At 71.0% G+C, this 57,671-nt stretch carries 41 protein-coding genes and 1 tRNA gene (1 of these 42 cut by a window edge); 21 read left to right on the top strand and 21 right to left on the bottom strand.

The window, feature by feature from the left end; genetic code table 11:
* The 5 genes in view from drmD to drmC are tightly spaced (each overlapping or abutting the next) and all read left to right on the top strand, a layout consistent with a single transcriptional unit that may run on beyond the window.
* On the top strand, positions 1 to 254 hold the end of the coding sequence (gene drmD, locus ACLQ3F_RS25335) for a DISARM system SNF2-like helicase DrmD (RefSeq protein ID WP_425851809.1). 2,917 nt of this gene lie to the left of the window's left edge; only the last 254 of its 3,171 coding nucleotides appear in the window; its start codon lies off the left edge, out of view; it ends in the stop codon at positions 252 to 254.
* Positions 254 to 4,318: an Eco57I restriction-modification methylase domain-containing protein gene (locus ACLQ3F_RS25330; protein ID WP_425851807.1), complete on the top strand. Its 4,065-nt coding sequence runs from the start codon at positions 254 to 256 to the stop codon at positions 4,316 to 4,318. Before drmD ends, ACLQ3F_RS25330 begins: the two co-directional genes overlap by 1 nt.
* Positions 4,315 to 8,016, top strand: coding sequence for a DISARM system helicase DrmA (gene drmA / locus ACLQ3F_RS25325; protein ID WP_425851805.1), 3,702 nt, complete (start codon positions 4,315 to 4,317; stop codon positions 8,014 to 8,016). Before ACLQ3F_RS25330 ends, drmA begins: the two co-directional genes overlap by 4 nt.
* A complete protein-coding gene (drmB, locus tag ACLQ3F_RS25320; protein ID WP_425851804.1) occupies positions 8,013 to 10,076 on the top strand; it encodes a DrmB family protein in 2,064 nt (687 codons plus the stop codon). The genes drmA and drmB overlap by 4 nt, the downstream gene beginning before the upstream one ends.
* Positions 10,066 to 10,776: a DISARM system phospholipase D-like protein DrmC gene (drmC, locus tag ACLQ3F_RS25315; RefSeq protein WP_425851802.1), complete on the top strand. Its 711-nt coding sequence runs from the start codon at positions 10,066 to 10,068 to the stop codon at positions 10,774 to 10,776. Before drmB ends, drmC begins: the two co-directional genes overlap by 11 nt.
* A gap of 106 nt (positions 10,777 to 10,882) precedes the next feature.
* Here the strand turns inward: drmC and ACLQ3F_RS25310 are convergent, their stop codons facing one another.
* The 3 genes from ACLQ3F_RS25310 to ACLQ3F_RS25300 all read right to left on the bottom strand — a co-directional run bounded on the left by ACLQ3F_RS25310 (position 10,883) and on the right by ACLQ3F_RS25300 (position 13,229).
* On the bottom strand, positions 10,883 to 11,407 hold the full coding sequence (locus tag ACLQ3F_RS25310; protein ID WP_124773420.1) for a hypothetical protein: 525 nt from the start codon (positions 11,405 to 11,407) through the stop codon (positions 10,883 to 10,885).
* 4 nt (positions 11,408 to 11,411) lie between these two features.
* The gene (locus tag ACLQ3F_RS25305; RefSeq protein ID WP_124773419.1) at positions 11,412 to 12,035 is read right to left on the bottom strand and encodes a hypothetical protein; all 624 of its coding nucleotides are present in this window, start codon (positions 12,033 to 12,035) and stop codon (positions 11,412 to 11,414) included.
* A 789-nt stretch (positions 12,036 to 12,824) separates the two neighbouring features.
* Entirely contained in the window at positions 12,825 to 13,229 is a 405-nt protein-coding gene (locus ACLQ3F_RS25300; RefSeq protein WP_124773417.1) for a hypothetical protein, read from the bottom strand.
* Positions 13,230 to 13,614: 385 nt separating this feature from the next.
* On the opposite strand from ACLQ3F_RS25300, the gene ACLQ3F_RS25295 reads away from it, so the two are divergent.
* On the top strand, positions 13,615 to 14,217 hold the full coding sequence (locus ACLQ3F_RS25295) for a hypothetical protein (protein WP_124773415.1): 603 nt from the start codon (positions 13,615 to 13,617) through the stop codon (positions 14,215 to 14,217).
* Positions 14,218 to 14,477: 260 nt separating this feature from the next.
* The gene (locus ACLQ3F_RS25290; RefSeq protein WP_425851912.1) at positions 14,478 to 16,088 is read left to right on the top strand and encodes a recombinase family protein; all 1,611 of its coding nucleotides are present in this window, start codon (positions 14,478 to 14,480) and stop codon (positions 16,086 to 16,088) included.
* A gap of 19 nt (positions 16,089 to 16,107) precedes the next feature.
* Here the strand turns inward: ACLQ3F_RS25290 and ACLQ3F_RS25285 are convergent.
* A tRNA-Leu gene (locus ACLQ3F_RS25285) sits at positions 16,108 to 16,191 on the bottom strand.
* A 231-nt stretch (positions 16,192 to 16,422) separates the two neighbouring features.
* Here ACLQ3F_RS25285 and ACLQ3F_RS25280 point away from each other — a divergent pair.
* From ACLQ3F_RS25280 to ACLQ3F_RS25260, 5 genes are all read left to right on the top strand, one after another.
* Positions 16,423 to 19,023: a tetratricopeptide repeat protein gene (locus tag ACLQ3F_RS25280; protein WP_425851800.1), complete on the top strand. Its 2,601-nt coding sequence runs from the start codon at positions 16,423 to 16,425 to the stop codon at positions 19,021 to 19,023.
* Positions 19,024 to 19,216: 193 nt separating this feature from the next.
* On the top strand, positions 19,217 to 21,835 hold the full coding sequence (locus ACLQ3F_RS25275) for a fibronectin type III domain-containing protein (protein WP_425851798.1): 2,619 nt from the start codon (positions 19,217 to 19,219) through the stop codon (positions 21,833 to 21,835).
* 27 nt (positions 21,836 to 21,862) lie between these two features.
* A complete protein-coding gene (locus ACLQ3F_RS25270; RefSeq protein ID WP_124777372.1) occupies positions 21,863 to 22,858 on the top strand; it encodes an AAA family ATPase in 996 nt (331 codons plus the stop codon).
* Between the two features lie 14 nt (positions 22,859 to 22,872).
* Positions 22,873 to 24,045, top strand: a complete 1,173-nt coding sequence (locus ACLQ3F_RS25265; protein WP_425851796.1) for a DUF58 domain-containing protein — start codon at positions 22,873 to 22,875, stop codon at positions 24,043 to 24,045.
* Entirely contained in the window at positions 24,039 to 26,396 is a 2,358-nt protein-coding gene (locus ACLQ3F_RS25260; RefSeq protein WP_425851794.1) for a transglutaminaseTgpA domain-containing protein, read from the top strand. Before ACLQ3F_RS25265 ends, ACLQ3F_RS25260 begins: the two co-directional genes overlap by 7 nt.
* 210 nt (positions 26,397 to 26,606) lie before the next feature.
* Here the strand turns inward: ACLQ3F_RS25260 and ACLQ3F_RS25255 are convergent, their stop codons facing one another.
* Positions 26,607 to 27,398, bottom strand: coding sequence for an SDR family oxidoreductase (locus ACLQ3F_RS25255; protein ID WP_357196531.1), 792 nt, complete (start codon positions 27,396 to 27,398; stop codon positions 26,607 to 26,609).
* A complete protein-coding gene (locus ACLQ3F_RS25250) occupies positions 27,395 to 28,378 on the bottom strand; it encodes an LLM class F420-dependent oxidoreductase (RefSeq protein WP_357196541.1) in 984 nt (327 codons plus the stop codon). The genes ACLQ3F_RS25255 and ACLQ3F_RS25250 overlap by 4 nt, the downstream gene beginning before the upstream one ends.
* 153 nt (positions 28,379 to 28,531) lie before the next feature.
* On the opposite strand from ACLQ3F_RS25250, the gene ACLQ3F_RS25245 reads away from it, so the two are divergent.
* Entirely contained in the window at positions 28,532 to 29,752 is a 1,221-nt protein-coding gene (locus ACLQ3F_RS25245) for a low temperature requirement protein A (protein ID WP_425851792.1), read from the top strand.
* 47 nt (positions 29,753 to 29,799) lie between these two features.
* Positions 29,800 to 30,663, top strand: a complete 864-nt coding sequence (locus ACLQ3F_RS25240) for a DUF1028 domain-containing protein (RefSeq protein WP_425851791.1) — start codon at positions 29,800 to 29,802, stop codon at positions 30,661 to 30,663.
* A gap of 36 nt (positions 30,664 to 30,699) precedes the next feature.
* On the opposite strand, the gene ACLQ3F_RS25235 is transcribed toward ACLQ3F_RS25240, so the two are convergent.
* Positions 30,700 to 31,587, bottom strand: coding sequence for a phosphatase PAP2 family protein (locus ACLQ3F_RS25235; RefSeq protein WP_357205641.1), 888 nt, complete (start codon positions 31,585 to 31,587; stop codon positions 30,700 to 30,702).
* A 170-nt stretch (positions 31,588 to 31,757) separates the two neighbouring features.
* Between ACLQ3F_RS25235 and ACLQ3F_RS25230 the strand changes: the two genes are divergently transcribed.
* A complete protein-coding gene (locus tag ACLQ3F_RS25230; protein WP_425851910.1) occupies positions 31,758 to 32,426 on the top strand; it encodes a DUF3159 domain-containing protein in 669 nt (222 codons plus the stop codon).
* Between the two features lie 385 nt (positions 32,427 to 32,811).
* Here ACLQ3F_RS25230 and ACLQ3F_RS25225 read toward each other — a convergent pair whose 3' ends face one another.
* Positions 32,812 to 35,718 carry a glycoside hydrolase family 48 protein gene (locus ACLQ3F_RS25225; protein WP_425851790.1) on the bottom strand — a complete coding sequence of 969 codons (2,907 nt, stop codon included), beginning with the start codon at positions 35,716 to 35,718 and terminating at the stop codon, positions 32,812 to 32,814.
* A gap of 848 nt (positions 35,719 to 36,566) precedes the next feature.
* Between ACLQ3F_RS25225 and ACLQ3F_RS25220 the strand changes: the two genes are divergently transcribed.
* Complete coding sequence (locus ACLQ3F_RS25220) at positions 36,567 to 37,910, top strand: GH1 family beta-glucosidase (RefSeq protein WP_355008392.1); 1,344 nt, start codon at positions 36,567 to 36,569, stop codon at positions 37,908 to 37,910.
* 79 nt (positions 37,911 to 37,989) lie between these two features.
* Here ACLQ3F_RS25220 and ACLQ3F_RS25215 read toward each other — a convergent pair whose 3' ends face one another.
* From ACLQ3F_RS25215 to ACLQ3F_RS25205, 3 genes are all read right to left on the bottom strand, one after another.
* Positions 37,990 to 38,412 carry a roadblock/LC7 domain-containing protein gene (locus tag ACLQ3F_RS25215; RefSeq protein ID WP_425696419.1) on the bottom strand — a complete coding sequence of 141 codons (423 nt, stop codon included), beginning with the start codon at positions 38,410 to 38,412 and terminating at the stop codon, positions 37,990 to 37,992.
* Positions 38,409 to 40,943, bottom strand: coding sequence for a nitrate- and nitrite sensing domain-containing protein (locus ACLQ3F_RS25210; protein WP_425851788.1), 2,535 nt, complete (start codon positions 40,941 to 40,943; stop codon positions 38,409 to 38,411). Before ACLQ3F_RS25210 ends, ACLQ3F_RS25215 begins: the two co-directional genes overlap by 4 nt.
* A gap of 99 nt (positions 40,944 to 41,042) precedes the next feature.
* Positions 41,043 to 42,455: an FGGY family carbohydrate kinase gene (locus ACLQ3F_RS25205; protein ID WP_425851786.1), complete on the bottom strand. Its 1,413-nt coding sequence runs from the start codon at positions 42,453 to 42,455 to the stop codon at positions 41,043 to 41,045.
* A gap of 204 nt (positions 42,456 to 42,659) precedes the next feature.
* On the opposite strand from ACLQ3F_RS25205, the gene ACLQ3F_RS25200 reads away from it, so the two are divergent.
* A complete protein-coding gene (locus tag ACLQ3F_RS25200; RefSeq protein ID WP_425851785.1) occupies positions 42,660 to 44,582 on the top strand; it encodes an anthranilate synthase family protein in 1,923 nt (640 codons plus the stop codon).
* A 95-nt stretch (positions 44,583 to 44,677) separates the two neighbouring features.
* On the opposite strand, the gene wrbA is transcribed toward ACLQ3F_RS25200, so the two are convergent.
* From wrbA to ACLQ3F_RS25180, 4 genes are all read right to left on the bottom strand, one after another.
* Positions 44,678 to 45,295, bottom strand: coding sequence for an NAD(P)H:quinone oxidoreductase (gene wrbA, locus ACLQ3F_RS25195; RefSeq protein WP_357201660.1), 618 nt, complete (start codon positions 45,293 to 45,295; stop codon positions 44,678 to 44,680).
* Between the two features lie 289 nt (positions 45,296 to 45,584).
* Entirely contained in the window at positions 45,585 to 45,953 is a 369-nt protein-coding gene (locus ACLQ3F_RS25190; protein ID WP_425851784.1) for a DUF3037 domain-containing protein, read from the bottom strand.
* Complete coding sequence (locus ACLQ3F_RS25185) at positions 45,950 to 46,708, bottom strand: HipA family kinase (RefSeq protein ID WP_357201654.1); 759 nt, start codon at positions 46,706 to 46,708, stop codon at positions 45,950 to 45,952. The genes ACLQ3F_RS25190 and ACLQ3F_RS25185 overlap by 4 nt, the downstream gene beginning before the upstream one ends.
* Positions 46,709 to 46,772: 64 nt before the next feature.
* On the bottom strand, positions 46,773 to 47,165 hold the full coding sequence (locus ACLQ3F_RS25180) for a hypothetical protein (protein WP_357201651.1): 393 nt from the start codon (positions 47,163 to 47,165) through the stop codon (positions 46,773 to 46,775).
* Positions 47,166 to 47,303: 138 nt separating this feature from the next.
* On the opposite strand from ACLQ3F_RS25180, the gene ACLQ3F_RS25175 reads away from it, so the two are divergent.
* Positions 47,304 to 48,413 carry a winged helix DNA-binding domain-containing protein gene (locus ACLQ3F_RS25175; RefSeq protein ID WP_425851782.1) on the top strand — a complete coding sequence of 370 codons (1,110 nt, stop codon included), beginning with the start codon at positions 47,304 to 47,306 and terminating at the stop codon, positions 48,411 to 48,413.
* A gap of 10 nt (positions 48,414 to 48,423) precedes the next feature.
* Here ACLQ3F_RS25175 and malQ read toward each other — a convergent pair whose 3' ends face one another.
* From malQ to ACLQ3F_RS25145, 6 genes are all read right to left on the bottom strand, one after another.
* Positions 48,424 to 50,478, bottom strand: a complete 2,055-nt coding sequence (gene malQ / locus ACLQ3F_RS25170) for a 4-alpha-glucanotransferase (protein ID WP_425851780.1) — start codon at positions 50,476 to 50,478, stop codon at positions 48,424 to 48,426.
* Positions 50,479 to 50,652: 174 nt separating this feature from the next.
* On the bottom strand, positions 50,653 to 51,861 hold the full coding sequence (locus ACLQ3F_RS25165) for an ABC transporter ATP-binding protein (protein WP_425851779.1): 1,209 nt from the start codon (positions 51,859 to 51,861) through the stop codon (positions 50,653 to 50,655).
* Between the two features lie 10 nt (positions 51,862 to 51,871).
* Positions 51,872 to 52,708 (bottom strand): carbohydrate ABC transporter permease, encoded by an 837-nt coding sequence (locus ACLQ3F_RS25160; protein WP_357201639.1) that lies wholly within the window; start codon positions 52,706 to 52,708, stop codon positions 51,872 to 51,874.
* 1 nt (position 52,709) lies between these two features.
* Positions 52,710 to 53,693: a carbohydrate ABC transporter permease gene (locus ACLQ3F_RS25155; RefSeq protein WP_425851777.1), complete on the bottom strand. Its 984-nt coding sequence runs from the start codon at positions 53,691 to 53,693 to the stop codon at positions 52,710 to 52,712.
* The gene (locus tag ACLQ3F_RS25150; RefSeq protein WP_355008403.1) at positions 53,690 to 54,976 is read right to left on the bottom strand and encodes an ABC transporter substrate-binding protein; all 1,287 of its coding nucleotides are present in this window, start codon (positions 54,974 to 54,976) and stop codon (positions 53,690 to 53,692) included. Before ACLQ3F_RS25150 ends, ACLQ3F_RS25155 begins: the two co-directional genes overlap by 4 nt.
* A 279-nt stretch (positions 54,977 to 55,255) precedes the next feature.
* Positions 55,256 to 55,513, bottom strand: coding sequence for a flavin reductase (locus tag ACLQ3F_RS25145; protein WP_425851775.1), 258 nt, complete (start codon positions 55,511 to 55,513; stop codon positions 55,256 to 55,258).
* A 265-nt stretch (positions 55,514 to 55,778) separates the two neighbouring features.
* On the opposite strand from ACLQ3F_RS25145, the gene ACLQ3F_RS25140 reads away from it, so the two are divergent.
* From ACLQ3F_RS25140 to ACLQ3F_RS25130, 3 genes are all read left to right on the top strand, one after another.
* Entirely contained in the window at positions 55,779 to 56,579 is an 801-nt protein-coding gene (locus ACLQ3F_RS25140; RefSeq protein WP_425851773.1) for a helix-turn-helix domain-containing protein, read from the top strand.
* Positions 56,573 to 56,755, top strand: coding sequence for a DUF397 domain-containing protein (locus ACLQ3F_RS25135; protein WP_357230036.1), 183 nt, complete (start codon positions 56,573 to 56,575; stop codon positions 56,753 to 56,755). Before ACLQ3F_RS25140 ends, ACLQ3F_RS25135 begins: the two co-directional genes overlap by 7 nt.
* A gap of 179 nt (positions 56,756 to 56,934) precedes the next feature.
* Entirely contained in the window at positions 56,935 to 57,636 is a 702-nt protein-coding gene (locus tag ACLQ3F_RS25130; RefSeq protein ID WP_425851771.1) for a VOC family protein, read from the top strand.
* Positions 57,637 to 57,671: the final 35 nt, after the last annotated feature.

The following is a 57,671-nucleotide window of genomic DNA, read 5'->3' as shown; positions in this document are numbered from 1 at the left end:
TGAACGAGTCGCTGGACCAGCTCACCAGCGCCGAGATGCAAGACCAACTGGCCCTCTTCCCCGACGACCAGCAGCGGCAGCGCCGCCGCGACATCGAAACGATGCGCCGTCGCCTGGACGAGCTCGGCGACGAGGAGCAGCGGGAGATCGCGGCGATCACCGAGCGGTACCGCGACGTCAAACCACACACCACCGCCGCAGCGGTGGTGTTCGCGCTCACCCCGGCCGACGCCCAGCGAGGAGGTTCACGCTGATGCGGACCGCCCGTACCTTCCGCCCGAAGACCGCCACCGAGCTGCACCGGGCCTGGCTGGGACTGGTCGAGACAGACGGCCCGTTCCTGGCGATCCCGCCGCTGAAGCGGGTGTGGCCGCAGGGCATGCCCGCCCTGGACCCCGAACGCCTCGACGTCCTCCGCGAGGCCAAGCCGGCGTACGACCACGCCTGGGAGGCCCTCGACATCGACCCGGACGACGAGACCGTACAGGCCGAGTACACCGAGGTCCGCGACGTCTGGGTGCAGACCGTCCTGCGGGACGTCGTCGGCTGGCGTACCTCGCTGGCCTGGGGTCCCGACTGCGCGCCCGGGATGACCGCGCACTCACCCGACAGGCGGGTCGTCGTCACCCCGCAGGCGGCGCTGCACGGGCCGGACGGCATCGGCGCGCTGGTCGGCGTGGTCGACAAATGCGACAGCCTGCACGCCACCGGCACCGACGGCTGGGCCGCCACCGCCATCGACCGGATGGAAGCGATGCTGCGCGGCACCGGCATCGCAATCGGCATCGTCACCGACGGCCGCTGGTGGGCGCTAGTCTGCGCCCGGCCGGACGCGATGGTCGCCTCCGGCATCGTCGATGCCCAGACCTGGGTCGAGGAGCCGCTGACCCGCAACGCATTCCTTACTGTCATCGCCCGGCAGTACACCATCGGCGGCGACCCCAACGAGCGGCTCCCCAAGCTGTTCGAAGAATCCGTCGCCGCCGCCGAGGAGATCACCGAAGCCCTCGGCGCCCAGGTCCGCCGCGCCGTCGAGCTGCTGACCCAGGCGTTCGCCGAGACCGCCGCCGACCACGACAGGCGCGGCCTGCGCGATCCGCTCCCGGACGCTCCACACGACACCTACTCCGCCGCCGTCACGGTCATGATGCGCGTCGTCTTCCTGCTCTTCGCCGAGGAGCGCGGCCTGCTGCCGCAGAGCGAGCTCTTCCTGCAGGGGTACGGCATCAACGGTGAACTCGACGCCCTGGAACAACGCCGGCTGCGCGACGGCGAGGAATCGCTGGACAGCACCTATCTGACCTGGCATCGGCTGCTCGCCACCAGTCAGGCCCTCTACCGGGGCGCGTCTTTCGAAAACATGCGCATGCCCGCGTACGGCGGATCGCTGTTCGACCCAGACCGGTACCCGTTCCTGATCGCCTCAGACGACAACGGCACCCTCGCCCTGCCCGTCTCCGACCGGGTCATGCTGCATGTCCTGCGCTCGGTGCAGGTCGCCCAGCTCAAGGGCGGCGACGCCCGCCGAATCTCGTTCCGCGACGTCGACGTGGAACAGATCGGCTACATCTATGAAGGGCTGCTCGGCTACTCCTGCACCCGGGTCACCGGCGACACCCTGGTCGGCCTCGTGGGTGCCACCGGAGCGGAGCCGGAGATCCCCCTGACCGTGCTGGAGCAGCTTGCCTACGCCAATGCGACTCCGGCGAAACTGGCCACCGCGATCATCGCCTGGCTCAAGGAGAACCAGCCTGCAGCCACCCCGCCGAGCGCGAACGCCCTCGCGAAGCGGCTCGCGGCTGCGCCCGGCGACGACGCAGACCGCATGCTGCGCGCGGTGACCGATGACGACGACCTACGCGCACGCCTGCTCCCCTGGGCCCCCATCACCCGGCCCGACCTACGCGACCGCCCCACCGTCATCCTGGACGGCGGTCTGGTAGTCATCGAGACGCCGTCGCGGCGCAACGCCGGCGCCCACTACACCCCGAAAGACCTTGCCGAGGACGTCGTCAAGCACGCCCTCGAACCGCTCTGCTACTGCCCCGGCCCGCACCAGGTCCCTGAGAGCAGCGGCGCGTGGAAACTGCGCGGCTCGGACGAGATCCTCAACCTCAAGGTGGCCGACATCGCCGCTGGCTCCGGCGCATTCCTAGTCGCCGCCGCCCGCTACCTCGCCGCCCGCCTCGTCGAGGCATGGATTGACGAGGACCCCGCCAACGCCGGGCAGCACGACCTCGGCCAACATGCGATCCGTGAAGTCGTCGCCCGCTGCCTGTACGGCGCCGACATCAACGCGATGGCCGTCGAGATGTGCAAGCTGTCGCTCTGGCTAGTCTCCCTCGACCGCGACCTGCCGTTCTCCTTCGTCGACGACAAGATCCTGCACGGCAATTCCCTACTCGGCCTCACCGACCTACGCCAACTCCGCACCCTGCACATCGAAAGGCCCACCCACCAGCAGCCCAGGCTGACGGCAAAGGACGTGGACGGCACCATCCGGCGGGCTGTCGATATCCGCCGCAACCTCGCCAGCGAGGTACGCGAACACGACCCCATACGTAGCGCCACCGCAAAGCGCCGCCAGCTCAATCAGACGCGCACGCTCACCGCCGACCTACGTGCCGCAGCCGACGGGGTGATTGCTGCCGGGCTCCGTCTCGGCGGCAAACCCGGCAAGGCCCTGAACGAAGCATACGAGAACCTGGCCGAGGCAGTGGCCGCCGCGATGCCGACCAACGACATATCCGCAGATATCAAGTTCCTGCGATCGATCCTCGATGAGGGTCTGACGCCAACCGCCCTAACTGACGACGGACGTTGGCAACCGTTGCACTGGGTGCTCGAAGTTCCGGACGTTTTGATCGACCATGGGGGCTTCGATGCGATCATCGGAAACCCACCCTTCGTTGCTGGATCTAGCATCTCCGGGGCCATGGGCGGCAATTTCCGAGATTGGCTTGTGCACCAGATCGCAGGAGGCCGGCGCGGAAACGCTGATCTTGTGGCCTACTTCTTCCTCCGATCGGTCGAACTCCTGCGCAACGATGGCAATATGGGTCTGATCGCCACCAACACCATCGCTCAGGGCGACACCCGCGAGGTCGGCCTAGATCAGATCCTCACTCAAGGCGTTGAGATAACCCGGGCAATACAGAGCAAGAAGTGGCCTGTCGCTACGGTCAACCTCGAATACTCGGCCATCTGGGGAACCCGCGACAAGGTGCCGTCCACAGTTAGCAGATGGGTCGACGGGATCAAGGCGGAGCGAATAACGAGTCTCCTTGAGCCAGCTGGCCGCACGGCAGGGAGTCCGAATCGCCTGAGCGCCAACCGTGAAGTCGCATTCCAGGGCATCAAGATCGACGGCATCGGTTTTGTCGTCTCCGACAGCGAAGCAACGGAGTGGCTGAGGACTGACCCGCGATACGCCGAAGTTGTATTGCCGTACTTGAGCGGCGAGGACTTGAATTCGAGAGCGGACTGCACGCCTTCGCGTTGGGTGATCGACTTCTACGGAAAGTCGGAGGAGGAGGCCGCTCACTTCGACTGGGCATACTCCCGCGTAACGGAGTTAGTCAAGCCAAAAAGGATGGAAAACAACCGCAAGCTATATCGAGATTACTGGTGGCAGCACGCTGAAGGCCGCCCAGGCCTCCGCCGGGCCGTCTCCGGCCTGAGTGAAGTCTTGGCAATCACTCTCCATGGCAAGACTCTCATGCCCGCAAGAATATCGACGGCGTGGATTCCGAGCCACGGACTGGCAGTATTTGCTACTGACTCATACGTGGATCAAGCAATTCTCTCGAGCAGCCCACATCAGATGTGGGCAATCAGGTATGGCTCCGGCATCCGGAGTGATCCGAGATACACGCCATCTGATGTATTTGAGACGTTCCCACGGCCGGAACCAACGGTTCAGCTGGACGAAGTAGGCCAGATGCTGGATGAGGAGCGGCGATCGGCCATGTTGCGTCGCGGGCTCGGGTTGACGAAGCTGTACAACCTGGTCAACGACCCGGGGATCGTTGAGGACGACGACGCGGACGTGGCCCGGTTGCGGCGGATCCATGTCGAGCTGGACGAGGCGGTGATGGCGGCGTACGACTGGTCGGATGTGCCGTTGGAGCATGGCTTCCACACGTACCGTCAAATGACGCGGTGGACGGTAAGTCCGGCGGCGCGGGTGGAGATCCTGGACCGGTTGCTCGCGGAGAACCTGCGCCGCGCGGCGGCGCAGCAGCCGAAGGCGGCGAAGAAGGCGACTGCCCGCCAGCGAAAGCCGGTGGTCCACGAGGGCCAGGAGTCGCTGCTGTGACTGACTCGGCGCCGGGTTTCCGGCTCGTGCACGAGCCGGACGGCACCTCGTACACGGTTCGGGAGAACCTGGTCGACATCCTGGAGCGTGAGTTGCTCGGGCCTTCGGGTGGTCCGGAGGAGCTGTTGGCGGTGAGCCCGCGTCAGCTGTACCTGGTAGGACATATCGCGCCGGTGAAGCTGACCGAGCCCGATGCTGATCCGGCCGGCTCTGAAGACGGGTATGGCCTGGTAGGAATCCGATCTGATGCGGCGGGTTTTCATGCCCAGCGTGGGATCCCGGCCGAGTCCGCCGACGGCACCGACGTCGAGGGTGAGGAGGATGACGCCGACGACAAGGCTCCGAGGCAGGGGCTGATGATTCCCTCGTCGATGGGGTTGCGGTTCCAGGTGCCGAACGATCTGGCCGAGTTCACGGTTACCGCGTCGTGGGGCACCTACGAGAGTGTGAAGACCGGTGAGGTCGACAAGCGGGGCCGGGCGGTGCGGCGGTATCGGCGCACGCCGGTTGGGATCGTCGAGAAGATCGCGGTGGGCAAGCTGACGCCGGGGCGAACGTACACGCGGCTACTGACCGGGCAGGTCTGTCTCCGGATCGACGCCTACGACGACGCACGGTTCGGTCGGCGGTTGATCGAGATCGCGCTGGTCAATGACCGGGAGACGCCGCCGACGATCCCGGTGCACGAATGGCTGTTCCAGACGAAGCTGCACGTCGACGCGGACGATGCCGCGGTGTTCCTGCCGGTGCGCGACGTGATGGAGCAGGAGTGGCCGGAGCACGACGACGAAATGCGCCGGTTGCACCTGCAGTACCGCAACCGGCTGGAGTTCGCGGTTGGGCGGACCTGCTCGGTGGACTGGCGGGCGGAGCCGGGGGCACGGCTAGCGACGGCGGTGTGGACGACGTGGCTGCCGGTCGCGGAGACTCCGCAGACGCAGGCGCGGTCGGTCACGGGCGCAATGCTGTCCATGGACGCACTGGCCAAGACCAGCCCTGAACAGGTTCGTCACGGGCTTGCCCCGCTGGTGGATGGTTACCGGACCTGGCTCGACGGTGAGGCCGCGAAGGCGGCACAGCTCCCCGAGCATCTGCGGGACTTGGCCGAGGAGGTCGTAGACGAGGCACGCGCGGCAGAGCAGCGGCTGGCGGACGGCCTGGCGCACGTGGTGGCTGATCCGGAGGCGTTCGCGTGCTTCCGGTTCATGAACGAGGTCATGCGGGACCAGCGGGTCCACTCCCGGATCGGGGCGTTGCGTAGCTCCGACCCGAGCCTGTCGTTCGACGACGCCCGCGGTCAGGTCGAGGCCGACGAGCGGGAGAAGCCGTCGTCGTGGCGGCCATTCCAGCTGGCGTTCATCATCATGCAGCTGCCGGCGCTGACCGACCCCACCGCGGCGGCGCGCAGCGGTGAGCTGTCGCGGGTGGAGTTGTTGTTCTTCCCGACCGGTGGTGGCAAGACCGAGGCGTACCTGGGTCTGGCGGCGTACACGTTTGCGATCCGGCGCCGGCAGCAGATGGTGGCGTCCTCCGATGGCCCGTTGGACGGGCGTGACGGGGTGGCCGTGTTAATGCGGTACACGTTGCGGCTGCTCACCGCGCAGCAGTTCCAGCGGGCCACCACGCTGGTGTGTGCGGCGGAGCTGGTTCGCCGCCGGGACGTGACAACCTGGGGTAGCAAGCCGTTCCGGATCGGGTTGTGGGTCGGCACCGATGTGAGCCCGAAGCGGTGGGACGAGGCGGACGAGCAGCTGCGCAAGGCCAACGCCTATGGCGGGCACCGGTTGACGGTGTTGCAGGTGCAGCGGTGCCCGTGGTGCGGCAGCCCGATCGGCGCTGCGAACGTGAAGCCGGTCAAGACGACCCGGCGGGTGCTGGTCTTCTGCGGCGACGACATGGGGCAATGCCCGTTCGCCAAGGGCGGTCAGGTGAATGAGGGCCTGCCGATGCTGACGGTGGACGAGGAGATCTACCGGATGCCGCCGGCGTTCGTGATTGCGACGGTCGACAAGTTCGCCCGGCTGGCGCGCGAGGGTGAGGCGGCGTCCCTGTTCGGCTATGTCGGCCGGTACTGCGGTCGGCACGGTTACGTGCACCCGGACTACGCCAGTTGCAGTGTGACCACCGGTCATCAGGCTGAGCCTGGCCTGCCCGCCGCGACCGTACGCCCGGTGGGACGGCTTCGGCCGCCGGATCTGATCATTCAGGATGAGCTGCACCTGATCACCGGGGCGCTGGGCACCGCCGTGGGGCTGTTCGAGGTGGCCGTCGAGACCCTCGCGTCGTGGGCGACCGCTGACGGCAAGCCGGTCCGGCCGATGATCGTGGCGTCGACGGCCACCGTGCGCCGCGCCGACGAGCAGGTACGAGGGCTGTACGGGCGCAGCGTCCAGATCTTCCCTCCGCAGGTGTTGGACGTAGCGGACACGTACTTCTCGCAGGAGCTGCCGATCGGGCCGACCACCCCGGGCCGGCGCTACATCGGGGTGAGTGCGCAGGGCGTGCGGCTGTCGAGCGCGGAGATCCGGGTCGCCGAGGTGCTGCTGCTCGCCGGGCAGTTGCTGTTCGACCGCAGTGGATCAGCCGCCGATCCGTACATGACGTTGGTGGGCTACTTCAACGCGACCCGTGAATTGGCCGGTATGGCCCGCTACATGGCCGACGATGTGCAGAACCGGGTCCGGCAGCCCCGCCCCGGATCGGGTTTTCCACGGCGGCTCGGCTCGTACGGGCGCCTGGTCACCGGCGAGCTGACCTCCCGCATCGCTTCGGCCGATATTGGCCGCACCCTGGACAACCTGGCCCTGGAGTTCGACCCCGACTACGCCACGACCACGGCGATGCGGAAGCGGCTCGAACAGCAGGATGCCGGCGGGCGGATGGAGCGGCCGAAGGCCGACCCGTTCGACGTGGTGCTGGCCACCTCGATGCTGCAGGTCGGGGTCGACGTGCAGCGGCTCGGGCTGATGCTGGTGGTGGGGCAGCCAAAGAACACCGCCGAGTACATCCAGGCGTCCTCACGGGTGGGCCGCGACGTCGGCCGTCCAGGCCAGGACTGCGGCCGGCCCGGTCTGGTCGTGGCGCTCGGAAACTGGGCGCGGCCCCGCGACCTGGCACACTACGAGCAGTTCCGGCACTACCACGAGACGTTCTACGCGCAGGTGGAGGCGCTGTCGGTTACCCCGTTCTCGCCGACGGCTCTGGACCGGGGCATTGACGGGGTGCTGGTCAGCGCGGCTCGGGTGCTGCAGGCGCACCGCGACGACGGGCTGTCGCCGGAGCGGGCCGCATGGCGGGTCCGTGACGAACAGGACGCTCTCACCGCCCTGGTCGATCGGCTCTATTCCCGAATCAGGCCGGCGGCCCAGCTGGACGACCTGATGGCGCAGGCGCACCAGCGGCTAATCAACAGGCTGGACCAGTGGAACGCTCGGGGAAAGTACGCCGGGAAACTGAGCAAGACCCTGGTGTATGAGCGCACCGGTGACAACGACAGCTACCTGCCGTTGCTGATCAGCCCGGAGAACGCAAAGGCCCACCAGGGTCAGCCGGACCGCGCGCCGTTCGTCGTCGCGCACTCGATGCGGGAGGTCCAGCCGGAGATCAACCTGCTGGTCAGCCCCATAGCCGAGCGGCTGTTCGTCGTCGAGCCCGATGACGCGCCGTCGTGGGAGCTGCCCGAAGGAGAAGACGAGTGACGGACGACGAGGGGCAGATGATCTTCGAGTCTGCGCAGCTGTTGGACCCGTTGGCCGACAGTGAGCAGGCGAACGTCAAGAACCGGGCCAAGGTTGGCTCGGCCCGCCCGTCGTCGCTGCTCTACACCTACGGTGTCGGCTCGATCATGGACCTGCCGCAGTTCTCGATCATGCCGGCCGGCCTCGACGATTGGGAGCCCATCTGGCGGCGGCGTCCCACCGTGCAGACGATCGAAGAGCCACGGCTGCTCAAGGTGGTCCAGCTTCACCTTGGGTCGCGCGTGCAGCAGCTGCGGCCGTTCCCGTGGCAGCCGAAGGCCCGCGCAATGTCGCAGGAGGGCTCCGACCTCGGCATCCCCGCGCGGGTGTTCCCGCAGTGGCTGCGCTGCACCGGCTGCGACTACCTCGGGCCGCTGTCGCGGTTCAGCTACACCAACACCCACCCGTTCCGGCCCGACCTGGCGACCTTCGAACACGCAAGTTGTCCCGGCCGTACGTTTGCGGGTGCGGCGAAGGGAAAGGTCAAGGCTCCCGCGAAGGGAAAGGCCAGGCGCAGCCCGGCGGTGCCCGCCCGTTACCTGCTCGCCTGCGCCAACGGCCACCTCGACGAGTTCCCGTACGCGCTGTGGGTGCACCGCGGCAGAACCTGCCCCGCCGCCCCGCACCCGGATCTGAAACTGCGCGACAGCAACATCGGACAGGGAGCCGGCGCGGTCATCACCTGCGAACGCTGCCAACAGCGGCGCGGCATGGGCGAGGCGCAGGGCGAGGCCGGCAAACGGAAGCTACCGACCTGCCGGGGCCGGCATCCGCACCTGAACGCCTTCGATCCCAAATGCAGACTGGACACCTCGCTGATGATGATGGGCGCGTCCAACCTCTGGTTCGCCTCCACCCAGTCGATCATCGTCATGCCCCGCAGCGAGGAGCAGAAGCAGACCGCGCTCGCCACGAAACTGCGTACGCACCTGACGCCGGAGGAACTGGCCGACTACAAAGCCCTGCCGAAGGTGCTTCGTTCGCTGCTCGTCGCGCACAAGTGCGACCTCGCCGGAGTCACCGACGAACAGCTGACCGCAGCGGCGGCCGAGGCACTTGCCCCACCACCGTCAGAGGAGGAGCGCCGGGAGAGGCTACGCGATTGGGACCCGGTCGAGCTGCTTGTGCCGGAGTGGGACTACCTGCAGAAGCCGAGCCTGTTCGCGCAGCAGCAGGACTCCAGCGGCCTGATGGTCACCGAGATGCCCACGGCCGCCGACCTCCCGAAGCAAGTGCACCGGGTCATCGCCGTGAACCGGATGAAGAAGGTCAACGCGGTGATCGGCTTCACCCGGATCGACGAAATGGACCGGGTCAACGACCTCGCAAGCCGGCTCGTCAAGCTCACCCGGGACGGCCGCCCCACCTGGGTACCGGCCACCGAGGACCGCGGCGAGGGCATCTTCCTGCAATTCGACGAGGCCGCCATCGCCGCCTGGGAAGCACAGATCTTGCCCACCAGCCTGTGGCGGGCGCACCGCGAAGCCCACCGGCACAACTTCTCCCGGCGCTTCTCCGCTACCGCCGCCCAGATCGACCCCGACAGCCGGTTTCCCGCCCCGCGCTACTGGCTGATACACAGCCTGGCGCACATCCTCATCCGCGAGATGGCGATGTCCTGCGGTTACGGCGCTGCCAGTCTCAGTGAACGCCTTTACGCCTGGCCTGCCACCCCCGACCGGCCCGCCGCCGCTGGACTACTCATCTGCACCACGGCCTCCGACAGCGAGGGCACCCTCGGTGGACTGGTCGCGCTCAGTCAGCCGGAGCGGCTGCACGGGCTCCTGCTCGACGCGCTGCGCAGAGCAGCCCGCTGCTCCTCCGACCCCGTCTGCGGGCAACGCACACCACGACACGGCGAGGACTTCCTGCACGGCGCGGCCTGCCACTGCTGCAGCTTCGCCTCGGAAACCTCCTGCGAACGGGCCAACCGATTCCTCGACCGCAGATTCCTGCTCACTCTGCCCACCATCGACGACGAACGGGTCCCCGGCTTCTTCGGCACCATCGATGTTTACTGACCCCTACACGGCGCTCGGCGCCTTCCTGACCGCCTACGAGGCACAACGACTCGCCACCGTCCTACAAGCCGGCGGCACCTCTGGCCAGGCACTGAAGGAAGTACACGCCGCCCGCCGCGGCGAGGCGAAGCGCCTACTCCTCGCGGCCGAACTCGGTCCGGAGCACCGGGACAACTCAGTCGCCGTACTCCGGGCCATCGCCGGCGCACGATCCGTCCGGACCGCCATCTCCCCCGTCTGGACCATGCCCGGCGTCGAAGCCACGACCGGCCGTCTCACCAGCGAAGCTCAGCGCATCATCGACGACGCACGCATGTCGATCGTCTGCTCCAGCTTCAACTTCACACCGCACTCGGGCATGTGGACTGCCCTCAAGAACGCCGCACGGCGCCCCGGCCTGAGCGTCACGGTGTACCTCGACGCCCACGCTGGCTCCCCGGCAGCCGTCGCGGCCCATCTACCAAAGGCAACCGTACTCCGGACGCTGACCCCGCCCGGAGACCACAATCCGGTGGTCAGCCACGCCAAGTTCATCGTCGTCGACCGCGTGATCACGCTGCTGACCAGCGCGAACTTCTCTTACAGCGCCGAGAACACCAACATCGAACTGGGGCTGCTGGTGCACGACACCAACCTCGCCGCGTCGATCGAAGCCCTCATGCGGAGCAAGCACGGGGTGCTCTACGAGCAAGTGACCTGACAGGTGCGCGCGGCTTACCCGCCCTTGCAACTGAGCGAAGATACCTGGACCAGCCTCGTACAGGCGCGCCGCTGGGGCAAGTCGAACCAAGCCCCACGCGGGAGACTCACGTTGGCAGCCGGAAGCCGCTGATCTCACGCGACTGTGCCAGCCACTGTACGGCCAGCCGGCGCGCCTCTTCCCGGGGTATTGGTGACCTACGGCGGATCACCTTGGCCAGGCGCCGCACCGCGACGTCCTCCCACTGTTCCCGGAAGTCGTCGTCAGGAATTTCGATGAGGATCTTCGGCCGGTGCGGGTCGTGCTTCAGGCGGTCACCCGGGCGGCCGGGCTGCAAGTAGATAGCGCGGCTGTTGAGGGCATTGTCGACGATGATGCCCTCACCCTCGATGCTGAACATCAGTACCGCCCGGGCCTCGATCGGGCGAACGAACCACAGCGACAGAGAGACCAGGTCCTTATTTCGCTCAGCCTGCCCCCACCGATACGTGACGTCGCCGGGTGAGAGATGGCTGTGCAGGCGGACCAGTTCGTCGAGGTCAGGCCGGCTGGTGGTGTCGATAATGACCAACGGCACCATACGGCCGTCAGCGGCCGGACCCGCAATCGACCCGTCCGCGACGACGGGCACGATGTCAGCGGGATCTACCGCTCGTCTCGTCGGCCGCTTGGTCGTCCGACGTTTGATCATGCTCCACCTCCCGCAGGACGGATGCGCTGACTGTCACGGCTATACCGCGGCTGTCCTGCAAGACCGCGTCGTAACGCTGGATGCCGGCACCGTGTGGGAACAGGCCGGCGGGTAGTTCGAAGGTCAGCCACCCGGCGACCGCGCCGTTGGACTCCAGACGCACAGGCAGGTCCAGCGCCGTCACGTCGCCCGGAAAATCATCTCCGGTAGTCCGGTGACCGACCTTGACCGTCATCGCGTGCCCGGTCGGCAACGTATAGGCGATGTGCAGCTCAGCGCCGACGATAGCCGCATCGCGGTCGGTGGGGTTGACTGCCAGGATCTTGATACCGACCCAGCGTGAGGCGCCTGAACGGCGCCACGATGCCGAGTCGGCAAGAGTGACATCCAGTCGGGCCGCCCGGCGCTCCTCTTGCTGCATCGATAACGCCAGGGCGCGCCGCGAGGTGTTGCGGTTGGACAGTGCGACCAGCAACGCCAGCAGTGCCACGGCCGCCGACGCCACGGGAACCCACTGCGTCCAGCCGCTATCCGAAGACACGGGCGGCTGGGCCAGAACCAGGAGCATGTGGCACAGAATGCCCGACAGCACACGCCCGTGACACCGGATGATCGGCCGAGCCCACGACAGTGATGGCGGAAGCGGTGCCAGGAGCCGGCGGACTTCACGGAGATCACGGAGCAGCCAGCGGGTGACTGAGACTGACCACAACCCCGCTACATGTAGTGCACGCCGGCTGTTACCGACGGGGGCGGAAGGCCCCACCTGCCGCCCTGATCATGTCCGCCCGATGCTCCGACTCAGAGCTGAGAAGCACGACGGCAAAGATGATCATTCCGGCCACAACTCCGGCCACGGGTGTGCCGACGATGATGAGGACAGTCCGCGGCGACAGGTTTTGAATGAATCCGAAATCCACAAGGTTCTCCGAGCTCTCGCCGAGCTGGAGCCACACAGGACTCAGCTCGGCCACCAATTTGGCTTGTTGGCTGAGGTCCTGCTCCGACTTAGCAGACGCCTTGTGTTGCTCTGACCACGCGCTCCGTAGGTGCTTCGGTGTCCGGTCCCCGGTCAGCAGCCGGGTCGACCGCAGGCCCCGCCTGACCGCGCCACCGCGCCACGGCGGCCGCGCTGGACGCGACGACCAGCGGCCCGCCGACGGCGATGGACCACACCGCCCAGCGCGGCGCCCGCACCTTTCCCTCAGCTTTGCGTCGCTGACTTATCGGCCGCCTCCTCGTCGTCTCCTTCGTCGTCGGGGTCGTGCGGGTCGTCGGCATCCCCCACGGGGTCGGTCTGGCCGGCGCGGGCCCACGCCTCGGCCATCAGCGCCCGGAAGAAGTCGGCGCGCTGCTGCTAGCTCATCTGGTCGACCTCGGCGCGGATCGGGCGGCCATCCGGTCCGGTGTGGGCGGTGGTCGAGTCCGGCAGGCCCAGCGCCAGCCGCTCGACGCGGGTCGCCACCTCCAGCCAGCGGGCGATGTCCCGAGGGCCGAGCTTCGACGCGTCGAGGGCCTGCAACCGGGTCACGAGCGTCGCTTGCCGCGTCGACGCGATCCGGGCTTGCCGCCTGGCCTTGTCGCGCCGCTGCTCGGCCAGGCCCTCGGCGTACAGCCGGTCCTCATCGCGGTCCCACGTCTGCGCCCGCTGCACCACCCACTTCCAGATGCTCGCCGGCTTGTGGAGGTAATCCCGGCTCTTGTTGGCCTCGGTGGCGACCTTGGCGACGGTGCGGGTGCGGCCCAGGTCGCGATACAGCACAAATACCCGTACGCCTTCTCGGGCTCTCGGCGCTGCCGGTCCCCCAGGGCAGGAACTCCGGCTCGCTCATGGTCACCTCTTCGTGCTGTCGTGCCTGGTGCGGGCGGTCCGGTCTGCGGGGAAGTCAGGCCGGGCCGCCCTATTGCGGCCGGACAGCTGCCGGACAGAGACATGCCCGGCTTGGCCAATTGCCGATGCCTATCTCCGAAGATACGGTTGAGGGCACGGTGGCCCCGCGCCGCCGGATTCTCCTGTCGCCCGCCGGCCCACGCCTGGCACTGGGGACACCGAGGGACACGGCGTTGATCGTCACGCGGGTGCGGTAGCTCCGGCACATCCCCTGTCGCCGGCGGTCGCGTGGGGTCCGCCGGAGGATGGATTGATTGTGAGCACGGACAACCGGGCCAAGAAGCTGGCCAAGCAGGAAGGCATCGCTTATGCCACCGCGCTGCGTCTGACCCGCGATCAGCAAGACGACGAGCGGAAGCGGAAGGCCCAGGCGGAGATGGAGGCGCTGTTCCCGTCGCTGGACAGTCTGCTGCCGGAAGCGGTGAGCAGCGCATGCCGCACGATGGCGGGCAACAGCATCGGGCGCTACGTCGGGAAGAACAGCGAGAACTGGACCGCCGGGCTGACCCTCGACGACGTCGATCTTCCCACGGACATCCTGCGCGAGATGGTGATCGACGTGGTCACGCCCGACCTCGACACGATCAACTGGCATGTGGACGACGACCCCGACGAGCAACACCCCGGCTCGGTCGAGGCCGTAACCGAGGTGACCTTCACCGGTTGGGGCCGACTGGCCGCGGTTGCTGGGCGGCACAACCTGCGGTTGGTCGACCCGGACGTGGACGGCAACGCCGAAGTTACCTTCACGAGCCGCGTGCGACTGGAGTGGCACTTCGTCTACCACCCGGGGATGAACTATCTCGACCTGCTGTACGCGGGCGCGTCCGAGCTGATGCCGACCAACCCGCACTACTAGGCACGGGCTAGGTGTGCTGTCCGGGGAGGCCGGTTGAGGTTGTGTGACGACACGCTTTGATGTCGTAGGTAGGTGAAGGCCTCCGGTTGTGGAGTGGAGCTGTCGAGGAACCGCTCCGCCAACCAGGAGGCTTCATGTCCCACGCTAATGCTGCTTTGACTCCTCGCGCACGTCTGCGCCTGGCGCGCCTGATCGTGGATGAGGACTGGTCAGTCGCTGCGACGCTGAATCTCAACAAAGCCAGGTACCACCTCGGCGAGATGTTCGGAGAGCTCGCGCACCGCCGGCTGACGTGCACGGATAGGCCGCTAACCGCGCGTCACGCATTGTCCCCGTCGGTCGAGCGGATGCTCGGTATGCCAACACAGTGCACAGACCGACTGCCACCAAGCGGCCCGACAGTCCTTCGACCAGCGCCAGCGGACTGCTTGTCCGACTCGACCGCGAAGATCCTTCGTAGAAATATCGGCGTGTCGGACAACCAGCGTGACGATCTCGAGGATCCCCTGACTCGATGGCTCAACGGGCAGCCGCAGGCCGACCCGCAACTGCTTACCGAACGGCGGCGTGGTCTGCGGTTTGCGTTCTACGGTCGGATGTCGACCGTCGAGCACCAGGACCGGGTGACCTCCCGGCACTGGCAACGGGACTGCGCCACTGAACTCGTCGCCGCTCACGGCGTGATCGTCGCCGAATACTTCGATGTCGGCTGCTCTCGCCGCCGCGGTTGGCGGCAGCGTCCGCAGGCCGCCGCGCTGCTGGCCGCGCTCGACGATCCAGATCGCGGGTTCGACGCGATCGTGGTCGGCGAGTACGAGCGGGCGTTCTCCGCCAATCAGCTGCAGCGTCTGGCGCCGGTGCTCGAACAGCACGCTGTGCAGCTGTGGCTGCCCGAGACGGAGGGGCCTGTCGATCACCACGACCCGGCCCATCAGGCGCTGATCATGATGCTGGGCGCCCAGTCGAAACGTGAGGTGCAGCGCGCCCGGTTCCGGGTCGTCACGGCGATGCGGGCCCAAGCGCGGGAGCAGGGACGGTATCTCGGAGGCCGGCCGCCCTACGGCTACCGACTCACAGACGCCGGCCCTCATCCAAACGCCGCCCAAGCGCGATGGGGTCGCCGGCTTCAACGCCTCGAACCGGATCCGGCCACGGCCGGACACGTGCGGTGGATGTTCGCCCAACGCCTGGACGGCCAGAGTCTCGCCAGCATCGCACGCGCCCTCAACGACGCCGGGATACCGTGCCCGTCGGGCGTCGATCCCGACCGCAATCCACACCGCAGTGGCGACCGGTGGACCCTACGAACGGTCGCGGCGATCCTCGCCAACCCTCGCTACACGGGTCGGCAGGTCTGGAACCGGCAATCCGCGCACAACGACGCCGACGCTAGCCGCTCGGAGCGAGAACCGATCCGGCGGAACCCGACCGTGGACTGGGTGGTCTCCAAGCAACGGGCTCACACCGCGCTGGTAAGTGAGCAGGACTTCGTCGCCGTCCAGGCCATCCGTTCCCACCGGAGCGCCCACGACGGCACCACCCGCCGCTACCTGTTCACCGGCCTACTGCGCTGCGGACCATGCGGCCGAAGATTGGAATCTCACTGGATCAACCAACGCCCCGGCTACCGATGCCGCCACGGCCACACCAGCACTCAACAGCCCACCGACCGCCGACGCAAGATCCTCTACCTCAGGGAAGACCACATCATCGCAAGACTCACCGACCATCCCCGCCTCCCCAGCGGGATCCAGACCCCACACGACCTGGTCGCACTCCTGCACAAGAGGAAGATCACCATCGTCTGCGACCAGGAGCAGTGCACACCAACCACAGAAAGATCCGCGCAGGTCAACCTGCGCGGATCATGATCTATATGTGGTAATGATGTGTCCGAGGGGGGACTTGAACCCCCACACCCTATACGGGTACTAGCACCTCAAGCTAGCGCGTCTGCCATTCCGCCACCCGGACCTACACGTTCAGCCTACCTTGCCGACCAGATGATCTTTCATCCGGTGGTCAGCACAGCGGGCCGCACGGGGAGTTACTGTACACGCCACTCGTGGATCATGCACATCGCCTTCCGGCGCCTCTCCCCTGGAGCTTCCGCCGCTGCTCAAGCCGCCCAGAACGGCCGCACCGACACACCGTCGGGGCGTGTCCGGGTAGCGTCCGGCGGCCCTGTGACGGCAGCATTGCCACGTGTCCCATCCCTCCCCCCTGGCAGCCGCCCAGCACCGAGCCCTCGCCCTGCGCGCCGCGGGCGACCTCAGCGCCGCCCGGCAACTGCTCGCGGAGGTCGTCGAAGCCGCTCCCCCGCCGTACGGTGACGACCATCCCGAGGTGCTGCACACCGCGCACCTGCTGGCACGGCTGCACCGGGAGGGGGACGACCCGCTCGCTGCCCGCCGGGTGTTGGAGGAGGCGTTCGCGGCGGGTGAGCGGCGCTGGCAGCACTCCGACCCGCTGATGCTCGCCCTCGCCTTCGAACTCGCCGAGGTGGCCGAGGAGCTCGGCAACCGGCACGAGGCCCGCCGCAACTACACCCGCGTCGCCACCGCGGGGCCCGCCGCGCTCGGGGAGAACCACCCGGCGGTACGCGCAGCCCGCGACTACCTCGGCCCACCCCCGCCGTCTCCGGGCGAGCAGCACCCCGCGCCGACGCCCGATGCTGCCCCGGCCGCCCCGGTGACCGAGCCGGGCGCCCGGTCGGCGCTGTCCGGCCCGACCCTGTCGCTGGCGACCCTCGCCGCGATGCGGCCCTCCGCCGACGGCCCGCCGCCCGCCGTCTCACAGTGGGCGCCGCAACCGCCGGCCGCACCCCAACAAACCCCTCCGGCGGTACGCGCACCCGCCACACCCCCGTCGCCCGGCCACGCCACCCCGGCACCGGTGCCAGCCCCTCGGGCGATGCCCGTTCAGCCGGCATCTCCGTCGACGCCGGCCGAGCAGCGGTCAGCAGACCGAGCGCCGTCCGGGCCGACCGTCGCACCACGCCAACGAGTGGGCGGTCACGCGACGCCGCCGGTGGTCGACGTGCCACCCGCGACGTCGACCCCAACCGCCTCGGCGTCGACCGCTCCGCCGGCGACACCGGCGGTGCCGGCACCTCGCTGGGACAACCCCACCATCCAGGTACGGCAGATCGAGCCGCTGCTCGCTGAGGAAGCCGCCCGAGCCGCCGCCCGGCCAACCACGTCGAGCGAATCGCACACCGTGTCCGGCGCCGAGGCGACGTCATCGGGCAGCCCCTCCCCTACCGTCGGCCAACCAGGGCCGGCGTACCCGGTGAGCGGGCCACCGGCCCAGCCCATCAGCGCACCGCCGGTGACCCCGTCTCCGATCTCCGCGCCCCCCAGTCAGCCGTACCCGGTCTCGGGACCGCCGGCCCACCCATACCCTGTCTCCGCACCGCCCGGCTACGCCCAACCCGTGTCCGCGCCGCCCGGGCACACCTACCCGGTCTCCGCGCCGCCCGGCTACGCCCAGCCAGTGTCCGGACCCCCGGGGCACACCTACCCGGTGTCCGCACCACCCGGCTACGCCCAACCCGTGTCCGCGCCGCCCGGGCACACCTACCCCGTGTCCGCGCCGCCCGGCTTTGGGCCGCCCGTCTCCGCGCCTCCGGTGAGCGCACCACCCGTACCGCCCTGGGGGTTGACCGCACCGCCCTGGAGCAGCAGCGCCCCACCGCAGCCCCTGCCGACTCCAGGTGCCGACTCCCCCACCCAGACCGCTATGGCTGCGCAGACAGTCACCACCGGGCAGGCCCCGGTGGCTGGGCAGGCCATGATGGACGCGGGCGGTACCGGCGCGGATGTCGACTCTGGCCTGGGCATCCTCGACGCCCCGGTGGTGCCGACTCAGCGGGCTCCTGGCGCGCTGTCCGACCAGACCGTGGTGTTGCCGTCCGTTCCGGCGCAGCGCGGCCCGGCCGGGGTCGACACCAGTCCGGGCTGGCCCGCCGCCGCACAGGCGAACCCCACCGCCGCGCCTACGCACCTCACGGCCGCCCAACCGCACCCCACCGCCGCGCCAACTCACCGAGAAGGCACCCAGGCGAACCCGGGCATCGCTGAGGCAGGCCCCATCGCCGCGCAGCCGAGCCCCGCTGCGCAGCCGGCTTGGCCCTCGTCCGTCGGCGCCGACCCGGCGCTGGCACCGCCAGCCGCGCCGCCGCCGGTCCAGCAGTACCACCACCAGCCGCCCCAGACGCCGTACCCGGCACAGGACCAGCACCAGCACCAGGACCAGCACCAGGCGCCGTACCCGGGTCAGCAGTACCACCCGGTGCCGGACGCGTACCGGCCGGCGTACGCCGATGACAGTGGGTCGACGGGCCGCAACCGGGCGGCGCTGGTCGGCGCGGTCGTGGCGGCCGGGGTGGCCGTCGTGGCGGTGGCGGGCCTGGGTGTGGTGATGCTGACCCGCGACGAGCCGCCGCCGGCCGGGACCGCGCCCACGGCGGTGGCACCGACGGCGGCTGGGCTTCCGCCGGGCGATCTCACGCTGCGGGACGATTCGACCACTATCACGTTGACCTGGACGGACCCGACCGGCGGCGCGGTGCCGTTCATGGTCGCCGCGGGTCGGGCCGGGCAGGCCCTGGGCGTGATGGCCACCGTGGACCCGGGCCGGACCAGCTACACGGTCAACGGGTTGAACTCCCGAGTGGATCACTGTTTCACCGTGTTGGCGGTCTACTCCACTGACAGCTTTGCGACTTCCGGACAGGTGTGCACCGCGCGGGAGCGTGGAGCCACGTCGAGCGGGGAGCCGTCCGGCCGGGCGTCGCCGCGCTGAGTCGCGCCGAAACCGCGCCGAGTCGAGCGGGAACCGGGCTGAGCTGGACGTCCACAACGCACACTCTCGGTATCCACAGGGGTGACGGTGCGGGTTCCCCCGCCACCACCAGCGCCATATGATGGCACCCGGCTCAGGGGAGGGGTTGCCGCAAGGCGCGCCACCTGCCACGACTCAGGGGAGGCAGCCGGCTGTGGCCAGCATCGACGACGCCGTACAGTCCGAGGCCCCCCGCTCCCGGTCCCGGCTGCGCGGTGGGCTGGTGACCGTCGGCACGGTGGCCGCGCTGCTGGCCGCCATGGGGCTGACCGTCCTCGGGTTGGGCGCGGCGGACAACGCGGTGGCCAACTATGACGCGAGTTCCTGGCTGTGGAGCACGGCGCGCAGCGAGCTGGCCCGCGTCAACGGGGTCACCGCCCGGGTGGACACCCGCACCGAGATCCCCGCTGCCCGGCAGCATCCGATGCAGATCACCCAGACCGACCGGCTGCTGATCCTGCGGGACCTTCAGAGCGGGCAGGTCAGTTCCCTGGATCTGGCCACCCTCCAGCTCAGCGCGACCACCCGGACCACCCCCGGCCTGGGCGTCAGTGTGGCCCTGCACGAGGACGCGGCGTTCGTCGTCGACGCCGTGCAGGGCATCGTCCGCCAACTCGACCCGCGATCGTTGACCCCGGTCGGCGAGCCGGTGCGCTATCCGCCGGGCATCACGGGCGGCACCTTCGACGGTAAGGGTCGACTCTGGATCGCGGTGCCCAGCCAGGGCACGGTCTCGGCGATCACCGCGGCCAAGCTGCCGTCCGCGCCGGCGACAGCCAGTGCCGGGCTCAGCCCGCAGCGGGTCGAGTCGTACGACGTCGCCGACGCCAGCCACGAGCTGGTGGTCTCCACCCTCGACGACGGGGTGGCGGTGCTCGACCGGACGGCCGGGAAGCTGGTGCGGGTGCAGCGCGGTGAGGTGCACCCGACGGCGCTGACGCTGTCCGGCCCGGCGGCGCTGCCCTCGCGTACCAGCGGCCCACGGGTGCCGGTCACGGTGACCGCCGACCGGCGGGTGCTGCTGGTGGGTGACGGTGGGCAGGAGAGCGCGTTCACCGTGCCGGGTGAGGGGGACCGGCTCAGCCCGGCGGTGGCCTGGGCGAACCGGGTCTACTGCGCCGACGAGGCCACCGGCACCATCTACTCCTTCGACGCGGCGGGCCAGCTGGTCGAGACCATCCGCGGGCGGGCCAACGGGCCGCTGGAGCTGGAGGTCCGGGAGAACCACCTGTTCATCAACTCCCCCGACTCGGCGACCGCCCGGGTGGTGGACGACAAGCACCAGGTGCGCGAGGTCAACAAGTACGCCAACGACGTGCTCGGCGGTGACCCGCCGCCGGTTCCCCCGCCGCCGCCTCCGCCGAAGAAGCCGCGGGTGGGCAAGCCGAGCGCGCCGCGCAGCGTCACCGCCGCCGCCGGCAACGCCCAGGCGCGGGTGAGTTGGCGCCCGGCCGCCGCCAACGGCGCCGAGATCATCAAGTACGTGGTGCAGGGCGCCGGGCAGCGCCTGGAGGTCGGCGCGAACCAGCGGGCGGTGGAGGTCAAGGGTCTGACCAACGGCGAGACGTACCGGTTCGCTGTGCACGCCGTCAACGCCAAGGGCGACGGCCCGCCGCGCAACAGCAACCCGGTGACGCCGACGGCGGCGGTGCCCGACCCACCCGCGAGCGTCACGGCGCAGGAACGGCCGGACGGCACGGTGCTCGTCAAGTGGCCGGCGGCGAACGGGCAGGGCAACACCATCGCGAGGTACGCGGTGACGGCCAGTTCGGCGGGGACGAACGCGCCGGCCGGTGAGTCGACCAAGACGGAGCTGGTGGTGCCCGCCGGTGAGCTGGAGTTCGGCACCCAGTACGCGTTCACGGTGGTGGCGGTCAACAGCAAGGGCGCCGGGTCGGCGGCGTCGCCGGTCAGCAACACGGTGGTGCCGTTCGCTGCGCCCGGTCGGCCGCTCGACCTGCGCGCCGGCACCGTCGCCAACCAGCCGGGCGCGGTGACGGTGCAGTGGGCGCCGGCCGAGGCCAACGGTCGGCCGGTGACGAAGTACCTGGTGGACGTCGGCGGGCGGGTCAGCGAGGTGACCGACACCCGCACGACCGTCACCGGGCTGGGCAACGGCCAGAACGTCACGGTGAAGGTGAAGGCGGTCAACGAGGCGGGGCCCGGCCCGGAGGCCACCGCCACGGCGCGCACGGTGGCCGAGCCACGGGTCACTGTGACCGGGTCGTCGTCGACAGCCACCGGGGCGACCGTCACGTTCACAGTGGACGCCGGTGGCGGTCAGGCCACCTGCACGCTGACCACGACGGGCGAACCGGCGAAGACCGGGGCGTGCTCCAGCATCACGATGACGGGCCTGACGCCGGGCACCAGCTACACGTTCACGGTGACGGCGAGCAACGCCGCCGGCAAGGGCACCGCCACGAAGGCGCAGGCCACCCAGGCGCTGTACGGGATCGCGACCTGCCGCAACGGCGCATCCGGACCCGAGTCGACCTACTGCGACAGGGACCGGGAAGGCCGCAACGGCAACGAGATCTTCTCGGTCACCCGGCAGGACAACGACAAGCAGGTGGGGTGGGCCAAGCCCGGCACCCGGCTCCAGGCGTACTGCAAGAAGTCGGGCGAGGAGGTCTACGCCTACATCTACAACAACGAGAAGCGCAGCACCTGGTGGGTGCAGGTCAACTACAAGGGTGGGAAGAACTACATCCCGTGGGCCTGGCTCAACCTGGAGGGCGGCGATGACATCAAGGTCCTGCCCACCTGCTGAACCACCAGGCGAGGAGCACCACCGACCGTGAACACCCACGAGCCGCTCACCCAGCCGGAGGTGCAGGGCTTCGCCGCCCTGGCCGCCCGGCTGGCCGAGAACGTCAACGCTGTGGTGCTCGGCAAACCGCAGGTGGTGCGGCTGGCGCTGACCGCGCTCTTCGCCCAGGGTCACGTGCTGCTGGAGGACGTGCCCGGGGTCGGTAAGACGACCCTGGCACGGGCCATCGCCGCCACTGTCAAGGGTGAGTGGCGGCGCATCCAGTTCACGCCCGACCTGCTCCCCTCGGACGTGTCCGGCGTGACGATCTTCAACCAGGCGACCCGGGACTTCGAGTTCCATCCGGGTCCGGTCTTCGCCAACATCGTCATCGCCGACGAGATCAACCGGGCGTCGCCGAAGACCCAGTCGGCGCTGCTGGAGGTGATGGAGGAACGGACCGTCACTGTGGACGGGGTCCGGCACCCGGTGCCGTCGCCGTTCCTGGTGGTCGCCACCCAGAACCCGGTGGAGATGGACGGCACCTACCGCCTGCCCGAGGCGCAGTTGGACCGTTTCCTGGTGAAGCTCTCCGTCGGCTACCCGGACGAGGCCGTCGAGGTCGAGGTGCTGCGCGGCGCGACGGTGCGGTCCCCCGAGGCGCTCGCCCCGGTCACCGACACCGCCACCGTCGGCGAGATGGTCCGGATGGCCCGCCGGGTGCACATCGCCGAGCCGCTCTACGCGTACGCGGTCCGGTTGGCCGCTGCCACCCGCACCCACCCGCAGGTGCGCGTCGGCGTCAGCCCCCGGGGTGTGATCGCGTTGACCCGTGCGGCGTGCGCGTACGCGCTGATCGACGGGCGGGGCTGGATCATGCCGGAGGACCTGAAGGCGCTCGCCGAGGCGGTCTTCGCCCACCGGCTGCTGCTCACCCCGGACGCCCAGGTGCGCGGGATGACCCCCGCGGAGGTGCTGCGCCAGGCCGTCGCCTCGGTGCCGGTCCCGCTGCCGTCGGGGCAACCCGCTCCGGTGCAGGGCTGACCGGCAGCAGCGCGATGGGAATCACCGCCCGTGGGGTCGGGCTGCTCGTCGCCGCCGTGGTGCTGCTGGGGGCGGGTTTCCGGTTCGCGTACCCCGAGTTGACGTTGCTCGGCGCGGCGGCCGGCGCGGCCGTCGGCTACGCCGCGCTGGTCGCGGCCTGGCGGCCCCGACTGACGGTGACCCGCCGCGCGGACCCGGACCGGGTGGCGCGTGGCGAGCCGGCGAGCATGGCGTTGACAGTGCGCAACACCGGGCGGCTGCGCTCGGCGAACCTGCTGGCCGAGGACCGGTGCGGCCAGCGGACCGTGCCGGTGCCGGTGCTGCGCCTGCGACCCGGCCGGGACACCGAGGTCCGCTACGACGTGCCGACCGACCGTCGTGGGGTGGTGCCGGTCGGGCCGCTGCGGGTGACCCGCCGGGACCCGCTGGGGTTGGTGGCGCTGGCCCGCCCGTACGGTGCGGCGGTGCCGGTCTGGGTGCACCCCCGGGTCCATCCGCTGACGGCCGTGCCCAGAGGCGCGGGCCGCAGCCTCGACGGTCGGGTGGACGGCGTCCCGCACGGGTCGATCACGTTCGACTCGCTGCGGGAGTACGTGGTCGGCGACGAGCTGCGCCGCGTGCACTGGCGCACCAGCGCCCGGGTGGGTGAGCTGATGGTGCGGGAGAACGTGGACACCAGCCTGCCGCGCCTGGTCGTCCTGCTGGACAACCGTGCTGCCGCGCACCCGCAGCGGTTCGGCGGGGTGGCGGAGTCGTTCGAGTCGGCCTGCGAGGCCGCGGCGTCGGTCGTCACCGCCGCGCACCGCGCGGACCTGCCGGTGCTGCTGCTCATGGCCGCCGCCGAGCCCGCCGAGGCCACGACACCCGGCGGCGAGGCCGGCGGCGTGCTCGGTCCGCTGGACCGGCTTGCCGCCGCCGACCTGTCCGACGACGGCGACGCGGTGCGGGCGGCCACCACCCGACTGCGGCAGGACCGGCTCGGCGACACGCTGATCTTCCTGACCGGGCCCGGTGGCCGCGACGAGCTGGGGCACGTCGGCGCGCTGCGCGGCGCGTACCCGTCGGTGGTGGTCGCGGTGTTCGGCGCGGCCGAGCCGACGCCGCCGGGCACCGCGGGTCTCGTGGTCGTCGACGCGGCCGACGGCGCGCAGTTCGCCGCCGAGTGGGACGGGGTACGCCGGTGGTGACGCTCGCCGTGCGGGTGCTGCGGGCGGCGGTCCCGCCGCTGGCACTGATCGGGCTGACGGCGCTCGCCGGGGTGGTGCTCGGCCGGGTGTACGCGGGCAACCTGCTGACCTGGCTGGTGATCGGCGCGGCGGCGGGTTCGGTGCTGGTCAGCGTGGCCGCCCGGCGGCTGCCGTCCTGGTTGGTGGCACCGGTCTCGGTGGCCGCGATGGCCGGCTGGACACTGTGGTCGCTGCGACTGGCCGCCACCCGCGCCGAGTTGCCGGGCGGCCTGCTGGAGGTCAGCGCGGACGCCGCCCGCAACGGCATCCCCCGGCTGCTCACCGCGATGATCCCGGTGGAGCCCACCCCGGACACCGTGCTGGTGCCGGTCGTCGCCGCCTGGCTGGCCGGGCTGACGGGCGCGGAGGTGGCGCTGCGCACCGGCCGGGTGCTGCTGGGTTACCTGCCGGCGGCGGGGCTCTACGCCGCCGCCCTCTACGTGGTCGGCCCGAACGCCGAACCGGCGGTGGGGTCGACAGTGGTGTTCGTCGCGGTCGCGGCCCTCGGCCTGGCCACTCCCACCCGCACCGCGGCGGGCGGCGGCGATCCGAGCGCCGGACTGACCCCCGGGGTACGCGCGGCGGTGCGACTGCGGCTGGCCGCCAGCGCGGCGCTCGGGGTGGCACTGGTGGTCGGGCTGGTGGCGTTGCTCGGCCCGATCGTCGCCGGGCAGGTCGACGGCCGGCCGGTGGACCCGCGCCGGTACGTGGAGCCGCCGCAGGTGCAGACGCTCGACGAGAACCCGCTGATCCGCATCTCCGGCTGGGCGCTGCACCCGGAGCAGAAACTCCTCGACGTGAGCACGGAACGCCCCGACGCACCGCCCGCTGGCCCCCCGCCGGAGGCCGATCCCGCGGCGGACACCGCGCGCAGTGTGCGGATCCGGTTGGCGGTGCTCAGCGACTACGACGGGGTGACCTGGCGCGTCGGCGCGACGTACCGCAACGCCGGGCGGATCCTGCCGGCCGCTGCCGTGGCCCGCGACAGCACAGTGCGGACGGTCCGGCAGCAGATCAGCGTGGCCGAGTTGAGCGGCCGGCTGCTGCCCGCCGTGGCGACACCTCGGGAGGTCAGTGGCGCGCGGGTAGCGTACGACGCGGCGAGCGGGACGCTGATCCGACCGGAAGGGCTGACGCCGGGGCTGCGGTACGCGGTGACCTCCGCCGAGGAACGCCCCGACCAGAATCTGTTGGCCAGTGCGAACGTGCCCGCCGGGGACGAGGTGGCCCGGGTGCTGCGGGTCGCCGACGGGGTGCCCGACCCGATGCGCCGGCTGGCCACCCAACTCGCCGAGGAGAACGGTGCCCCGTTCGCGCGGGCGTCGGCGATCGAGCAGTTTCTGGCCGAGCACTACCGGGTGGTGGCGGATGCCCCGAGCGGGCACGCGTACCCGAACCTGGGTTTCTTCCTGTTCGGGCCGCGCAACGGCGGCGGGCAGGAGGGCACCTCGGAGCAGTTCGCGGCGGCCTTCGCGGTCCTCGGCCGGCTCTCCGGGCTGCCCACGCGGGTGGTGGTGGGCTTCCGGACCAGCGGGCAGGGTCCGGTGCTGGCCGGTGACGCGTACGCCTGGCCGGAGGTGCTCTTCGACGGGCTGGGCTGGGTGTCGTTCGACCCGCTGCCCCGCCCCGACAACGAGCCGCGACCGGTCGAGGAGGACTTCCGCCCGACGCCGGAGGACCCGCCGCCGTCGGAGGCGCCGGCACCGACCGCTGAGCCCAGCGCCTCACCGGAACCGGCGACCGCCGCCGACGCCCCGCCCGGCAACGACGGGGTCTCCACGCCGGTGCTGGTCGCCGGCGGCAGCGGCGGCCTGCTGCTCGTGGTGGGGGCGTTCCTGCTCACCCTGCTGGCGATGCGCCGCTCGCTGACCCGCGGCCGGCTCGTGCGGGGCGACCCCGGCCAGCGCATCGCCGGCGCCTGGCGGGAGGTCACCGACGCGCTCCGGCTGGCCGGCAGACCGGTCGGCGACGACCTGGCCGCCACCGAGGTCGCCGGCCACGCCCGCCAAACCCTCGCCGACGCCCGTCTCGCGCGGAGCGGAGGTGACGCGGTCGGTGACCCGGGCGCCGTCGCGCCCAGCGGCGACACGGCGGCGGCAGGCGCGTCCGCCCCGGCCGTCGACGAGTTGGCGGCCCTGCTCAACCAGGTGGGCTTCGCCCCTGGCGCCGCGACACCCGACCAGGCGGCTCGCGCCGCCGAGGTGGCCACCGCCTACGTGACCACCCTGCGCTCCGCCCGCCCCTGGTGGCGCCGCCTGCTCTGGTCCGTGCACCCCACTCCCCTGCGCCGCGCCCGCCGCTCCCCGCGGTGATCAAGAGCTTTGCGTCGGCAGCGGGCCTCCTTCTGACGCGAACTTCTTGATCACCGGCGGCAGGGCCGGAGGCGGCGGCGAACGGGCCGGCGCAGGACGTCGTCTTCGCCGCGGCGTTGGACCTGGCCCGGCTCTACAGCAGCGAGCCGGCGCTGATCAGCTCCAGCGCCCACCTCCTGGCTGTCGGGCGCGTTCCCACGCGGTAGCGGGTCAGGTGGTCAGCCGGCGGATGAGTTTGCGCATGCCGGCCTGCCAGCCGTCCGGGTCCTCGGCGCGACGGCGCGCGTAGTCGGCGACCTCGGGGTGCGGCAGGATCAGGAAACGTTCCTCGGCCAGCCCGGCGACGGCCGCGTCGGCGACCTGGTCCGGGGTGAGCACCGCACCGGACGCGGCGACCACCCGGGCGCCCAGGTGAGCGTCGGCGAGCCCGTCGGCGAGCATCGGGGTGTCGACCCCCTGTGGGCAGAGTGCGCTGACCCGGATGCCCCGGTCCCGGTAGGTGATGGCCAGCCACTCGGCGAACCCCACCGAGGCGTGCTTCGTCGCGGTGTACGGGGCGTCGCCCACAGCGGTCAGCACACCCGCCGCGGAGCAGGTGTGCAGCAGGTGCCCGCCGCCCCGGGTGAGCATTCCGGGCAGCACCGCGCGGGCCGAGTAGACGTGAGCGAGCACGTTGACCCGCCAGGCGCGGTCCCAACCGGCGTCGTCGACCTCCACTCCCCCGCCGGTGGTCACGCCCGCGTTGGCGCAGAACAGGTCGATCCGGCCGTACCGTTGCTCGGTGTCGGCGACCAGCGCGCGGACCTGCTCCTCGTCGGTGACGTCGAGGGCGCGGGCGTGCGCGACCGGGCCGATGCCCTCGGCCACCGCGCGGGCCGCGTCGGCGTCCAGGTCGGCGACCACCACGGCGGCGGCCCCCTCGGCGGCGAACCGGCGCGACAGCGCCGCGCCGATGCCACCAGCCCCGCCGGTGACCACCACGATCCGGTCGGTGAGGTTCACGCGGCGACCTCCATCGGGGCGGCGCCCAACTGGGCGATGAGGCTGAGCAGCGCGCTCGCGCCGCCGGCGGTGACCTCGGGGGTGGGCAGCAGCGCCATGATCGGCACGTCCACCCCGTTGTCGGCGTAGCGGCGTACCTCGGCGCGGCACCGCTCCGGTGAGCCGTGCAGCACCAGCGCGTCGACCACCTCGTCGGGTACTGCCGCGTTGGCCCCGCGCCGGTCACCGGCGGCCCAGGCCGCCCACATGGGCGCGAGCGTCTCGTCGCGGCCGAGCCAACGGTGGAACTCGGCGTACGCCCCGACGGTGAGGTAGCTGGTGATGAGCCGACGGCCCAGCGCCCGGGCGTACGCGGTGTCCTCGGTGGGGCAGACGAAGATCCGGGCGGCGACCTCGAAGCCGGTGCGGCGCTCGCCCAGCTCGGCGAGGGCGCGCGGCACGTCGTCGGCGCTGAGCCAGTTGAGGATGACCCCGTCGGCTTCCGCGCCGGCCAGCCGGAGCATCCCCGGGCGCAGCGCGGCGAGCAGGATCGGTGGTGGCGTCGCCGGTGGTGCTTCCAGCGTGAACCGGCGGATGGTGAACGTGTCGTAGGCCTCGTCGACGGTTTCGCCGGCCAGCGCGGCACGCAGGAAGCGCAGCACGTCGCGGGTGCGGCGGAACGGCTCGTCGAACGGCACGGCGTTCCAGTCCCGGACGAGCACGGGTGAGGACGCGCCGATGCCGAGCGAGAACCGGCCCGGCGCGGCCTCGGCCAGCGCCGCCGCGCTCATCGCCAGCAGACCGGGGCCTCGGGTGAAGACCGGTGTGATCGCGGTGCCGAGCCGCAGCCCTGGCTGCCAGGCCGCGGCGAGCGCCAGCGGGGTGAACGCGTCGGTCCCGGCGACCTCTGACGACCAGACGTCGGTGAACCCGGCCCGGTCGAGGGCCGCGTAGGCCGCGTCGTGCTGCGCCAGCGCGATCCCGCTCAGCGGCACCGTCATGCCCCATCGATTCGTCACCGGTCGATCGTGCCCGTTGACGCGGGTCCGAGCAAGATCCCCGGGTTGGGCAGAATCGCCGGTTCCCGACCGTGCGTGGCGGTGGAAGTGCTACCACTTCGAGGTGGACCGGACCGACGGCGCAGGCCGCTGACCATGGGTTTCAGGGCGGCAGGACACCTGGAGCCGGTCCCCGGGGCGGCCACACCGGGCCGGGCCACCTTCCTGGAACTCTTCTTCGATCTGGTGTTCGTCTTCGCGCTCACCCGGATCTCGGCGCGCGCGTTCGAGGACCTGACCGAGGAGTCGGGCCGGAAGTACATCTGGGAGGCGGTCACCGGCAGCGGCAAGACACTGCTGTTGCTGCTCGCGCTCTGGGCGGTCTGGCAGGGCACCGCGTGGACGACCAGCCGCTACGACCCCTACCGGGTGCCGTTGCAGACCGTGGTGATCACCGCGTTGGTGTGCAGCATGCTGATGGGGGTCGCGATCCCCCGGGCGTTCAGCGCGACCGCGCTGATGTTCGCGGTGGCGTACGTGATCGCGCAGGTGACCCGGCCGGTGATCCTGTCGATCGCGCTGGGCCCGCACCCGTACCGCCGGCTGAAGGTGCGGATGGCGGTGATCTTCGCGGTGAGCGGGGTGCTCTGGATCGGCGGCGCGATGCTGGGCACCAACGGGCAGGTGGCGCTCTGGTCGGCGGCGTTGGCGGTGGAGTACCTGGCGGCCCGCTGTGGTTGGCCGGTGCCCGGCCTGGGCCGCTCGAGAATCTCGAAGTGGGAGATCGCCGGCGAGCACCTGGCCGAGCGGTACCAGCAGTTCTTCCTCGTCGCGCTGGGCGAGACGATCCTGGTGGCCGGTTTCGCGTACAGCAAGGGCCCGTACGAGACCGGGCACGCGTGGGCGTTCGCGCTGGCGCTGGCCACCTCGATCATGCTGTGGCGGATCTACGTGCAGCGGGCCGGGCGGATCCTGGGCGAGGCGGTGACGAAGGCCCGGCATCCCGCCAACATCGGCCGTTCCGCCGCCGATACCCACCTGGTGATGGTGATCGGTCTCGCTTCCACAGCGGTCGGATACGAGCTGATCATCGAGAGTCCGCTGGAGCGGATCCCCGGGCCGTGGCTGGTCATGGTGCTCGGCGGTCCGGTCCTGTTCCTGGCCGGGCGGTCCCGCCTGGAGTACGAGGTGTTCGCACGGGTCTCGCCGTCCCGGTGGATCGCCCTCCTGGTGCTGCTGGCGTCGGCCGTGCCGCTGCGGCACCTGCCCGGGGTGGCCGCGACAGCGGTCGGAGCGGTGGTGCTGGCCGCTGTCGCGGTGGCTGACGCCCGTCGGGCCTACGGTGCCCCACCGGAGGCCGCCGCGCCACCGTTCTGAGCCTCGCGTGCCCGCGTCACGGCGGCGCGGAAGGCTAATCTCGGCCGGTGACCTTCTCCCTCGTCGCCCGCTCCGCCGACGGCCGCCTGCACGGCGTCGCCGTCGCCAGCAAGTTCCTCGCCGCCGGGGCGTTGGTCCCGGCCGCCGCCGCCGAGGTCGGTGCGCTGGCCACCCAGGCCCACGTCAACCTCGCCTACCGCCCGCAGGGCCTCACCCTGCTACGCACCGGGGTGGCCCCCGCCGACGTGGTGGCCGGGCTGATCGCCGCCGACCCCGAGCGGGAGCACCGCCAACTCGGCGTCGTGGGGGCCGCGGGCGCCGGTGCCACCTGGACCGGGCCGGCCTGCCATCCGTGGGCCGGCGGGCGGACCGGCGACGGTTGGGCCGCACAGGGCAACATCCTCGCCGGGCCGGAGGTCGTCGACGCCCTCGGCGTGGCCTGGCAGGCGGGAGCGGCACTGCCGTTCGCCGAGCGGCTCGTCGCCGCGCTGCGGGCCGGCGACGAGGCCGGCGGCGACCGGCGGGGCCGACAGAGCGCCGGCCTGCTGGTGGTCGAGCGCGGCGGCGGGTACGGCGGCACCAGCGACGTGGTGGTCGACCTGCGCGTGGACGACCACCCGGACCCGGTCGCCGAGCTGGGCCGGCTGCTCACTGTGCACACCATGCTCTTCGGCCGGCCCGACCCGGCGACCCTGCTCGACCTGAGCGGCGCGGTCGCCGCCGAGGTGGCGGCATTGCTCGGCGCGCTGGGCCACTCGGTGCACCCCGACGGCACGGAAGCGGCGTTGATCTCCTGGGCCGGGTTGGAGAACCTGGAGGAGCGGCTGGTGCCGGGCCGCATCGACCCGGTGGTGCTCACCCACCTGCGCGGTGTCGCCCCGCACGTCCCCGCACCCCGCGCCGCGAGCTGACCCCGCTCGGCCGCCCAGGTGGCTACGCCGGCTGGCTCAGCCCTTGACCCGGGGCACCAGCCGGTGCACGACGGTGAGCGCCAACGCCATCACCACCGCCATCGTGCCGGCGATCCCGGCGGCGCTGCCCGCGTACCCGACGAACAGGGGACGGCGGGCCAGCTCCTCCGGCCCGATGTCGCGCAGGTCGAGCAACCAGGACAGGGAGAGCCCACAGGCCACCAGGGCGAGCACACCACCGAGCCCGAGCACCAGCGCCGCGACCCGGTGCGCGTCGCCGGGGGCGATCTCGGCCTGCTCCCGCTGGGTGACCAGCAGCAGCAACCCGGCCAACGCCGCCCACACACCCACCACCAGGTACGCGGCGACGGCGTCGCTGGGTCGGTGCCAGCCGGCGGAGAGGGTGGCGACTCCGGCGACGGCGGCGTACCCGGCACCGATGAAGGCACCGACGGCTCGTACCTTGCGCGGCAGCACGAGCATCAGCGCGACCGCCACCGAGGCGGCCACCGTGGCGTGCCCGCTCGGGAGGCTGTTGCCCACCGCGGCGCGTTCCGGGTCGACACCGTAGTCGGGCCGGTTCAGCCCGTACTTGAGCAACTGGGTGGTGACGTTCGCTCCGGCGATCAGCAGGGTCGCGGTGATCGCCAGGGCGATCCGCCCTCGGATCAGCGCGATGAACCCGATCGTCGCGGTGGCGGCCAGCAGCGAAACCACCGACATCGCATTGAGGATCTTGTCGACGGGACCGTCGATGGTGTCCTGCCCGATCCGGTTGCCGGTGAGGGCGACCGTGTCCACCCACTGACCTATCTCGGAGTGCACGGCCACCCGCCACACGGCGAGGAAGGCGGCCGCCTGGACGAGGGCCAGTACGACCAACCAGACAGCGGTCCAACCCCGTGCCGTCGCGCGCATTCGCACACCGTAGCGGCAGGTGTCAGCGGTCCGACCGGTGGCCCGCCACCATGTGCCGGTTAGGTTGTGCCAGAGGCGAGGAGGCGGTGGTGAGCGGAGTACCCGAGCGCGACAGCGGCCCGACCCAACCCGGCCCGGAGCAGGGTGAAGGCGAAAATCCGGGGTCGGCGGGGCCGGTGCCGGCGGGCGGCGACACCGGCCCGGGTGAGCCGGCGCGGGCCGAGTCGCTGACGGATCTGCTGGGCGGGCGACGCGGCGCGATCGACGCCACCCTGCCGCCGCTGGCCTTCGCGGTGGGCTGGCTGCTGGGCGGCGAGTCGCTGTGGGGCGGGGTCGGCGCGGCGCTGGCCGTGGGCGCGGTGGTGGCCGGCGTACGGCTGCGCCGGGGTGACCGGCCGCGCTCGGTCCTGATCGGGCTGCTGGCCGTCTGCGTCGCGGCGTTGATCGCGGTGCGCACCGGCCGGGCCGAGAACTTCTTTCTGATCCAGGTGCTGTCGAACGCCGCGAGCGCTCTGGCGTGGACGGTCAGCATCGTGGTGCGGTGGCCACTGCTGGGTGTGCTGGTCGGCGCGGTGCTGGGCCAGCGGGCCGGGTGGCGGCGCGACCCGGCGCTGCTGCGCGGGTACGGGCGGGCCAGTTGGGTGTGGACGGTGACCTACCTGCTGCGGGTGGCCGTGTTCGTGCCGCTCTACCTGGGTGGGCAGGTGCTCGCGCTGGTGGTGGCCCGGGTGGCGCTGACCTGGCCGCTGGTCGCCGCGGCGCTGGCGCTGAGCTGGCTGGTGCTGCGGCGCTCGCTGCCGGCCGGGCACCCGGGGTTGCGTCACCCGGTCGCGCCGCCGCGGTAAAAGCCCGGTCCCGCGCGGCCGAACTCGGCGCGGGAAGCGGCCGGACTCGGGGCGAGCAAGCGGCCGAACTCACCGCGCAAGCGGCCGGACTCGGGGCAAAAAAGTGGAGAGGCCGCCACGGGGGGAGCGGCCTCTCCGGTGACGTACGTTACTCCGTCACAGACCTCGGTGTGATCCCGCGACGGCCCGAATTTCTGGGCTTTTTCGCGGCTGGCTCCAGTCCGGGCGGTGGGGTGGGCCAGCCGATCCGCTGCGTCGGCCAGATGGCCGGCCCACCCCGGCCTGACCGTGGGTGTCAGGCCGTCCCGCCGGCCCCGGTCCGTCGTTCCCCGGACCGGGGCCGAATCCCGGGGTGGGCGGTCCACGCCACCCACCCCGGGTCGTCTCAGCCGTTCGGGAACATGCTGCCGTAGTCGGCGTACGCCATGGCGACGTCAGCCTGTGCCCAGAACCGGTGGTAGTTGAACTCGGGCTCCGGACCACCGTTCAGGTACGCCTGCACCTTGGGCCAGTCCGGGTCGTTCTTGTAGAAGGAACGGATGTCGAGGAAGCTCTTGCCGGCGGCGATGGCGTCGCCGTTCGGCATCTTCCCGGTCCAACCCGACGGGACGTAGAGGCCCTGCCCGGTGGACGCGTTGTAGACGTCGTCGAAGCGCCGGTAGTCGCCACGCTTCTCGGTGGTGGAGACACCCTTGGCGTCGCTGGCGGCCGACAGCGCGTCGAGCAGCCCCTTGGCGGTGGTCTTCGCCGCCGCGTTGCCCGACTTGGCCGCGTACGCGATCAGGATCCGGGCGTAGGCGGCGGTGACGCCGACGTCCTGACCCTTGCTGATGACCTCGACGTGCAGGCCGGTGTTGGGCTGCGGGTTGGACGGGTTCCAGGTGGTCGGCTGACCGGTCCACGCCATGTCCGACGGGATCGACCAGTTGGTGCCGAGGGTGGTGTTGGCGATCGCCCAGGGCACCCACTTGTCCAGCAGCGCCTTGGCCTTCGCGTTGCCGGTCTGCTGGTACAGCTCGGCGATGCGCTGCATCGACCAGGCCTGCATACCGAACCACTGGTTCGACGGCGGGTCGTTGTAGACCGGGTCGACGTCGTAGAACATGCCGTAGAAGGTGCTGGTGCCGGACGGCGGCTGGGCGTAGCTACCGTCCCAGCTGTTCGTGGCGCCACCGGCGATGCCACCCTCGGCGGACTGCAGCCAGGTGTAGAACTCCAGCTGCCGCTCGAAGCTCTTGGTCCAGTCGGCGACCGCCGTCGACGACTGCGGCTTGAGCTCCGGGGTGTTGGTCAGCGCCCAGGCCGCGAACGGGTTCTGGTAGCCGAAGTGGTTGTGGCTGGAGCCGATCCGCCAGGACCAGTTCTGGCTGGCGTCGTACGCGCCGCCCCAGGCGTAGTACCAGGACAGCAGGTAGTGCGCCGAGTCCTTGCCGCTGCCGGCGGGGCAGGTGCTGGCCCCGACGCAGTTGCCGATCTTCTTGAAGTACTTGTCGAACATCGCGTACCGCAGGTAGTCGCCCATCTTGGCGGCCTTGGTGATGGTGGCAGCGACGTCGGCCTGCTTGTTCTGCGCCTTGGACCAGGTCAGCGCCCAGTACGCGGCCTGCACGGCGCGGGCGTCGGCGTCCGGGGCGTTGGTGTACTTCCACTGCTTGGCGGGGGCGCCGGTGTCCTTGACGAACAGGTCGAGGTAGCCGTACTGACCGCCGTGCTTGAAGGTGTCGCAGGAGGGCTGCGGGATGGTTTCCCACACCGACTCCTGGGTGCCCCGCTGGAAGGTGTTGATGTAGGCCGGCTTGGTGGTGCCGTCACCGCAGCGGCCGAAGCCGTAGGTGTTGTCGACGTCCATCAGCCAGTGCATGCCGTAGATGTCGCCGGTGCCGTAGGTGGACTGCAACTCCGAGCGCAGCGGGTCCTGACCGACCGAGACGTTCGGGTTCAGCGCCGACGGGTACTGGCTGGGCAGGTTGTACTCCGCGGCGTACTGCGGGGTGCCCGCGGAGCCGGCGGTCGGCTGGTCGGCGTGCGTGGGGATGATGTACTTCTCCATCACCGTCCAGGCGTTGTTGAACGGGGCCCAGTTCTGGGTGACCTTGCCGTAGTAGGCCTCCAGCCAGAGCCAGAAGCTGAACGCCTCTGAGGTGGTCTCGTGGCCGTGGTCGGGCGCCTCGACGATCAGCGTCTCCACCGAGTGGTACGGCACGCCCTCGGGGCTGAAGTAGCCCGAGTTCTTGATCTTGCCGTACTGCTCGAGGAACTTCGCGGTGTAGGCGTTGTCGCCGCCGGGGGTGTCGTTGTCGATCTCGGTGGCGCTGACCGCCAGCGAGGCGAGACCGGTGGCGGACGCGGTGATGGTGGCGGCGCCACCGACGGTGTCGGCGTCCTCCGCCGCGGCGACCGTGACGGTGACCCCGGTGCTCCAGTTGCTCGGGGTCAGCGTGACCGTGGCCGGCGAGACCGTGACGTCGGTGTCACCGGTGCGGGTGAGGGTGACCGGCACGTTGGCCGTCGGGGCGGCGCTGAGCTTCAGGTTGAAGGTGGCGCTGCCACCCTCGGCGACGCTCACCGCGGACGGGGTGGCGACCAGTGTCGGGCCGGTGGCGGCCCCGACGGTGAACGCCTTCTCGTCGACCCCGATGCCGTTGGCGTTGTCGTACGCCTTGGCCTGGACGGTGTAGCTGCCGGCCGGCAGGTCCTCCTGCGTGTACGCGTACGGGGCGGAGGTGTCGGTGTTGATCAGCAGGCCGTTGCGGTAGAACTCGACCTTGCTGATCGTCCCGTCGGGGTCGCTGGCGGTGGCCGTCAGCGGCACGTCGGCCGGCGCGGTGAACGGCCCGGTCGGCAGGCCGAGGGAGACCGTCGGCGGCTGGTTGGCCGGGGTGCCGTTGCAGGGGGTGCCGTTGAGCGTGAACGAGGTGGGCTTCGGGTTGCTGCCCGAGTGGGCGCCGTTGAAGCCGATGGTGGTGGAGGCCCCGGTGGCAAGGTTGCCGTTGTACGACTCGTTGGTCGCGGTGACCTCGCTGCCGGTCTGGCTGTATCTGGCCGACCAGCCCTGGGTGACCCGCTGACCGCTGGTCGGGAAGGTCCACTTGAGCGTCCAGTTGCTCACCGGGTCACCCAGGTTCTTGATGGTGACGTTCGCGGTGAAGCCGGTGTTCCAGTCGTTGGTCGCGTAGACCACGTCGCAGGCCGGTGCGGCCTGTGCGGCGCCGGCAGGCAGGGTCACCCCGCCGATGGCGAGCAGCGCGGCGGCGGCGAGCGCCACGCGGCGGCGTATTGCCAGTTGTCTCATGTGCGCGGTGTCTCCTCGGACCAGGCCGGGATGGTCCCCGGCGAGGCGCCTGCCCGCGACGGTGGTGGTGGTCCGCGGGGATGTCGAGGCGCCGGGAAGGTGGTCTTCCCCGGGCCCGGCCGGGGTAGGGCGGTCGCGGCCCGCACGGGAGGGGGTCCCGCCGGCTGCGCTCGGGTGACCGTGACCGGAGCTGGCGCTGCCGGTTGCCCTCGGTGGACCCGCACTCACGCGATGTGGCTCCTGTCGCGTCGAATCGACAGTGTGCCATGGAAGCGCTCCCACAACAAGCGCACGGAGCGCTGGATCAGCTCCTTGTTTCGATCTCGTTTTGGGTCTTTCACAAAGGCGTGACGGGCGTTACAGTCGCAACATCGGTCGATGGGAGCGCTTCCATCGACAAGGTTCCAACAAGAAGATCGCTGGGGTCGTCCTGACGAGCCCAGGGAACCAGACCGAGGGCCGACGACGGGCCAGCCCGGACGCCGTCGTCAGCCATCGTCCCGCCACAGGGAGGGAGGTGGAACCAGAGCCACTCGCGTGGCCCGGCTCCCGCGCGACACGCACGGCAGGACCCAAATTCCGCCCGTGTGTGTGCAGTTACGGTGGGGACGGGGGTTGCCCTCCCCCGTCCCCACACTAAACCCCCGTACACGATAGGAAAAGAGGCCGACGGGACAGGCGCGCCGCGCCGCCCGGACGGCCTCGTTCGCTGCTCGGGGCCCACACCCGCCTCCCAACCGCCAGCACCGGCCGTTCTGACGGCCGGCTGACCGGCTGGCAGCGCCTGCCCTATCATGGGAGCGCTCCCGAATCTTTCGGCGGTGGCCCCGTATCCATGAGGAGAATCCATGTCGATACCTACCGGGCCCGCCGGCCCGCTGCGCTTCCCGGACAACTTCGGCTGGGGCGCGGCCACCTCCGCCTACCAGATCGAGGGCGCCGCCAAGGAGGACGGGCGCGGCGAGTCGGTCTGGGACACCTTCAGCCGCGTCCCAGGTCGCACCCGAAACGGCGACACCGGCGACGTGGCCATCGACCACTACCACCGCTACGCCGAGGACCTCGACCTCATGCGCGACCTCGGGTTGCGCAGCTACCGCTTCTCCATCTCCTGGCCCCGGATCCAGCCCGACGGCACCGGCACGCCCAACCAACGCGGCCTCGACTTCTACCGCCGCCTCCTCGACGGCCTGCACGAGCGCGGAATCACCCCGATGGCCACCCTGTTCCACTGGGACCTCCCGCAGGCGCTCCAGGACGCCGGCGGCTGGGAGTCACGCGACACCGCCCACCGCTTCGCCGACTACGCCGACGTGGTCTTCCGCGCCCTTGGCGACCGGGTGCCGGCCTGGCTCACGATCAACGAACCCAAGACCGTGGTGCAGAACGGCTACCTCACCGGCCACCACGCCCCCGGGCGGCAGGACCCGGACGCCGCCTACCTTGTCGCTCACCACCTGCAACTCGCCCACGGGTACGCCGTCGCCGCGCTGCGCGCCACCGGCAGCGACAGCCGCATCGGCCCCGCTCTCAACCTGCACCCCTGCTACCCCGCCGACGACTCCCCGCAGGCTGCCGCGGCAGCCCACCTCTACGACGCCTACGAGAACCGCCTCTACCTCGACTCCCTGCTCAAGGGTAGCTACCCGGAGGACCTGCTGGCCGACCTGGGCCCGCAGAGCCGGATGGCCCAGGGCATCCGCGACGGCGACCTGGAGACCATCTCCGCGCCGGTCGACCTGCTGGCGGTGCAGTACTACACCCCGATCTACGTCACCGGCGACGGCGGCACCACGCACCGCTGGGAGACCTCCGAGGCCGAATGGCAGCAGATCTACCCCGAGGGGATGTACGACCTGCTGACCCGAATCACCCGCGAATACGGGCCGATCCCGCTCACCATCACCGAGAACGGGCTGCCCACGCCGGACACCCTGGGCGCGGACGACACCGTCCAGGACACCGGGCGGATCAGGTTCCTGCGCGACCACCTCACCGCCGCGCACCGGGCCATCGCCGAGGGCGTGCCGCTGGAGAGCTTCCACGTCTGGTCACTGCTCGACAACTTCGAGTGGGACCAGGGCTACGACCAGCGCTGGGGCCTGGTCTACGTGGACTACGCCACCCAGCGTCGGGTGCTCAAGAACTCCGCCACCTGGTACCGCTCGGTCATCGCCGACGGCGGCTTCTGAGCGCGCCGCCACCCGGACGCCCGGGCCCGGACGGCTCGGCTCGGGTGAGCCGCGACCGTCCGGGCCTCGGCCGGCTCATTCAGCGGGGCAGCGCCTGCTGCAACTCCGCCCGCAGGGCCGGGGTGAGCATCTCCCCCGCCTGCTTGGCCAACCGGGCCATCTCGTAGCCGACCACGCCGATGTCCGCGTCACCGGCGGCCAGCGTGGCCAGAATCGAACCGTCGCGGATCTGCATCACCAGGAAGTAGCCCCGGCCCATCTCGACCACCGTCTGCTTGACGATATCGCCGTCGAACATCGAGGCCGCGCCCGCGGTGATACTCATCAGCCCGGAGGTCACCGCGGCGAGCTTGTCCGCGTTGTCACGCGGCAGGTGATCGGAGATCGCCACCAGCAGCCCGTCGGAGGAGACCACCACCGCGTGCGCCACACCCGGCACCCGCTCCGCGAACGCGCTCACCAGCCAGCTCAGGTCACGCGCCTCCTGGCTCAACGTCGTCACTGTCGTCGTCCCCCTTCGTCGTGCCCCCCGGACGGTGGCACGGGTATCTCGGTGGTGTCCTCAGCCTCGGCGCGCCGTACTCCGCTGTAGAGCCGCGAGAGCATGCCGCCGACCGCCTCCGGGTCCGGGTCGGTGCGGGTCGGTGCCGTCATCGGTTGTGCCGAACGGGTGACCGCGCTCAACTGCGCCATGGGCACCCGCACCGGCAATCCCCGCTCATTGGTGCCGGCGGTCACCGGGATCGTCGGTGGCGCCGCCGCGGCGGGCACCACCGGCGCTGGGCCCTGCCGCGAATACCAGCCCCCGCCGGCACCGCGAGCGGCTGCGGGGGTCAACACGTCCTCGGCGCGTACCGGCACCGGGCGGCCCTGACGCGGCACGCCGACGCCCGGCGGGCGGCCGGCCACCGGCAGGTCCCGCACCGCGCCGTTCACCATCGGGGCAGCGGCCGGCCGGGCGGCCCCGGGCTGCGGAACCACCCCTCGTGCCGCGCTCGCCGCCAGCATCCGCGCCGACGGGGGCGCGTCCAGCTCCACGTTGCCCGGCGGTGCCAGCAACTCCGCGGGCAGGGCAAGCCGGGCGACCAGGCCGTCCTCGCCGCCCTGCAACCGCACGCGGACGCTCAACCGGGCCGCGAGGTGACTGACCACGAAAAGCCCCATCCGCTCCACCGCCGCGACGTCCGCGGCCGGAGGGGTGGCCAGCACCTCGTTCGCCTGCACCAACGCGGTCGGGCTCATACCCAGACCCCGGTCGACGATCTCGATCAGCGCACCGCCCGCCTCGACCCGGGCGGTCACCACCACGACGGTGTCCGGGCGGGAGAAGGCCGTGGCGTTCTCCAGCAGCTCGGCGAGCAGGTGCACCAACTCGCCGACGGCGTGCCCGACCACGTGCACGTCGGCGACCGACTCGATCCGGACCCGCTGGTACTGCTCGATCTCCGCGGCGGCGGCCAGCAGCACCGCACCGAGCCCGACCGGCCGGTTCCACCGACGGGTGGAGTCGGTGCCGGCGAGCACCAGCAGGCTCTCGTCGTTACGGCGCATCCGGGCGGCCAGGTGATCGAGCTTGAACAGGTTCTCCAGCTGGTCCGGGTCGCTCTCCTCGCGCTCCAGGTCGTCCAACAGCTCGAGCTGACGCTCCACCAGCACCTGGCTGCGGCGGGCCAGGTTGACGAACATCGCGTTGACGTTGCGCCGCATCAGCGCCTGCTCGACGGCGACGGTGACCGCGCTGCGGTGCACCGCCACGAACGCCTCGGCCAGCTCGCCGATCTCGTCGAGTGAGCGGACCACCGCCGGCGCGACGTCGATGCGCGGCACCCCACCGGTGACGGTCTTCAGTCGGTCCAGGGCGTCCGGCAACTCGACCTGGGCGATCCGCAACGCCTGGCTGCGCAAAAGCCGCATCGACCGGGCGACCGAGCGCCCGATGAGCAACGAGATCAGCAGTGCGGCCAGCAGGACCGTGACCACCCCGCCGACGACCAGCAGGGTCGTGCGCAGCTGATCGTCGCTGGCCTCCTCGGCCTGGCGGACAGCGTCGTCGAGCACCCCCGCCTCAAGCTGACGCAGCAGCTCCTGACGCTGCTGGCTGGCCGACCACCACTGCTCCGACGGCAGCACCTGCGGCGACGCGCTGCCGGAGGACAGGCTGCGCTCCTCCAACCCGGTGGCGACCAGGAACATCGGCGACACCGAGGTCTCGTCGTAGCGGCGGATCTGCTTCCTGGTCGCGGCCACCCGGAACGCGCCGAGCGCGGTGAGTTGCTGACCGCGCAGGTCGGCGAGGATCACCCGGTCCTCGGTGCCGTACGCGCCGGCGCGGGCGGCGGCGTAGAGCTGGGCCCGCACCCGGGAGGACAGCTCCTTGACCCGGGCCAACTGGACGTAGCGCAGCACCGCGTCGTTCAACGCCGGCTGGTTCTGCCCCGGCGTCGGCTCGGCGAGCAGGTCGAGCAACGCCCCGACGGCCCGGTGGTAGTTGCCCAGGATGGTCTCGGTGCTGAGCACCGCCGGTGGGATCGCTGAGCGGATGTCGACAACCTGGTCGTACGCCTCCAGCGCCTCGGAGAAGGCCACCCGCCAGGACGCGTCCGCGTCGGCCAACGGCTCGGCGGCCCGGCTGAGGTCCACGATGGCTTTGTCGGTGGCCGCCTGCAACGGCTTCAGGTCGTTCGCCGCGGCCTGCCGGTCACCACCTTTGCGCAGCTCACCCAGCTCCCCCGCCGAACGGTCACGCTCCTGCTGGAGCTGGTGCACCGCCGCGGTGATCTGCCGGCCGATGCCGACCTGACTGGAGAAGTCGTTCAACGCCGTCGTCCGCCCCACCAGGGTGCTGGTCTGCACCCCGGCGAGCAGGAGGAACGCCATCGACGGCACCAGCAGCACCGTGGCGAGCTTCGTGCTCATCCGCCAGTCGCGCAGCCGGAACGGCGACCGCCGTCGATGCGGAACGACTCGGACATCGAAGCGACGTCGGCGATGGTTCGACACCGCGCCGTTCGCCGGGTCGGGACCTGCCGCCACCCTGCCTCCTCCGTCCTACCGCGTCCACCGCGGTCGGGGGAGCGCAGTCCATCCAACCAGGCTCGGTACCGCTGTCAACGGCCCGGGCGAGGCCGAGGTTCAGGAAGGATACTGCGGGTGGGAACGTCCTGCCGTGGTCGGTAAAACCAGCTCGTCCGTCCGGCCGATGTCGGCGAGCTGGATCGCGTCACCGAAGCGCCCCAGCGCCACCAACGCGGCACCGGTGGCGCCGATCTCCGGGTTGCGCTGATGCGACACCGGTCGCGGGGCGAGCGCGGTCGCGAAGGCCTGCCGCCACCACACCGAGGCGGCCACCGCACCGCCGCCCAACACCACGCCGACCGGTTTGTCGATTGTGGACTCCAGCACCCCGAGATCCTCGGCGACCAGCTCACACAACCCCTGCATCAGCCCAGCCAGGATGTCGACCGAGGTGGTGCTGAAACTCAGACCGCGCAGCTCCCCACTGCCCGCCGGGGCCAGCCCCGGCGCCCGGTCGCCACCGAAGCGGGGATTCGCCGGCCGGCCACCACCCGTCGGCACCAGCGCCAGCGCCGCGTCCAGCTCAGCGCCCTGCGGCAACCGCAGCTCCCGGTCCGCCCAGGCGAAGAGGTTGCCCCCGTTGGCGTACGCGGCCCCCGTCACCACGTGCTCGTGGTCGACCCGGTAACGCCACAACCGTTCGGGCAGGCGCGGCATCGGCTCGCCCGCCGGAATCCGCTGCATCAGCCGTACGGCGGCGGAGGTGCCCACTGTGACAGCGGCCCGGCTCGGGTCGACGCAGCCCGAGCCGACGTTCGACGCCCCACCGTCGCCCACCGGCGGCGACCAGCGGGCCTTCGCCAGTTGCGGCCACCGACGAGCCAGGTCGACCCGGAGCCGGCCGTGCCAGTCCAGCTCGCCCAGCGGCGGCAGCTCCGCCGGCCGCGCCTCGGCCAGCGTCAGCGCCTCCTCGTCCCAGCTCAGGGTGCGCAGATCCAGCAGGCCGGTCCCGGAGGCCTGGGAGATCGACATCGGCGCCGAGTCGAGCAACTCGCCCAGCACGTACTCGGGCAGACCCACGAACCGGGCGATCGGGGTGCCGGACTGCTCACGCAACCACGGCAACCGCATCGACCAGTACGAACGGTGCCACCAGCAGCCGGTGCGCTGGTGGAAGCCGTCCGGGTCGGCCGGCCCGGCGGTGCGCCCGACCGGGGCGGGCCGGGTGTCCAGCCAGGTGACCACCGGGCCCATGGGGGCGCCGTCGCGGTCCAGCGGGAGCACCGAGTGCCACTGGGCGGAGACCGCCACCAGGCCGACGTCGTGCAGGTGCCCCGAGTCGGCCAACTCGTCCAGGCACTCGACCAAGCTGGCCAGATAGTCCCGACCGGACAGCGTGCCGGTGCCGTCGTCGCCGATGGCGAGGTCGACCTTGCGGCGGGCCAGAGCGCCGGGCAGCGGCTGGGTGTCCGCGTCCAGCACCAGCCCGCGTACCGAGGAGGTGCCCAGGTCGAGCGCGAGAATGTTCATCGCCGGTCAAGTTACCCCGTGCCAGCCGGCCGACGGGCGCGTAGGGTGGATCACATGCTCGCGCAGTTGACCGTTTGGTGGCCCGCCGACCCGGCGGCCATCTCCCGCGCGTAGCTCCATCCACGCGGCCGCCATTGAGGCGGTCGCCGGATCTCCCGGCTCAAGGGCCGCCCGACGGCGGCACCGAGCCCGACGGAGACTCCGATGACCCACCTGACCGACCTGCTCGCCGCCGTCGCCAGCGGCGTCGACCCCGGCCCCTTCGCGCTTCTGCGCCGTGAGGGCGCGGACGACCTGGACCTGCTTGCCGGCCCGGTCGACACCGTCGAAGAGCTCACCGACCTCCCGTTGCCGGCGGGCCCGCCCGGGGCGCGGACGCTGGCCCTGGTGCCGTACCGGCAGATCACCGAACGCGGCTTCGCCTGCGTCGACGACGCCGCCCCGCTGGAGTTCCTCCGGGTCCACGAGCACCAACGGATCACGCTGACCGACGCCCTCGCCGCGCTGCCCGACGAACCGGTACGCACCACCGACGCGGGCTTCGACGTCAGCGACGACGAGTACGCGCGGACCGTGCAGCGGGTGCTGTCCGAGGAGATCGGCCGCGGTGAGGGCGCGAACTTCGTCATCCACCGCGCTCTGCACGCCACCGTGCAGGGCCCACCGCTGAGGGCCGCGCTGGCCGCGTTACGCCGGCTGCTGATCGCCGAGCGCGGCGCGTACTGGACGTTCGTGGTGCACACCGGCACCCGGACGCTGGTCGGCGCCAGCCCGGAGCGCCACGTCAGCGTCGACGACGGACTGGTGATGATGAACCCGATCAGCGGCACCTTCCGCTGCCCCGGTGGCGTCGCGGACCGGGCGGCGCTGCTGCGCTTCCTCGCCGACCCGAAGGAAATCGAAGAGCTGTACATGGTGCTCGACGAGGAGCTGAAGATGATGGCCGCCGTCGCCGAGCAGGGTGGGCAGGTGATCGGACCGCACCTGAAGGAGATGTCGCACCTGGCGCACACCGAGTACCTGCTCGCCGGGCGGGGCACCCGCGACGTGCGGGAGGTGCTGCGCGAGACGATGTTCGCCCCCACCGTCACCGGCAGCCCGATCGAGAACGCCTGCCGGGTGATCGCCCGGCACGAGCGCCGGGGCCGGGGCTACTACGGGGGCGTACTGGCACTGCTCGGCCACGACGACGCCGGCCGGCAGACGCTCGACGCCCCGATCCTGATCCGGACCGCCGAGATCTCCCCCACCGGCCAACTGCGGGTGCCGGTCGGCGCGACCCTGGTCCGGCACTCGACGGCGGCCGGCGAGGTGGCTGAGACGCACGCCAAGGCCGCCGGGGTGCTGGCCGCCCTCGGCCTCGGGCCGGCGGCGTCCGTCGGCGACCGCGGGCCGGTCGCGCGGCTGGACGACGACCCGGCGGTACGCGACGCGCTGGCCGCGCGCAACGCACCGCTGGCGCGGTTCTGGCTGGACCAGCGGTCACCGGACGCGCCCGGACTGCCCGGGCTGGTCGGCCGCCGAGCGTTGATCGTGGACGCCGAGGACACCTTCACCAGAATGCTGGCCCACCAACTGAGCGCGTTGGGTCTCGCGGTGACCACCCGCGCCTGGCACGCGAGCGGCCCGGTCGACGACTACGACCTGGTGGTCGTCGGTCCCGGGCCGGGCGACCCGGGCAGCGCGGACGAGCCGAAGATGCTGGCGCTGCGCAAGCTGCTGACCGGGCTGCTGACCACCGGCCGTCCCACCCTCGCGGTCTGCCTCGGCCATCAGGTGCTGGCCGGGTTGCTGGGGCTGACGCTGCACCGCCGGGACGCGCCGTATCAGGGGTTGCAGCGGGAGGTGTCGGTGTTCGGCCGCACCCGCCGGGTCGGGTTCTACTCGACGTTCACGGCCCGCTCCGACGCCGACCGGCTGGCCACCGCGTACGGGCCGGTGGAGCTGGCCCGCGACCCGGACGACGGCGCGGTGCACGCCCTGCGGGGCCGGGGCTTCGCCGGGGTGCAGTTCCACGCGGAGTCGGTGCTCAGCCCCGACGGGCTCGCTGTGCTGAGCGAGCTGCTGACCGACCTGCTGCCCGCCTCACGCCCGGACGAGCTGTCCGCGATCCGCGAAGGCGCATAGTCGGCCCGGCCCGGGGGTAGGGCTGGATGGACCGGTGGCGCGGGCGGGCCGAGAGCCCCCGCCCGCGCCACCGGTCGCCCTCGTTCGACGTTCGGTCAGCCGGCCATACCCGCCTTCAGCGCGGTCCCCAGCAGCACGGCGCGCCGGGCGGTCAGCGCGCAGGCCCCGAGCGCCACGGCGTCCGGGGCGATCTCCCCGTTGTTGCTGGTGTGCGAGGGACCGTACGGGTTGCCGGCGATGAACTGACTGGTGTCGGTGTAGCCCGGGGTGACCACCACACCGCCCCAGTGGTAGAAGACGTTGAAGAGCGAGGTCAGCGTGGTCTCCTGCCCCCCGTGGGAGGTCGCCGTCGAGGTGAAGGCGGAGTAGACCTTGTTGGCCAACGCGCCCTGGGCCCAGAGCGGGCCGGTCGTGTCGATGAACTGCTTCAACTGCGCGGCGATCATGCCGTACCGGGTCGGCGCGCCGAGGATCACCACGTCGGCCCAGGCCAGGTCGTCGATCATCGCCTCGGGCACGTCCTGGGTCTCCAGGTGGTGCGCCTGCCACCCGGAGTTGGAGCGGATCGCCTCGTCCGGCGCCAACTCGCGCACCTTGCGCAGGCGTACCTCGGCACCGGCGTCCCCGGCGGCCTCACACACGGCCTGCGCCATCTGGTACGTGATGCCGGTGGCGCTGTAGTAGATCACCGCTACCTTGGTCTGGGCAGCCATCAGAGTGTCCCCTTCTCGTCTCGGATCAGCTCCCGCGACTACCCGCTGCGGACGCGCTCTAACGACAGCCTCCGGGGCCGCCGGCTACCGATACGGCCGGCTCAAGTTTTCCGCAACTTCCCGGTCGTTCCGGCCCGCCGCCAGGCCCGGACGACGATCCTGGTGCCATCGGTGCCGGCGGGATCGAGCCGCCGCCCCGCACCGGGCACCTGAACGGGGGATCGCGCTCCGCCGGCAATGGCGCTGGCGTAGCGCGATCAGGGGACGATCACCGCTCCCACGCTCCGGCTCAGAGGACCAGGGTCGCCATCAGCCGGTCCAGCTCGGCCGCCGGGTCGACGGTGAGACCGGTGTGCACCGGCCCGGTCTGGATCATCGTGCTGCGCGGCGCGGCCAGCCAGTGGAACCGCTCGCCGAGGCGCATCCGGGTCGCCGGCCCGTCACCGGAGCAGGTCCGGTCCCAGGAGTCGAGCACCGCGGCCACCGCCGGCAGGTCGACGTCGGGAGCCAGCGCGCGCACCCGGTCGGCGTCCAGGTGCGTCCGCGCGGCCAGGAAGTCACGCTGCTGGCAGTAGAGCAACACCCCGACGTTGATCTGCTCACCGCGTTCGATGCGGGGCACGAGCCGGATCAGCGCGTACTCGAAGGGTTGCCTCATGCCCCGCTCCCCGATGGCAGCCAGTCGGCCGTGCGGGCGACCCGGCGGGACAGGTGATCCAGGTACGCGCCGCGCGCCGCGTCGGCCGTCTCGAAGTCGGCGGCGGTCAACCACTCCCCCGGCACCAGGGCCAGCACCTCGGTGAGCAGCTCCGGGGTGACCTGGGGGGCCAGTTCGGCGTCGGCCTCGGCCAGCCGCGACGCGTACGGCGCCAGCACGTGGTCCTCCGCGCGGTAGGCACGGTGCACGGCGGCCTCGGCGCGCGGCCAGTTGTGGTGGAAGTACAGCGAAGCGCCGTGGTCGATGAGCCACAGCTCCCGGTGCCAGACGAGCAGGTTCGGGTTGCGCCAGCTCCGGTCGACGTTCTCCACGTACGCGTCGAACCAGAGCACCCGGGAGGCCAGCGCCGGGTCGACCGGGTGCGCCACCGGGTCGAAGCCCAACGCCCCGGGCAGGAAGTCCATCCCGAGGTTGGCGCCGCCGCTGCTGCGCAGCAGCTCCTGTACCTCCTGGTCGGGCTCGGCCCGCCCGATCACCGGGTCGACGTCGAGGACCACCAGCGGCGGCACCCGTAACCCCAGCCGGCGCGCCAGCTCACCGCAGATCACCTCGGCGATCAGCGCCTTGGGCCCCTGCCCGGCGCCTCGGAACTTCGCCACGTAGGTGCCCAGGTCGTCGGCCTCCACCACGCCCGGCAGCGACCCACCCTCGCGCAGCGGGGTGACGTAACGGATCGCGGTGACCTGGCGGAGCACGCCGCCCACCCTACTGTGGCCGGCCGGGACGGGTGGCGGGCCGGCCCAGACCGGCACGCGCGGGTCAGTCGAGCTTGTCGCGCAGCTTGTCGACCTGGGTCTGCAGGCGGTCCACAGCGTTCTCGTTGTTGACGAACGTGGTGATACCCGCGGCCAGGCCGAGCCCGATCAGCACGGCCAGGATGCTGAGCACCAGGCCGCCGATCGACACGCCACGACCGGTGACCCCGGGTCGACGCGCCATCTTGAGGCCGACGATGCCCAGGATGATCCCGATGATGCCGAGCACCAACCCCAGCCAGGCGAGGATCGCCGTCAACACGCTGAACAGAGCGGCCACCCCGAACACCAGGGCGAAGGTCGCCGCGGCGCTCGTCTTCGCGCGGGCGTCCCCCCGATGGCCGCGGGACCCGGCCGTTACGCCGGCGCCCCGCGCCGGCTCGCTTGCGGCAGTCATGAGATTCCCTTCCGTACGCGCGGCGCGCGCACTTCCGGCGAGCCGCATTCCCCCGACGACCGCCGTTACGCCTCCCACCAGCAGGAGTGTCGGTGCCCGGCCCTAGGCTGGCCGCCCGGCCACGAAAAGGAGCGCAGGATGCCTGTCGACCTCAGCGCGGCCGACGCGCTGGCGCTGCGGATGACCAGCCTGCTGCTGCGCCCGCACCCGAGCACCCGCCCCGGCACCGTCGCCGAGGTGGTCGAGTGGTTCGGCGCGATGCAGGCACAGGATCTGGCCAGCGGGCTGTGGTCGCTGGGCGCCCGGCTACCCGGTCACGGCATGGCCGACGTGCAGGCGGCGTTGGAGCGGCGTGAGGCGCTGCGTACCTGGCCGATGCGGGGCACCGTGCACCTCGTTCCGCCCGCCGATGCCCGCTGGATGCTGGAGGTGACGGGCGTACGGTCCCTGGCCGGCGTGGCGACCCGGCGGGCGCAGCTGGGGCTGAGCGAGGCCGACGTGGACCGGGCGGTGGACATCCTGGGCACCGCGTTGGCCGGCGGTGGTCGACTCACCCGCGCGCAGTGCCTCGCCACCCTGCGGGCGGCCGGCCTGGGCACCGACGGGCAACGTGGCTACCACCTGCTGTGGTATGCGAGCGTGCGCGGCGTGACCTGCGTGGCGCCGAACATCGGGACCGAGCAGACCTTCGCCCTGCTCGACGAGTGGGCACCCACGTCCCACCGGCTGGAGCGGGACGAGGCGTTGGCAGTGCTCGCCCACCGATACGTTCGCGGGCACGGCCCGGTCACCGACCGCGAGTTCGCCGGGTGGAGCGGCCTCACAGTGACCGACGCCCGGCGCGGTCTGGCCGCCGCCGACGACGCGCTGAGCACGGTACGCGTCGACGGCGCCGCGATGTACGTCGACGCGGCCCTGGCCGACGCGCCACGCACCGCGCCGGACGACGTGTTGGCGCTGCCCGGCTTCGACGAGTATCTGCTCGGCTACCGGGACCGCACGTTGATGCTCGACCCCGCCCACCAGGCGGCCGTCGTGCCGGGCAACAACGGCATCTTCCAGGCCACAGTGGTCCGCGCCGGTCGGGTGGTGGGCGTGTGGAAACGCAAGATCGGCCGCACGGCGGTCACCGTGACGATCCAGCCGCTCACGACGCTCGACGCCGCCGCGCGGGCCCGGGTGGAGCAGGCACTCGGGCGCTACGCCGAATTCCTCGGGCTGCCGGCCCGCTTCGACTGGCTGACCTGACCCGGCGGCGTCACCGCTGCGGCGGCGCCGGGTCGGCCGGTCGTGGGCGGGCGGCGCTGAGCAGGTCGACGATCCGGGCCACCCGGGGGTCCGCGCGGATCTGCGCCACGCTGGCCGGCAGCGGCAGCCGCCAGTTCGGATACTCGTCGACAGTGCCCGGCATGTTGGGTTGGCGCACCTCGCCCAGCACGTCGTAGAGGGAGACGCCGAGCAGCCGGGTCGGGCTGGCCGCGAGCGCGGCGTGCATCGCCACCACCACCTCGCCGTCGTCGGGTGCCGAGCTCGCATCGGGCAGCGCCGAGTCGGCATCCGTCCTTTGCTCTGCACCCGCGGAGGCGACAGTATCGGTCGGTGGCCGCGAGGTCGGCTCGGGCAGCAGGCTCTCGGCGCGCAGCATGCCCAGCAACCGGTCCCGGTCGGCGGCGGCGCGGGCCCGCTCCACCGCCACGTCGGTGCCGAGCAGCTTCAGCTCGTCGCGCACCCGCACGTGCTCACCGGTCAGGAAGCCCAACGCGGTGGGCAGGTCGTGGGTGGAGATGGTGGCGAGGGCGTTACGCGGCCACCGGGCCGGCGGGACGAAGTCACCGGCCTCGTCGCGCGCGAACCACAGCACCGTCGAGCCGAGCATGTTGCGCCCCCGCAACCCTCGGGTCACCGCCGGTTGGACAGTGCCGAGATCCTCACCGACCACCACCGCGCCGGCCCGGTGCGCCTCCAACGCGAGGATGCCCAGCATCGCCTCGGCGTCGTAGCGCACGTAGGTGCCCTCGGCCGCACCGCCGCCCGGCGGCACCCACCACAGTCGCCACAGACCGGCCACGTGGTCGACCCGCAGGCCACCCGCGTGCCGCAGGACGCGGCGCAGCATGTCCCGGTACGCGGCATACCCGGTTGCGGCGAGGCGGTCCGGGCGCCACGCGGCGAGCCCCCAGTCCTGGCCGAGCTGGTTGAAGTCGTCCGGTGGCGCGCCGACCCGCACGCCCTGGGCCAGCACGTCGGCGAGCTGCCACCCGTCCGCGCCGCCCGGGTCGATGCCGACGGCCAGGTCGTGCACGACACCGACCGGCATCCCCGCCGAGCGGGCCGCCGCCGTGACGGCGTCGAGCTGCTCGTCGCAGAGGTGTTGCAGCCAGGCGTGGAAGGCGACCCGGTCGGCGAGATGCCGACGCTGCTCGGCGACCGCCGGGGCGTCCGGGTGGTGCAGTTCCGCCGGCCAGGCCCGCCAGTCGTTGCCGTGCCGCTCGGCCAGCGCGCACCAGGTGGCGAAGCTGGTCAGCGCCGGGTCCGCGCCAAGGTCCACCGGCTGGGCGTACGGGTGCAGCAACTCCAGCGCGCGCCGCTTGGCGGCCCACACCTCGTCGTAGTCGATCAGGGGCCCCCGGTCGGGGCGCAGCGCGTCGACCACCGCCCGGGTGGCCGGCTCCGCCGCCCGGTACGCGGCGGTGTCGCTGACCCGCAGGTAGAGCGGATTGACGAAGCGTCGACTGGCCGGCGAATACGGTGAGGTGGCCACCGGGTGCGCCGGCCCGACCGCGTGCAGCGGGTTGAGCAGCACCAGCCCCGCCCCGTTGGCACCGGCCCACCCGGTGAACTCGGCGAGATCACCGAGGTCTCCCATGCCCCAGGATTGCTCCGACGTGAGCGCGTAGAGCTGGAGCATCCACCCCCAGCTCGACGGCGGCACCGGCAGCCGACGCGGCACCACCACCAGTGTCACCTCGCGGTCGGCGCAGGCCAGCCGGTGCCAGCCCAGCGGCAGGTCGGCCGGCAGTTCGCCGTCGACAGCGCGGCGGCCACCGCCCTCCAGGGTCACCATCCCCGGGCCGGGCAGCGCCCGGCCGCGACCGTGGGTGAGCACGACCGTCTCCGGCAGGGCGTTCCGGTCGACCGCACGGGCGGCGGCGAGCGCGTCGGCGATCGCCGACGGGCTGGTGGCGTCCACGCCGAGCAGCCCCAGCACACCCACCACTGTCCGCGGTGCGACCTCGACGCGGCGGTGCCGCCAGTCCTCGTACCAGGTGGAAACACCGTGCGCGTTGGCCAGCGCGGCCAATCGTCGGTCCATGTGCCCCCCGCTCCACGACGCGACCTACGACCACCCTGCCACGCCCACCCGAACCCCGCAGAACACGCACCCCCACCCCCCGCCGCGCCGATCTTGCACTTTCTGCCGCGACACAAGGTGCATTCCACCTGTATCGACAACCGAAAGTGCAAGATCGGCGGCGTAAGGAGGTCGTCAGTCGGCGAGCGCGCCGGCTGCCCGGCCCTCCTGCAGGGTCAGGTTGCGGCCGTTGGCCGGGTCGAACAGGTGGATCTTCTCCAGGTTGAACCAGACTCGCCGCGTCTGCCCCTCGGCGACCGGGGACTCGGCGGACAACCGGGTCACCAGGTTGCCACCGGCGCCGGCGAAGTCGGCGGCGCCGGCGTCGGCGGCCAACTCCTCCAACTCGGCGGCGCTGGCCTTCTCCCCCTCGACCGTGAAGTAGACGTACTTGTCCGAGCCCATCGACTCGACGATGTCCACCGGCGCCTCGAACTCCATACCCCGCCGACGGGTGTCGTCGTCGACCAGTTCGGCGTCCTCGAAGTGCTCGGGTCGGATGCCGAGGATCAGCTCGCGGGGCGCGTCGGCCGCCTCCAGCTCGCGGCGGATCCGGTCACCGATCGGCACGGTGCCCAGGGCGGTGTGCAGCTCGCCGTCCTGCACGGCGGCGTGCAGGAAGTTCATCGACGGCGAGCCGATGAAGCCGGCCACGAAGAGGTTCTTCGGGTGGTCGTACAGCTCCTGCGGCGGCCCGACCTGCTGCACCGCGCCCCCGCGCATGATCACCACGCGGTCGCCGAGGGTCATCGCCTCGGTCTGGTCGTGGGTGACGTAGACGGTGGTGGTGCCGAGCTGCTTCTGCAAACGGGACACCACTGTGCGCATCTGCACCCGCAGCTTGGCGTCGAGGTTGGACAACGGCTCGTCCATCAGGAACGCCTTCGGCTGGCGGACGATCGCCCGGCCCATCGCCACCCGCTGACGCTGGCCACCGGAGAGGTTCGCCGGCTTGCGGTCCAGCAGCGAGATCAGCTCCAGCACCTTCGCCGCCTCGTCGACCTTGCGGTCGATGGTCTCCTTGTCGAGCTTCGCCAGTCGCAGCGGGAACGCCATGTTCTCCCGCACTGTCATGTTCGGGTACAGCGCGTACGACTGGAACACCATGGCGATGTCCCGGTCCCGGGGGGCCTTGTCGTTGACCCGCTGCCCGGCGATGCGCAGCTCACCGGAGCTGATGTCCTCCAGCCCGGCGATCATGTTGAGGGTGGTGGACTTGCCGCAGCCCGAGGGCCCGACCAGGATCACGAACTCGCCGTCGGCGATCTCCAGGTCGACGTCCTGCACGGCGACGGTCCCGTCCGGGAAGCTCTTGCTCACCTTGTCCAGCACGATGTCAGCCATGACTACCCACCTATCCCTTGACCGCGCCGGAGGTCAGACCGGACACGATGCGACGCTGGAAGAAGAGAACGAACAGGATGATCGGAACGGTGATCACCACGGCGGCGGCGCAGATCGCCCCGGTGGGGTCCTCGAACTGCGACGCGCCGGTGAAGAACGACAACGCGGCCGGCACCGTGCGGGACCGCTCGGTCGAGGTCAGCGAGATCGCGAACAGGAAGTCGTTCCAGCAGAAGATGAAGACCAGGATCGCCGTCGTGAACAGCCCGGGCGCGGCCAGTGGCGCGATCACCCGCCGGAACGCCTGCCCCTGGGTGGCGCCGTCCATCTTCGCGGCCTTCTCCAGATCCCAGGGGATCTGCTTGAAGAACGCCGACAGCGTGTAGATCGCCAGCGGCAGCGCGAAGGTGATGTACGGCAGGATCAGCCCCAGCCAGGTGTCGAAGATCCCCAGCTGACGCTCGATCTCGAACAGCGGCGACACCAGTGACACCTGCGGGAACATCGCGATCAGCAGGGAGACACCGACCAGCAGCTTCTTACCGGGGAAGTCCAGCCGGCTGATCGCGTACGCGGCCATCGCGCCGAGTACCACCGCGATCAGCGTGGCGATCAGTGCGATGCCGATCGAGTTGACCAGTGCCCGCACGAACTGGTCGGTGTCGAAGATGGTCCGGTAGTTGTCCAGCGTCCACTCCCGGGGGATGAAGTTCCCGTCGGTGAGGGTCGCCGGCGTCTTGAACGACAACGACGCGATCCACAGCACCGGGACCAGCGCGAAGACGACCACGAGGACGTCGAGCAGACCCCAGCGCAGCTTTGCCCTGGTAGTGGTTTCGACAGCCATGTCAGCGCCTCTCCCCGTCGTCGCTGCCCGGGGCAGCGGTGCCGAACAGCTTCACGAAGACGAAGGCGATGATCGCCACGGTGATGAAGATCAGCACCGACATCGTCGAGCCGATGCCGAGGTTGAGACCCCGGATCAGGTTGTTGTAGGCGAGCATCGACACCGACGACGTCTCGTTGCCTCCGGCGGTCAACACGAAGATGTTGTCGAAGACCCGGAACGCGTCCAGGGTGCGGAACAGCAACGCGACCAGGATCGCCGGCTTCATCACCGGCAGCATCACCTTGGTGAACTTCTGCCAGGCGGTCGCGCCGTCGGTGGAGGCCGCCTTGAGCAGGTCCTCCGGGACCAGCGCCAGCCCGGCCATCAGCAGCAGCGCCATGAACGGGGTGGTCTTCCAGATCTCCGCCAGCATGATGATCGCCAGAGAGCTGGCCCGCTCGGTGAGCGGCGCGCCGTCGCTGAACAGGTCGGCCAGGTAGCCGGTGCCGGGCGTCCAGGCGTACCGCCAGGAGAACGCGGCGACAACTGTGACGATCCCGTACGGGATCAGCGCCGAGGTCCGGACCAGGCCGCGCCCGACGATGGTGCGGTGCATGATGATCGCCAGGCCCATGCCGAGCACCAGCTCGATGGCGACGGTGACCACCGTGATCAGCATGGTCACCCCGAACGCGGTCCACCAGAACTCGTTGGTGAGCACTGTGACGTAGTTCTCCAGCCCGATGAACTCACGCTGGTCGGGGAAGCGCAGGTCGAAGCGCTGCAACGACAGCCAGACCGAGTAGATGATCGGGTACGCGGTCACCGCGATCATGACCAGCGCGGCCGGCGCGCAGAGCAGGAGACCGAGCCGGCGTTCGGCCTTCTTGTTCTCGCTCAACGGGGGCTTGCGACGGCTGCCGCGTTGCTTCGGTACGGAGGCGGGCCGCTGGGTCTCCTCGGCGGCGATGTCGGCGCCGGTCGGTGTGGCGTTGATACTCACGGCAGGACCCCCTTGGACTGGAGGGCGTCGGCGATGGCGTCGCGCAGCTCGTCGGCGGTCTGCTGCGGGCGAATGTCGGACGGCGGCGACAGGATCGCCGACATCACTGTGGAGATGCTCTGGTAGGCGGGGGTCAGCGGACGCGTCGCCGGTTCCTTCAGCTCCTCCAGGATGGTGTCCTTCATCGGGTACGCCTCGGTCATCTCCGGGTCGTCGAAGACCGCCTCGATGGTCGGCGGCACACCGTCGTTGATGGCGGAGAACTTCTGGTGCTCGGCGCTGCGGATGCACCGGGCCGCCTCGAAGGACTGCTCCGGGTGCTTGGAGTAGGAGCTGACCGCCAGGTTGACCCCACCGATGGTGACCTTGCTGGGGGTGCCCTCGTCGATGCCCGGGATCCGAGCCCAGCCGACCTGCTTGGCCAGGTCCGGGTTCGCCTCCTGGAGAGCCGGGTAGACGAACGGCCAGTTCACCTGGAACGCGCCCTCGCCGGACTGGAACTCCAACCGAACGGGGTCCTCGGTGGCGTTGCTGAACGACGGCGAGGTCACGCCCGACGTGGCAAACTTCTTCAGCTGCTCCAACGCCCGGACCGTGCCCTCGTCCATCTCGGCCTTCGTACCGTCGTCGTTGAGGATCTTCCCGCCGGCGCTTTCGGCGAGGGTGTTGTAGAGGACGACCAGACCCTCGTACTGCGCGCCCATGGTGAGCACCTGGTACGGCTTGCCCTGGTCCTTGAGCTGCTGGGCCGCGCTGATCATCTGGTCCCAGGTGGTCGGCGGCTGCGGCACCAGGTCCTTGCGGTACCAGAGCAGCTGGACGTTGGTGTTCTTCGGCGCCGCGTACAACTTGTCCTTGTAGCGGGCGGTGTCCAACGGCCCGGCGAGGGTGCCCTGCTCGACCTCGGCCTTGTCCTGGCCGGTCCACTCGCGGATCCAGTCGGCGCTGGCGAACTCCTGGGTCCAGGTGACGTCCAGCCCGAGCAGGTCCATCCCGCTGTCCTCGGCGGCCAGCCGGCGCACCATCTGCACCCGCTGGTCGTCGGCCTGCCGGGGCAGCACCCGGTAGGCGATTTCGTACCGTCCCTGGGCCTGCGCGTTGCAGTCGTCGACGACCTTCTGCAGGTTCTGCTCGGGCGGGTAGTACAGGTTGATCGTCGGTGGGCCACCAGCGTCGTCCGCGCCGCACGCGGCCAACGGCGCCACGAGTGCCAGCGCGGCGGCCGCCGCGCCCAGCCGTGCTACCGGTCGGCGTCGGTGTCGAGCCGTTTCGGGGTCCGTCATCGCCCTCCCCCTCTCCTCGGCGAAAGACCGGGGAGGGCATCCGTGCCCCGGCGCACGGCGAGACGATCTCCAGCCGGTGAGCTGCGAAAACTCCGGCGTGAACGCTCTGTAGCGGCTACTCTGCCCCACCCGTGAAGCCGCGAAACCTGGCTGTAACAGCTGAAGTTCACGCCCGGACCGCCGCCGCCAGCCCGCACCCGAATGCCACCCGAGGGGCCCGGATACTCCGACGGGGTGCCGCTGATCCACTTTCCGGGATGAAGGACGGCGGGCCGAGCGTCAGCCGCGGGCTCTCGCCCAGGAGAGGAAGCGCTCGGTCATCCGGGCCGGCGGGTGGTCCGGGTGGAGTTGGGTGAGTTGGTTCGTCGCCTCGTGCATCAGGGTGCCAAGGTAGATCAACAGCGCGGTCCGGTCGGCCCGGTACTCCGTCAGCAGGGCGAGCTTGGCCGGTTGACACGGCCACTCGGTGCCACAGTTACGGCACCGCCACAGCGGGCGCATGGCGACGTGCGGGACGGGCGGCCGGACCACAACCATCACCGCCACCGCACCAAAGGGCTCAGCACATCGTCCTCCTGAAGGTGGGTGAAGGGGCCGCTCCCGCAAGGGGGAGACGGGAGCGACCCCGACGGGCAGGGCCCACCGCCGCCATTCCGGCCACCGGCGGACCCGCCACTCGTGACAGTCTGGTGATGACACGACTACCGTCGATACGTGCTCGCGCCATCCGTGCAGCTCAGCGGTCCAGGTGAGCATTCATGAGGGACACGCCGAGCCAGACTGAGCGAAGGTTGGGGAATCGATGGGAAGCGTCACCGACTACGTACTGGAGGAACTGCGCCTGTTCCGCACGGGGCTCGGTCTCAGTCAGGAGGACTTCGGCCGGGGCATCGGCTATTCGGGTTCACACGTCAGCTCGGTGGAGACCGGCGGGCGACCGCCCACGAAGGAATACATGAGGGCGGTCGACACCCACCACCAGACCGACGGACGCTTCCTCCGCATGCTCGACGGGTTGGCCCGGCTCGACGCCGAACCGGCCTGGCTTCGCGAGTGGATCGAGTTCGAGCGGGAGGCGACCACGCTGCGCTGGTTCGAGTTGGCCTACGTGCCGGGCCTGCTCCAGACCGAGCGGTACGCTCGCGCGACGCTGGCCGGTGGCCGGTTCGACCCCGAGGATGTGGACCGCATCGTCGCCTCCCGGCTGGAGCGCCAGGCGATCCTGCAACGCCCGCGCCCGCCGCAGCTCATCGCCGTGCTGGACGAGGCGGTGCTACGCCGGCCGGTGCTCGACCAGCCGGGCCTCATGGTCGAGCAGTGCGAGCACCTGGCCCAGTTGGCGGTGGCGGAGCATATCCAGGTGCACATCGTCCCGACGGATGCTGGGATGTATCTGGGGCTGGCCGGTCAGTTCATCATCGCCGAGATGCCGGACGGCGAGCGGGTGGCCCACGCCGACAACCAGCTCACCGCGCAGTTCGTCGATGCGCCAACCGACGTCGCTAAGCTGGCGAAGACGTGGGAGATCGTGCGGAACGAGGCGCTCCCCCGCCGGCAGTCAACCGAGCTGATCAAGGAAGTGGCGAAGTCATGGGCATGCTGACCCCACAGTGGCGAAAGTCGACCCGGTCCGGCGGCAACGGCGGCTCCTGCGTCGAGGTCGCCGACAACCTGCCGAGCGTGGTGCTGGTGCGCGACACCAAGGACCGCGACGGCGGCACCCTGCACGTCGACCCCACAGCCTGGAAGGCCTTCATCAAGTACGCCAAGCAGCACTAACCCGCCCCGACCCGGCCCGGCCCGCCCAAGGCCCGGTCGATCATGGAGTTGTGGTGCCTGGTTTGGGGTTCTGCGGGGACTTTGTCACCCACCACAACTCCTTGATCGACGAGGCGTCGTGCGGGGACTCCCCCTCCCAACACGCGCGGGCACCCCTCGGGACCAGGCATGCTGGCACGATGATCGCGCGCTTCAAGGACCTCTGCCTGGACGCCAACGACCCGCTCGCACTGGGTGCCTTCTGGGCCCGGATGCTCGACGGGGACGTGGCCGACGCCGGTGACGACGACACCCGGGTGGACCCCCGCTCGGCGCGATCACCCGGGGAGTCGATCTGGGTGAACAAGGTGCCGGAGCCTCGGGTCGGCAGGACCCGCGTACACCTGGATCTGCGGCTGCCCGGCGCGGACCCGGCGCCGCTGCTCGCGGACGGCGCCCGACTGGTCCGCGAGCCGAACGACGACGGCCGGTGGGTGTTGGCCGACCCGGACGGCAACGAGTTCTGCGCGCTCGCGGCCGACGCCAACAGCCGACCGGGGCCGTTTCAGCTCGTGGTGGACGCGCTCGACCCGGCCGCCCAGGCGAGCTGGTGGGGCGGCGTGCTCGGCGGCACCGCCGAGTACGGGTCGACCGACGCGTTGGTGCTCGGGTCCGCCGGCCTGCCCTGGGACCACTGGGTCTTCGACGGGGTGAGCGAGCCCAAGACGGTCAAGAACCGTATGCACTGGGACGTCGAGCTGGCCGAGCCGGAGCCGATGGCGCTGATCGCGGCGGGCGCGACGCTGCTGCGGGAGCCGATCGACGAGGCGCACTGGTGGTGGGTGCTGGCCGACCCCGAGGGCAACGAGTTCTGCGCCTTCGCGCCACGCCCCACCGGGTGAACGACCGACTACCGAGCGCGGGCGTCGTCGGCTAG

The organism is Micromonospora sp. DT15 (genome assembly GCF_049841475.1).
In the GTDB taxonomy this organism is placed as follows: Bacteria; Actinomycetota; Actinomycetes; order Mycobacteriales; family Micromonosporaceae; genus Micromonospora.
Note: the sequence above shows the minus strand (reverse complement) of the source record. Positions and strands in the feature narration are given on the sequence as shown.

What these genes read in the sequence shown, in the direction of transcription:
- ACLQ3F_RS25180 (WP_357201651.1), bottom strand. Translation starts at nt 47,165, where the DNA reads ATGACTGCCGCAAGCGAGCCGGCGCGGGGCGCCGGCGTAACGGCCGGG.
- ACLQ3F_RS25150 (WP_355008403.1), bottom strand. Translation starts at nt 54,976, where the DNA reads ATGACGGACCCCGAAACGGCTCGACACCGACGCCGACCGGTAGCACGG.
- ACLQ3F_RS25200 (WP_425851785.1), top strand. Translation starts at nt 42,660, where the DNA reads ATGACCCACCTGACCGACCTGCTCGCCGCCGTCGCCAGCGGCGTCGAC.
- ACLQ3F_RS25250 (WP_357196541.1), bottom strand. Translation starts at nt 28,378, where the DNA reads ATGACGGTGCCGCTGAGCGGGATCGCGCTGGCGCAGCACGACGCGGCC.
- ACLQ3F_RS25330 (WP_425851807.1), top strand. Translation starts at nt 254, where the DNA reads ATGCGGACCGCCCGTACCTTCCGCCCGAAGACCGCCACCGAGCTGCAC.
- ACLQ3F_RS25130 (WP_425851771.1), top strand. Translation starts at nt 56,935, where the DNA reads ATGATCGCGCGCTTCAAGGACCTCTGCCTGGACGCCAACGACCCGCTC.
- ACLQ3F_RS25190 (WP_425851784.1), bottom strand. Translation starts at nt 45,953, where the DNA reads ATGAGGCAACCCTTCGAGTACGCGCTGATCCGGCTCGTGCCCCGCATC.
- ACLQ3F_RS25160 (WP_357201639.1), bottom strand. Translation starts at nt 52,708, where the DNA reads ATGGCTGTCGAAACCACTACCAGGGCAAAGCTGCGCTGGGGTCTGCTC.
- drmC (WP_425851802.1), top strand. Translation starts at nt 10,066, where the DNA reads ATGTTTACTGACCCCTACACGGCGCTCGGCGCCTTCCTGACCGCCTAC.
- wrbA (WP_357201660.1), bottom strand. Translation starts at nt 45,295, where the DNA reads ATGGCTGCCCAGACCAAGGTAGCGGTGATCTACTACAGCGCCACCGGC.
- ACLQ3F_RS25225 (WP_425851790.1), bottom strand. Translation starts at nt 35,718, where the DNA reads ATGAGACAACTGGCAATACGCCGCCGCGTGGCGCTCGCCGCCGCCGCG.
- ACLQ3F_RS25175 (WP_425851782.1), top strand. Translation starts at nt 47,304, where the DNA reads ATGCCTGTCGACCTCAGCGCGGCCGACGCGCTGGCGCTGCGGATGACC.
- ACLQ3F_RS25145 (WP_425851775.1), bottom strand. Translation starts at nt 55,513, where the DNA reads ATGGTTGTGGTCCGGCCGCCCGTCCCGCACGTCGCCATGCGCCCGCTG.
- ACLQ3F_RS25265 (WP_425851796.1), top strand. Translation starts at nt 22,873, where the DNA reads ATGGGAATCACCGCCCGTGGGGTCGGGCTGCTCGTCGCCGCCGTGGTG.
- ACLQ3F_RS25220 (WP_355008392.1), top strand. Translation starts at nt 36,567, where the DNA reads ATGTCGATACCTACCGGGCCCGCCGGCCCGCTGCGCTTCCCGGACAAC.
- ACLQ3F_RS25305 (WP_124773419.1), bottom strand. Translation starts at nt 12,035, where the DNA reads ATGCTCCTGGTTCTGGCCCAGCCGCCCGTGTCTTCGGATAGCGGCTGG.
- ACLQ3F_RS25135 (WP_357230036.1), top strand. Translation starts at nt 56,573, where the DNA reads ATGCTGACCCCACAGTGGCGAAAGTCGACCCGGTCCGGCGGCAACGGC.
- ACLQ3F_RS25290 (WP_425851912.1), top strand. Translation starts at nt 14,478, where the DNA reads ATGTTCGGAGAGCTCGCGCACCGCCGGCTGACGTGCACGGATAGGCCG.
- ACLQ3F_RS25165 (WP_425851779.1), bottom strand. Translation starts at nt 51,861, where the DNA reads ATGGCTGACATCGTGCTGGACAAGGTGAGCAAGAGCTTCCCGGACGGG.
- malQ (WP_425851780.1), bottom strand. Translation starts at nt 50,478, where the DNA reads ATGGACCGACGATTGGCCGCGCTGGCCAACGCGCACGGTGTTTCCACC.
- ACLQ3F_RS25205 (WP_425851786.1), bottom strand. Translation starts at nt 42,455, where the DNA reads ATGAACATTCTCGCGCTCGACCTGGGCACCTCCTCGGTACGCGGGCTG.
- ACLQ3F_RS25245 (WP_425851792.1), top strand. Translation starts at nt 28,532, where the DNA reads ATGGGTTTCAGGGCGGCAGGACACCTGGAGCCGGTCCCCGGGGCGGCC.
- ACLQ3F_RS25140 (WP_425851773.1), top strand. Translation starts at nt 55,779, where the DNA reads ATGGGAAGCGTCACCGACTACGTACTGGAGGAACTGCGCCTGTTCCGC.